Origin of the sequence: Promicromonospora sp. NPDC023805 (assembly GCF_040639635.1) — a bacterium.
Classification (GTDB): domain Bacteria; phylum Actinomycetota; class Actinomycetes; order Actinomycetales; family Cellulomonadaceae; genus Promicromonospora.
On sequence record NZ_JBFAAH010000028.1, the window covers coordinates 1 to 57671 of the forward strand.

The window sequence follows — 57671 nt, forward strand, 5'->3', positions numbered from 1 at the left end:
CCGCCGAGCACGAAGCCCTACACGCCGTGGCCGACCCGGTCCCGGCAAGCCTGGAAACCAGTTAACCCGCTCTCCATCAAACCCGGGGCTTGACATATACAACGCGAGCAACAAGACAGTGCAGGCGTGGGCATGTCCCTTGTACGTCGACGCACTGGACCACGCACCTCCAGTTGCTGGCGAGCCGGGGTCATTCCTGATCGAGGACGGCGAGCCGACGACGTGGAGTGCGTGGAACGTGGCTGGACCGTTGCGCCTGGGGTCGGGGATGACGAACGGTTCGACTTTGTGGCCTTTCCATGGCGCGATCGACGAGGTTCGCATCGCCGACGGTCACATCATCGACGAGAGCACGTTGGACAACATCTGCCTGGGATCGGACGTCTCGTGAACCGCGAGACGTGGGACTACAGGGTGTGGCGCGAGATGGCGTCGCCGGGAGCACCAGCAGCACGACCGACTGGGCAGGACGAGGGAGGACTTCGATGACCAACGCGAATGGGCACGGTAGAGGATTCGGCACGGCGGGCGTGAAGGCTCGGGCGCGCCTGGTACGCGGTAGCCGGATTACTGCGGCAACCCTCGTGCTCGGCCTTGTGATCCCCGGCGTACTTCCTTCTATGGCCATGGCGCTCGACATCACCGACCGCTTGTCCTGGACCATCGACGAAGCGCGCGAGCATGCCGATCAGCTCGGGTTCGACACTCCGGATGTAGACCTCGTGCCGTCCAAGGAGGAAGATCCGTCTGCGGGCGCGTCCGATGATGTTGCGTCGATTCCGCAAACGGAACCCGAGACGATCGACATCCCGGCCGCAGGCACCACAGTGCTTTCTTTGCTCGAAGCGTCCACCTCACGGTCGCGGAAGCAGACGGTACCCGGGCGGGCCGGTGAGTTGGGCGTCGTGCTCGGCGCGGTCTTGAATGAGGGCGCTGCTGCGGGTCAGATTCGAGTAGAGCATCTTGGCAAGGGCACGGCCGCCGCGCTCGGCGCGGCCGGTCCCGTGCTGGCACTTCGGCCCGACGTCGAGCCGAAGCTGGGCAGCTCCGGCGATACCGTAGTAGCGCCAGAGGGCGGTGCCGCACGTCTTCGAGTCGACGTGTCGCATCTGGCCGGCGCGGGCGGAGACCTGGTCCACCGCCTGGGTCTGCAAGTGTTCCCAGCCTGCGCGCTGACGACGCCGGATGTCGATCGGTGCGCGGTCGGCTCACCGGTCGAAGACTCCGCACTGGACGCGGAGACCATGACTCTGTCCGGGACGATCGAAGTTCCCGAGCCCACCGAGCGTTCACAGTCAGAGCCGTCGCTCAGCGACGCCGGAGTCGCTACGAATGGTGCTCGTGCGGCTCTCGCCTCGTCTGCTCCTGCCGAGGACCTGGTCGTGGGCGTGATGGCTGCGGAGGCGGGCAGCACAGGCGACTGGGGCGCGACGTCGCTGTCGTCGTCGTCGTCGTGGCAGGTGTCCACGCAGACCGGTGCTTTCTCATGGTCGTACCCGTTCCGGACTCCGCCTGCAGCGGGTGGCCTGACTCCGGACCTTTCACTGTCCTACTCGTCCGCCTCGTTGGACGGGCGGGTCGCATCCTCCAACAACCAGTCGTCGGAGATCGGCGACGGGTGGGACGCGAATCTGTCTGGGTTTATTGAGCGCAAGTACGTCTCGTGCTCGGAAGATCAAGATGGAACTGGCGAGGCTGCTCCCAACAACGCGAGCAGGGACACCGGCGACCTGTGTTGGAAGTCGGACAACGCGACGATGGTGTTCAACGGTTCTTCTACCGAACTGATCCGGGACGGAAACACGAACGTTTGGCGACCGGAGAACGACGACAACACCAGGGTCGAGCACTTTGACGGTACCGACGCGAGGACGCCGGGCTGGAACACCGATGACAATAAGGAGTGGTGGAAGGTCACCACGGCCGACGGTACGAAGTACTGGTTCGGACGGGCCAAGAGGGCGGCGAACGATTCGTACGACCTCCAGTCGGGTCTTGTGGTGCCTGTGTACGGGAACCATCCGGGAGAGCCGTGTTACGAGGCAACGTTCGCGGCGTCGCGGTGTCAGCAGGCGTGGCGGTGGATGCTGGATTACGTGGTCGACCCGTCGTACAACTCGATGACCTATGCCTACGAGCGGTACAACAACGTGTACGGGTACAACCTGGACCAGGGAGTTGCTGCGTACAACCGTGCGGTGCGCCTGGGCCGCATCGAGTACGGCACTCGACACGGCGACTTGTCCACGGCTCCTCCGGCGAGGGTTCTGATCTCAGATGCGGAGCGATGCATAGCCACGGCTACGTTCGATTGCGCTGAATCGAAGCTCAACCAGACCAACAGTGCCTACTGGCCGGACGTGCCGGTTGATCAGATCTGCACGTCGAGCACTTCGTGCCCGCAAGTGACCGCGCCGGCGTTCTTCGACCGTAAGCGATTCACAGGGTTCACCACCCAGGTGCGCCTTGGCGGCACATACCAGAGTGTTGATTCCTGGTCGCTGGGCCAGTCGTTTGTCAACCCAGGCGACGGGACAGCCAAGGCGCTGTGGCTGGACTCCATCACCCACACCGGTCAGGGTGGTGCTGCGGCGGATGTGGCGTTGCCGGACGTGACGTTCACTGGCGTACAGCTGGACAACCGAGTGAACACCGTCGGCGATATCGGTCCCGCGATGATCCGGCAGCGGATCGAGAAGATTCGTACGGAGTCGGGTGCCCTGACTACGATCGCGTACTCAGCCAGGCAATGCTCCACGTCGAACCTGCCGACATCACCGCAGTCGAACGATATGCGCTGCCAACCGGTGTACTGGACTCCCGAGGGCAAGACCGTGCAGGTTCAAGAGTATTTCCACCACTATCGGGTTAAGTCAGTGCTGGAGGACGCCCGAGTGCCAGGTACCGCACCGGTGGAAACCAACTACGTATATGACCTCGATCCGGCGGGCGATAGTGGCCCGGCGTGGCATTACGACGACAACGAGCTTGTGCCGCCGAAGAACCGCACGTGGGGGCAACTGCGCGGATATGAACGGGTCGACACCTATGTCGGTTCCACTGGCGATCCCGAGGCGCCCCGTATACGTACGGCGACGCGCTACTTCCGTGGCATGCACGGCGATCGTTCGAGCCCGAGCGGGGGCACCAAGTCCGTTCAGATCGACGGGATCAACGACCTCGACCAGTTCGCGGGGATGCCCCGCGAGGAGATCACCTACAACGGCACGGCGGTGGTGAGCTCGACGAAGTCCGTCCCATGGCGATCGGTAGTGACAGCAACGCACCCGGATGACGCGGGAAAGAAGGCATTCCACACCGGCGTGGAGGAGCAGGTCACTACGGTGACTGCGCCCGCGCTGCCCGGAGGGGAGCGCAGCACCCGCGTGACGACGCGGCACGACACTTACGGTATGCCTGACCTCGTGTCAGACGTTGGCGACGCATCAATCTCGGGCGATGAGCGGTGCACGAGCACCGAATATATGCGAAATCTTGCCGACAACATCCTGGGCACCGTCAAGCGCACCGGAACCGTCTCGGCAGCGTGTGGGACCACACCGTCATTGCCGTCAGATGTGATCTCCGACGAACGCTTCGGATACGACGGCGGCGCGATCGGCGTGGCACCCACGCGAGGCCTCCTCACGGTGCGGCAAGAGGTCAAGTCCTACTCCGGGACTACGCCCTCCTACTTGGCTGTCGAGAGATTCACTCATGACAGCTTCGGGCAGCAGCTGACCAGCCAAGACGCCCTGGGCAACGTGACGACGACGGCGTATGACACGACGACGAATCCCGGGTTGACCAGTAAGACCACCGTGACGAGCCCAGACCCTGACGGCGCAGGGCCGCTAACCGCGCATGTGACGGTGACGAACTTGGACCCGAAGTGGGGTGTGCCCGCTAAGGTGACCGACCCGAACGGGAAGGTAACCAGTGGCACCTATGACGGGCTCGGTCGACTCACTCAAGTGTGGGAACCTGGGCGCGTGCAGGGCACTGATGGACCGACGTCCAAGTTCACCTACCAGGTGCGCTCGACCGGCACGAACGCGGTGCTGACCGAGACCCTGAACTGGGATGCGTCGGCGTACGTGAGGTCGTCCGTGATCTATGACGGACTGCTGCGCCAACGCCAGGCTCAGACACCGTCTGCGGCTGCGACGGGTGAACCTGGACGCGTCATCTCGGAGTCCTTCTATGACGGTCGAGGTCTGGCAGTCGTGACCCGGTCCGGATGGGGCACGACTGGCGTGGCAAGCACCAGCCTCGTCACGTCCCTTCAAGCTGTCGACTCTCGGACCCAGACCGATTTCGACGGTGCAGGGCGGCCCACCTCCGAAATGTTCCAGGTTGGCGACGGCGAAAAGCCGGACGACGACGCGTCATACCTCCCGAAGTGGATGACCACGACGTCATATGAGGGCGACCGGACTCACGTGAACCCGCCGACTGGCGGGGTTCCGACCACCACGGTTTCGGACGCACGTGGCAAAACGAAGGAGCTGTGGCAGTACACGGGCAGTGCCCCGACGGGCACCCACCACGTGACCTCGTACTCGTACGATCACGCGGACCGGCTGAAGGGCGTCACAGACCCTGAGAAGAACACGTGGTCGTATCAATACGACATTCGCGGCCGTCAGACGAGTGCTGCAGACCCAGACAAGGGCACGAGCTCGACGACGTATGACGATGCCGGTCGGGTCCTGACGACGAAAGATGCTCGAAACGAGATTCTGGCCTACGTGTATGACAACTTGGGCCGCAAGACGTCCTTGCGGGATGACACTACCGATGGCCCTGAGCGGGCAGGCTGGACCTATGACCTGCTTGCCGATGGGACGGTTGTCAAGGGACAGCCAACGGGAAGCGTCCGCCTGCATGACCAGCAGGAGTACACGACGTCCATCACCGGGTATACCGACCGCTATCTTCCCGAAGGGCAGACCGTGTCCCTGCCGGACACTCTGGGAGAAGGCGTGGCGGGGGAGTACACGACTGGGTACGTGTACACCGCCGATGGTCGGCTCCGAGGAACGAGGATGCCGGCTGCGGGTCACCTTGGTTCGGAGACGGTAGCGATGATGTACTCCGCAACCAACGCTCAGGACGGGATGCAGGGTGGAATCGCGGGCAACTACGTCGTCGACGCCGACTACCTGCCGACAGGCGAGTTGTCGTACCTGCGCACTGGAAACACATTTGCGTACCAGCAGGAGAACACCTACGAGAAGGGCACGCGCCGCTTGGACGGCGTGACGCTGACCCAGGAGATCGACAGCGCTGAGGACAATCTGCACGAGCTGACGTTCAGCAAGTACTCGTACGACGCGGCCGGGAACGTGCTGTCTGTCAAGGATGTGCCGAGACAGAGCACGGGCGGTAGCAAGCCGGATCAGCAGTGCTTCGACTATGACTGGGCTCGACGGTTGACGGAGGCGTGGACTCCGGCTAGCGGAGACTGCGCCGCCGCCAAGTCGGTGGGTGGACTGGGCGGTGCGGATCCGTACTGGAAGTCGTACTCGTACGATCTCATCGGCAACCGTGACTCCACGGTGTTGCGCCGGAGCGCGGCGCAGGGCGGGGACGTTACCAGCACCTATACCCAGCGAGCGTCTGGGGTGGCATCTGTTCGGCCGCACGCGACGACTGGTGTGACCGCGACCGCTAGTTCGGGAGCTGCTTTGGGGACGGCGTCGTTCACGTACGACGGTGCTGGAAACATGACGGGGCGAAAGCATGTCGGCGAGCCGGCGCAGAAGCTGACGTGGGACCCGGAGGGCGAACTGGCGGCGGTCGCCGAGGACACGAACGGTGACGGGCAGGTCTCAGATGCCGAGGCGACCGACTCTGATGAGTACGTGTACTCGGCTGACGGTGAGAGGCTGGTGCGGGTCCAGGGCGGGGTAGTGACCGCGTACCTGCCAGGGCAGGAGATCACTCGGACCGCCACGGGTGAGGTCTCTGGCACGCGGTACTACACGTTCGCGGGGAAGACCGTCGCAGTGCGCAACGGGAACCTTGGTTCGCACGTGACCAGCATCTTCGCCGATCACCATGGGAGCGGTACGGTTCAGATCACGAACGTGACCAACACCGTTACGCGCCGGCAGTCGGATCCGTTTGGTGCTCCCCGGAACGCTGCGGCCGGCATAGCTCGTGAGAGCGCTCCAAGTAGCGGATGGGTGGGGGACCGGGGGTTCCTGGACAAGACAGCCGACGGCACGGGTCTAACGAGCGTGGGTGCCAGGTTCTATGACTCGTTGCTGGGTAGCTTCGTGTCGGTGGATCCAGTGATGGATCTGTCCGATCCACAGCAGTGGCATGCGTATGGGTATGCGAACAACAACCCGATGACGTGGTCCGACCCGACGGGTTTGCTGCTGGGGCCGCTGATTGATGGTGCCTATACAGCGCCGACAGCAGGCAAGCCGGGGTCGGGAGGCTGGCAGGTCGGGGCGAACAACACGGGGTACACGGGTAGTTGGAACAACGGTGGTGCTGGCTCGTGGGCTCGGCCGAATACTAAGTACGAATTCCCGGTGTCGATTCGACGAGATTCGGCCGACGTGGCCGCGGCCGAAGAGCGCGCCCGCGAACGTTCGGCGGCGCTCGCAGAGCAGAAACGTGCAAAAGAATACAAGGAGCAGCAAGAGCAAAATGAGCGCAAAAATGGGTGGCTGCAGAATGCGGGAAACTTCCTGGTTGACAATAAAGCTGCGATCAGCGCGGGCCTGGGAGTTGTTAGTGCTGTCACGGGTATCGCCGCTGTAATTGCGACGGCAACTGGTGTTGGTGCACCAGTTGGAGCGGTCCTAGCTGGCATTTCCTTTGCGACAGGTGCCGTCAGTACTGCAATTGACTGTACGGATGGGCTGGACGCGAGTTGTGGGGTCGGGATCGCAAGCACGGCACTCGGACTCGGCGGGCTCGGAGCTGCGGCCCGGGCAACCAAACTCGGTTGGTCAGCCACGCTTCCTTCACGCAACACCGCTGCTGCAGACAACTGGCAAGCTGCTGGCGCAACCACGGACTTGTTCGCGTCGTTCGTCGGGGTCGCGAACCTCGGTGCAACGGGCGTTTCTAGCGTAAGGAGAGAGAATTGGTGAGCCGCCTCGGAGAGTGGCATCCTGACATCGACGCTCGGAAGCGACTGCTGAGGGGAAGCTCGGCATGGCGCCTTGCTGACTGCATGAGCTGGGCCGTCCGCTTGGCGTACGTGCTGCTGGCGATATTCGTAGTTGGGATGATAACTACTGGAGAGGGCTATTTGAAGTCGCCTTTCCTCACCGCGGTTATGGGATTACTCCTCGTTGAAGCCGTGCTTTTCGTTCCAGCGATATTGATTGGTATCGCTCTGCGGAAGCGCAAAGAAGTTCGCGCCGGGTATACGACCGTAACAAATGAGTTTCCCCAGGTTGATCAGATCGATCCGAAGACGGGTCGGGTGGTGCGTTTGGCCGGCGAGCAGACTCTCAACCAAAGCGAGTACACGGAGCGAATGGGACTAATTCGAGCTGCAATTCGAAAATAGTAGACCTGATAGACGGAATTCATCGCCGTGTCGGCGTGTTCGGAATTCTTTGTCCTCGAATGCTGAATGTCGCGATTTGCGCGGCTTCAGCCGTTGCGGCGGATATGATCGACCCTGCCAACTCGACGGCTAAGGCGGCGAGCGAGTTCGCGTAGTGCGTTTCGCTTCTCGTCATCGCGATGTGATGGTGGCTTGGGAGTGAGTTCGTTTGTCCCTGTTAGTTCGTCCCGTGCGAAGTTCGGGTACGCGAGATCTGTTCATTGCCCGACGGGGACGTCAGGGCGAGGCGACCGAGGCGAGTGGTTCGAAGGGCAGCGACTCAGAGCCGAGAGGTCGGCGCACGAGCGACCGACTCGGTACTCCTACCCCCCCTCTTCGAGCGTCGCCTCGTCCAGGTCCTCCAGCATCGACGTCGCGTCCTCGACCACCTCGGGCAGCCGGTGCCGCACGCCGTGCAGCAGCCACCGCGCGAGGGCCAGCTCACCCACGAGCATCGCGCGCTCGGCCAGGCGGGGGTCGCTCAGCTCGGTGCGGCGCAGCTGGTACGCCTCCATGATCGAGTCGACGGCTTCGAGCGGAGCCGCCGCGATGAGCCACGCGAGGTCGTCGGCGGGGTCTGCCACGCGGGCCTCCGCCCAGCCCGAGATCGCGACGACCCGCTGCCGGTCCACGAGCAGCTGGTCAGGCGCCAGGTCGCCGTGCGCGACCACCGGCTTGAACTTCCAGAGGGAGACGTCCTCGAGCGCCGCCTCCCAGCGCCGCAGCAGGGTGGGTGGGATCCGGCCGGTCCGCGCGGCCTCGTCCACCTCGGTGAGGCGACGCTCGCGGTACTCGGACGCCGTGTAGCTGGGCAGGCCGCAGGTCTCCACGACCGACGTCGGCAGCTCGTGGATCGCGGCGATCGCCCGGCCCAGGTCTGCGGCCAGGCCGGGGCCTGGCTCCAGCGCCTCGACGTCGAGGGTGCTGCCGATGATCCGCCGGTGCACCACCGCCCGGCCGCCCTCCGGCAGCAGCGCGTAACCGGCGACCTGCGGCACGACGAACGGGAGCACGCCGGTGTCGATGTACAGGCGAAGCGCGTCCAGCAGCTCGATCTCGGCCTCGAGCGCCGCGCCGGCCACCGTGCTGCGGGGCGCGCGCACTACCCACTCCTGGTCGTCCTGGCCCGTGACGACGGCGACGTCGTAGTCGCCCGCGAGCTCGCCGACGCGCACCGACTGGGCGTCGAGACCAGGTACGGCGGCGGTCGAGAGGGCGGCGAGAGCGAGGGGCGTGCGGGACACGTGCTCCACCGTATTGCAGTGTCCGGGTGCCATGGCACAGGGCGGTGGTGTGTCCCCGCTCGAACCGGGACACACCACCGCCCTGTGAGACCTGGGTGCGCTACCTGCGTGCGGGCGTGCGCGGTCGGGCGTGCATGAGGGCATGGCTCGCGCCGAGGGCGATGAACAGGCCACCTGCCCACCAGACGCCCAAGGTGAGCATTCCCGGAGAGAGAGCGGAACTCAGCAGCGCCGCGACGCCGACCAGGGCCAGAAGGGCGCCGGCCCACGGCTTGCCGAGGGCCATCAGCACACCAAGAGCGGCGAACCCGCCGGCATAGAGCACGATCTCGAGCGTCATGTCCCAGCTGCCGACGAGGGCACCGCCGACCCCCAGGGCCATGGGCAGGACGGCGAGCACACCGCCGGCGATGCGCCAGCCGATTGCGGGCGGTCCGTTGCGGGCGATGACCGGTACGACGAGTGCGGCCCACGCGAGCCAGGCGGTGGGCGCGAAGGCCCAGCTGTCGGGGAAGGTGAAGCTCACTACCGACAGCATGATCGCCACCGCGGCGGTGAAGACCGTACGGGCACGTGGGGAGGCGAAGTTCGGGAGCGCTGCGATCAGTGCAGGTGCCAAGTTCAACAGCACGATCCCGAAGCCGTGCGCCTCGAACTGGGTGTTCGGCACCTGGACGGAGTCCAGGCGCCAGAAGGAGACGAACATCGCGGTGAAGACGGCAACACTGGTCGCGAGCCACAGCAAGATGCGCCTGATCCGGTCGGTCCGGCCAGGCTCGTGGCCCAGCTCGTCCCGCACCCGTTCGGTGAACTGCGCGGGATCTCCGAGGCTCTCCGCGGCCTGCTCAGGGGTACGGCCCGCGTCCGCGGCGTCCGCGAAGTGCGCCCGGACGTCGTCGAGCACCGCGTCGCGCTGCTCAGGGGTGAGCGCGCGCAGGCGCTTGCCCACGTCACGCAGGTAGGCGTCCTCGGTGTTCGCGTTCATCGCGGTCCTCTCGGTCATCGTGGTGTGCTCGGCGGTCGTCGTGTTCCCAGTCATCGCGATCCCTCCAGCAGTGCGTTGACCTGCGCGGCGAGCGACGTCCAGACCTGGGCGAACGCGGCGAGCTGCTTGGTGCCGTCAGCGGTGATGGCGTAGTAGCGGCGGGGGCGAGCGGTGCCGGACGAGTCCCATCGGGGCTCGACGAGTCCGTTCTCACGCATGCGGGCCAGCAGCGGGTAGAGGCTGCCCTCGCTTGCGATGAGCCCGCGTTCGGTGAGGTCGTCGGCCAGCTCGAGGCCGTACTTCTCACCGCGAGAGAGCAGCGCGAGCACGCAGTACTCGAGCACTCCCTTACGGAGGTTCGTTGCGATGCGCTCTTCGATCATGTTGGGAACTCTAACCTTGCGTAACAAGACTTGCAATACAAGTCTTGTGAGGCAAGGTCCGGGTGGGCGCGACGGCGGGTGCTTGAGCGGCCGGGATCCGGGTGCGAGGTCAGCCGACTACTGTCGACCTTGTGTCAGCTCTCGACCTCCCGTTCGCCCGCGCCGCCCACTACCGCGCCGCCCACCGCCGCGACGAACCCGGCCTTGTCGGCGACCTCCTCAAGGAGCGCGGCACCAGGGTGCTGGTCGTCCGCGGGAACCGGGTGGCGATGGCCGGTCAGCGTGTCGCGCTCTTCGCGCCCGACGACGTCGCGCACCTCGCCGTCGGCATGCACCTCTTCCTCGGGGAGGCGGACGACGTGGCCTACCTCGCCGTGGTGCTGGCCGACGCCGAGGCGGAGCCCGAGCTCGACGTCGAGTGGGCGGGGCTGCGGACCCTCGACGAGCCGGACCTGGAACAGGGGCTCGTCGTCGAGGCCATCGCGCTGTCCCAGTGGCACGCCGTGTACACCCACTGCCCGCGGTGCGGCACGCGGACCGAAGTCGTACAGGGTGGCTGGGTCCAGCACTGTCCGAAGGACGGCACGAACCACTTCCCCCGCACTGATCCCGCGGTGATCATGGCGATCACCGACGTCGACGACAGGCTGCTCCTGGCCCGCGGCCCGCAGTGGGGTCCAGGCCGGCGGTCGGTGCTGGCCGGCTTCGTGGAGCCGGGCGAGGGGCTCGAGCAGGCAGTGGTGCGCGAGACGATGGAGGAGGTGGGCGTCGTCGTCGACCCCGACTCCGTCGAGTACCGCGGCAGCCAGTCCTGGCCGCTACCGGCGTCGCTCATGCTCGGCTTCCGTGCCCGGGCGACCACCACGCGGCTGGTGCGGCAGGAGGACGAGATCGCCGAGGCGGACTGGTTCACCCGCGCGGAGGTCGCCGCCGCGGTGGCCGACGGCGACCTGGGCCTACCGGGGCGCGCCTCGATCGCCCGCTCCCTGATCGAGGACTGGTACGGCGGCCCGCTCGAGGAGTGACTCGGCCGCCGGGGGCGTCTCAGGCTGCGGTCATACGCCTGATGTCGTCCGCGATCCCCCGTAGCGGATCTGTCTGGCCGATGGAGGCGAACCAGTCCCAGAGCTCCAGGGCGTGGTAGATGCGATAGAGCTCTATGCGGTCCTCGGCGTCTGCCGGAAGAGGGCCGTAGCCCTCGTGGAAGGCTCGGCGCCTCGCCGGGTCGCTGAGGACGGCGTAGTAGTCGGTCTTGGCCAGGTCGACGAGAGGGTCGGCCGCGATGGCGTTCTCGACGTCGATGAAGCCGGTGAAGGCCCAGCCGCTGGGCCGCTTGGCCACAAGGACATTGCCGTCGTGGAAGTCGTTGTGACAGAGCGCGGCGCCGGAGCAGTTCTGAAAGAGGCCGGCCCGCTCGACGAGGCGGGACTCCACCGCCGCGTGCAGGGCGGGATCGCCACCGAGTGCGGCGAACTCGGCGAGCTTCTTGTCGAACTGCCGGTGCATGTAGGCGCTGTTCGTCGGCTCCGGGTCGTGGATCTGCGTGGTGAGATAGCCGAAGCTGCTCTGCGCGATGCCGTGGACGCGAGCCAGGCAGGCCCCCAGCTGCCGGTAGACGCTGCGAACGTCGGCGTCGGTGAGGTCGCCCTTGACGGAGGACAAGGGCACTCCGTCGACCTTGGTCATGATCGTCAGAGCCTGACCGAGCAGGCCACGCTCGTCCTGGCTGTGCAGGATGCGTGGCACCGGGCCGACGTCGTGCTGCTCCAGCAGCCGGTAGACGTGGATCTCCTTCTCTTGCTTCCAGCGCCACTGCTCGGCGTAGATCTTGACGATGACCGGCTCCGTTGGCGGCGCGCAGCGAATCTCGAAGACGGTATTTATCCCAGCACCCGTGCGCTGGATGACTTCGGCGACCGAAGCGCCCGGGAAGACCTGTCGTAGGAGTTCTTCCGCGCTCTCGGTGGTGAGCATGCTCTGCGTGGCCTCGGGCATGCTCGGAACCGTAGGGCTGCCCGCGGCCACAAACTACCGATTTTCCAGTCCGACGAAGTCGAGTGCGCCCGTCGGTGATGGGCGGAGTTCAGGCCGCGAGGGCCTGCTTCACCTGCGCGAGGCTCGGGTTGGTCGCCGCCGAACCGTCCGGGTAGACCACCGTGGGAACCGTCTGGTTCCCGCCGTTGACCTGCTCCACGTAGGCGGCGGCCTCGGGCTGCTCCTCGATGTCGATGACCGTGTAGCCGATGCCCTCCGAGTCCAGCTGCGTACGCAGCCGACGGCAGTACCCGCACCAGGTGGTCGAGTACATCAGTACCGTGCCGTCCGTCGGGAGGGGCGAGTAGTTCGACGTGGTCGTATCGGACATCAGTACTCCTTGTCAGTGGGTGCTGCGAGAATCGCAGACGATGCTCACCCAGACCAACTCCGCCGCCGGCTCGAATCATCCTGGACCGATGAGCCCCGACGCGATCCTGAACGCGCTCGACCCCGAGCAGCGCGAGGTGGCCCTCGCGCTCAACGGGCCGGTCATGGTGCTCGCGGGTGCGGGCACGGGCAAGACACGTGCCATCACCCACCGCATCGCCTACGGGGTGCGCATCGGTGTGTACGCGCCGACCAGCGTGCTCGCGGTGACGTTCACCGCCCGCGCCGCGGGGGAGATGCGCACGCGACTGCGCGAGCTCGGCGTCCAGGGTGTGCAGGCCCGCACGTTCCACGCCGCGGCGCTGCGACAGCTCGGGTACTTCTGGCCGCGTGTGGTGGGCGGCGCCCCGCCCCGGCTGGTGGAGCACAAGGCGCAGATCATCGCGGAGGCGGCGCGCCGGCTCGGTCTGAGCGTGGACCGCGTCGCCGTCCGCGACCTGAGCAGCGAGGTGGAGTGGGCAAAGGTCTCGCTCATCACTGCCGACGACTACGAGAAGGCGCTGCTGGCGACGGGCCGCGAGGCGCCGTCGGGCTACGACCCGCAGACGGTGTCGCGCCTCATCACGGCGTACGAGGACGTGAAGACGGAACGCGAGGTCATCGACTTCGAGGACGTCCTCCTCATGCTCGGGGACATGCTGAACAGCCACAAGATCGTGGCGGACGAGGTGCGCTCGCAGTACCGCCGCTTCGTCGTGGACGAGTACCAGGACGTCTCGCCGCTGCAGCAGTTCCTGCTGGACCAGTGGCTCGGCGGGCGCAAGGAACTGTGCGTGGTGGGCGACCCGTCGCAGACCATCTACTCCTTCACCGGCGCCTCGCCGCGCCACCTCCTGGAGTTCCGGCGGACCTACCCCGAGGCGCAGGAGATCCGGCTCGTGCGGGACTACCGCTCCACGCCGCAGGTGGTGAACCTCGCCAACGAGGTGCTCAAGCGCGCCGGCCGTGGGGGCGGCGCGCACCAGGCGCTGGAGCTCATCGCGCAGCGCAAGCCGGGCCCGCCGATCGCCTTCACGGCGTACGACGACGACGAGGCCGAGGCGAAGGGCGTCGCCGGCAGGGCGGCCCGCCTGATCCAGTCGGGCGTGAAGCCGAGCGAGATCGCCGTGCTGTACCGGACCAACTCGCAGTCCGAGGCGTTCGAGGCCGCGTTCGCCGACGCCGGCGTGGGCTACCTCGTGCGCGGCGGGCAGCGGTTCTTCCAGCGCAAGGAGGTGCGCGACGCGATAGTGCTGCTGCGTGGCGCCGCCCGCTCGGCGGATCCGGAGCTGCCCATGCCGGACCAGGTGCGCGACATCCTCGCCGCCGCCGGGTGGGCCGACCAGGCGCCCGCGACTCGCGGTGCCGCCCGGGAGCGCTGGGACGCCATGCAGGCGCTCGTCTCGCTCGCGGACGACCTGGCCGCCGCCGCTACCCCGGAGAGCCCGGCGACGGTCGCACTGCTCGTCGCCGAGCTCGACGAACGCGCAGCGGCACAGCACGCGCCGACGGTCGAGGGCGTCACGCTCGCCTCGCTGCACGCGGCAAAGGGTCTGGAGTGGGACGCCGTCTTCCTTGCCGGCATGAGCGAGGGGCTGATGCCGATCTCGCTCGCGGAGTCCGACGACGCCGTGCACGAGGAGCGCCGGCTGCTGTACGTCGGGATCACCCGCGCGCGCGAGCATCTTGAGGTGTCGTTCGGGCGCGCGCGGAACCCGGGCGGTCGTGCCACGCGCAAGCGCACCAGGTTCCTCGACGGGCTGTGGCCGGAGGACCCGCGCTCGCCGCGGGTGCGTACCACGTCGAAGGGCCAGGCCCGGGCGCTGCTGACCGGCGAGCACGACGTCGCGCTCTTCGACGCCCTGCGCGACTGGCGCCTCGAGGTCGCCCGCGAGACGGACAAGCCCGCCTACACGGTGCTCACGGACGCGACGCTGGCGGCCATCGCGGAGATCCGACCTTCGGCCATAGCCGAACTTGCTCGCGTGGACGGGATAGGTCCGGCAAAGATCGACAGGTACGGCGCCACGATCCTCGCGATAGTGGCGAGCGCACCGAGCACCTGAGCGGCCGTAGCGGTCTGTCAGGTGGTCCGGCGAGGGGAACTTTCGAGTGGTTCGGATGCTCCCGAAATGGCTGCAGAGTGGGCCGTTCCGGGACCGGCGAAAAACTTCTCAAGAAAGTTTGGAAAAAGAGTTGGCTCGCCCCGGTGCCCCGGCATAGTGTTCACATGTCCCTGACGGCAGTGGGCGAGACCTTAAGGTCTGGCCCGGATTCGAGTGAGGAGGTGGGTGTCTTGGAGATGAACATGATTCCGCAGACGGATCTGCACGCGTGCAAGTACGTGCTCGGCAACGAGACCGTTCAGGCAATCGGCGCAGCTCTGCCTTTCCGCGCGCGCACTCACCGCGGAGGCAACAAGCCGTCCGCTCTCGCACCCGACTCCGCATCTCCAGGAGACTCGCCGGTCTAACGACCGAGTCATCCAGGCCGCGGAGTCCATCTAGGACCCGCGGCCTTACTTCTTGCCCGGAGACCCGGCCCCGCCAGGGCCGGCCGGCCGAGATCTAGCCCGGGGTCCTGTTCCCCCAGACGTTCATCGACGACGTTCTTCTTTACAGGACACAGGAGACAACCGTGCGCCTCACTGCGCTCCTCGACACTCTTCCCCAGGGCGGCTCGGGCCCCTGGGACCCACCTCAACACCCCGTCACGAGCGGGATCGGTTCGGACTCGGCGGAGTTCAACCGGCTGATGGACACACTGCTGCCGTGCCGTACCAACGACCCGGAGCTGTGGTTCGCCGAGCACAGCACTCAGGTGGAGCAGGCCAAGGCCCTGTGCCGCACCTGCCCCCTGATCGAGGGCTGCCTCGCCGGCGCCCTCGAGCGGAACGAGCCCTGGGGCGTCTGGGGCGGCGAGGTCTTCGTCGACGGCGCCGTTGTCGCCCGCAAGCGTGGCCGGGGTCGGCCGCGCAAGTCGGAGAACGTCGCAGCGGCCTGACCCAACCGCAGCGTTGAGTGCGTGATATTCGCCCGGCCAACGGCCATTGGTCGGGCGAATATCCCGCACTCAACGTAAGAGCATCAGGACGTCAGGGCATCAGGCCGGCAAAGCCACGCATCCGCAGCGCGGGTGCGGCTCCGCCGGCCGGACGCGGGGGAGCCCCGCCGGGAGCGAGATCTCCAGGCATGCACCGACGGCCGCGGGCCGGTGTCCGTCCAGCTGGGCGAGCACCTGGCTGGCGGCCGTCGCCGCTGCCACCGCGGCGAGCGTCGCCTCCTGCGTCGGCTCCGCCACCTTGCGCAGCTGGGCGGCCAGCGCGGGCCACTCCCGGTCGGCGTCGGCGCGGGCCAGGTCCACGCACGTCACGCATGCCGACCGGCCGGGCCGGACGAACGGCCCGACCACCACGTCCGCCTCCCGTACCACCACCGGCAGGTGCGGTACCCCGAGGCCGAGCAGCCGCTGGTACCGCGCCGGGTGCGCGGCGTGCGGCTCGGTGACGACCACTACATCGAGGGTCGTCGGGTCCAGCCCGGTCCCGCCCGCCCTGCTGTCGTCGACCCGGACCGCCACCCGCGGTGAGCGTTCCGCCAGCATGGACCGGACGGCGTCGTCGCGCGCCTGCCCGACGTCGACCGCCCGCAGGCCGCCCAGCCCGACGTCGGTGATCTGTACCGGCAGCGGGTCGTGCAGCAGCAGCCCGCCGACGCCCGCCGTCGCCAGGTGCAGCGCGACCGCCGTGCCCAGCCGCCCGAGCCCGACGACGCCGACCACCCGCCGTGCGCGGTCGGCCAGCGTCGCGAGCCCCGCGCCGTCGGGCCGCAGCATGCCGAGCACCGTCGCGTCAGCGGCGCCGTCGGCCGGAGCTGTCACCGCGCCGACAGTTTCCGGCACGGGGACCAGCACACCGGCCCGGAACAGGGCGGTCATGATCTCGTCGCGCCGCTCGGCGGGAACACCGCACCGCGCAGCCGACTGCTCGACGGTCACGTGCCGCCGTTCGGCGATCTCCTCGAGCCACGTCTCCTCCGCGGGCGTGAGCCCGGTCAGCACGAACGACCAGCGTGGGTCCGAACCGCACTGCATCTGGCCGCCGCCGCGACTGAGCACCGGTGTGCCTGGCCGCAGCCGGAGCAGGGGAGGGGGCTTCATGGCGACAACCATGCACGACGGCGTCGCACGCCCCCGGCCCTCGTCCACAGTTCCAGAGGTATATCCAAAGCAGCGCACTGACCGGAAGTTCCCGTGTGCGCCCAGAGCCAAATGGACGGCGCGCAGCTTGCCCACCCGGTTACGGTGACACTATGAGCGACCAGCACCAGCCCGGCGATACTCCCCAGTCGTGGGAGGACATGCTGCGCTCCATGCTCGGCGACGGCGCAGACGAAGTGATGGCCGAGATGCGTGAACGCGGCATCGACCCGACCGCGCTCGGCGGACCACCCGACCCCGTGATGATGCAGTACGCGCTGGCCCAGGTGCAGAAGATGCTCTCGGCCGAGGGCACCGGGCCGGTCAACGCCGACGTCGCGCACGACGTCGCGCGACAGGTTGCCGTCAGCAAGGGCGACCCGTCCCTGACCGCCAAGCAGGCCAAGGACGCCACGGATGCGCTAGCGGTGGCCGAGCTCTGGCTCGACGCCGTCACCGACCTCCCGCCCGCTGGCGGGAAGCGGCACGCGTGGAACCGGTCCGAATGGGTCGAGGCCACGCTGCCCGTGTGGAACGAGCTGGCGGCGCCCGTTGCCTCGTCCGTCTCGGAAGCGCTGGCCACGGTGCTGCGGGACCAGCTCCCCGAGGGCATCGACGACGGCGAGGCGATCCCCGGGATGCCCGCCGGTGTCCTGCACGGGCTCGGCGGCTCCATCGACCCGACCCAGATGATGCGCCGGCTCGGCTCGGCGGTGTTCGGCATGCAGGTCGGCCAGGCCGCCGGCACGCTCTCCCAGGAGGTGTTCGGCGCCACCGACGTCGGCCTGCCGCTGCTGGACAGCTCCGACACCGTGCTGCTGCCCACCAACGTCGCCGCGTTCGCCGACGGCCTGGACGCCCCGCTGGAGGAGGTCCGGCAGTACCTCGCCGTCCGCGAGGCCGCGCACGCCCGCCTGTTCACCCACGTCCCGTGGCTCCGGTCGCACCTGCTGTCGATAGTGGAGCGCTACGCGCGCGGCATCACCATCGACCTCGACGCGCTCGAGGCGCAGGTGCGCGACATCGACCTCGCCGACTCCGACGCCCTGCGCAGCGCCCTGTCCGGCGGTGTGTTCGGGCTGCAGAACACGGACGAGCAGAAGGCCGTGCTGCTGAACCTGGAGACCACGCTCGCCCTGGTGGAGGGCTGGGTCGACGAGGTCAGCGCCATCGCCGCCCTGCCGCACCTGCCGCACGCCATCCCGCTGCGCGAGATGATCCGACGCCGTCGCGCCGCAGGCGGTCCCGCTGAGCAGACGTTCTCGACGCTGGTCGGGCTGGAGCTGCGGCCGCGCCGGTCGCGCGACGCGGCAACCCTGTTCTCGATAGTTTCCCGCGCCCAGGGCACCGAGGGGCGCGACGCCGTGTGGGACCACCCCGATCTGCTGCCGGGCACACAGGACCTCGACGACCCGTCGAGCTACCTCGTGCGCCGCGAGGCCGCGGAGAACGAGCACGCCGACGTCGATGCCGCGCTCAAGGAGATCTTCGGCGAGGACACAGCCGGCGAGGACACCGCCGGCGAGGACGGCAGCGCCGACGAGCCGAAGGGCGACGGGCAGCGTTGACGGGCCGGGCGCCGAAGCCGGCGCCGGCCGATCACGATATGCCGTGGCCCTGGTGATCGAAAGCGGGCTAGGGTCGCCACTGATGGACGTCAGACAGAACTGAGGTACCCGTCGAGCCAGGTGCTCGCCGGGGTCTCAGTCATGCCTGTTTCCCATCGAAAGTGAATCCGCCATGCCGCATGCACCTGGGCGTATCGACGCCAGCCTCACCCTTTCCCTGTCTCTCGCCGCACTGTCCGGCGGCTTGTTCCTGCCGCTGTCGCTGGTGTACTTCACCGTCCTGACCGACATCCCGCTCCCTGTCCTGGGCGCGATCATGAGCGGGAGCGTCCTGATCGGACTGCCGCTCCCCGTCGTGGCGGGGATGCTGGTGGATCGCTGGACAGCACATCCCGTCGTCGTCGCCGGTTTGAGTCTCCAGGCCGTCGCATACGCCGGGTTCGTCGTCGCCCGCGATCCGATCGAGGTGCTGCTCGCGTCGTCGGTGATGGCTGTGGGCGTCCGTCTCTTCTGGTCGTCGGTGTTCACCTTCCTCGCGGACCACGCGGACACCGGATCCACCCTGTCGATGGAGCAGTGGTTCGGACGCCTCAACGCGGCCCGGACCGTCGGCATCGTGGTGGGCGGGCTCATCACGGGAGCCGTGATCTCGGTCCAGGTCGAGAGCGCCTACCTGGCACTCGCCTGGGCCGCATCGGTGTGCACGGCCCTCGCGGCGATCCTCGTTCTCGGCGTCGTGCGGCCTCTGCCCCGAGCCGACCGCCCCTCGCGTGCGGAGACACGGACCTACTTCTCGATCCTCCGGGACCGTGAGTTCTTGCGGTTCCTCGTGCTGAACAGCGTGCTGGCGCTGTCGACCCTGTTCTTCGGCCTGTCGTTGCCGACCGTCGTCCGTTCGGGGCTGGACGGTCCCGGCTGGTTGACCGCAGCGCTCCTGGTGACCAACGCGCTGCTGGTAGCGGTGTTCTCGGCGCGCGGGGCGGGCCTGGCGTCCAGCATCCCGAAGGTGCGGCTCCTGCGGCGTGCGGCACTCCTGTGGTCCGGTGCCTTCGCCGCCATGGCGGTCGCCGTGACCCTGCCCCTGGCCGTAGCGGCTCCGGTGCTCCTGATCGGCGTCGCGCTGCTGAGCGTCGCTGAGATCTTGCACGCCCCGTCGTCTGCCGCGCTGGTCGACGAGCTCGCTCGAGGTGCGCGCGGCAGGTACCTTGCCGTCTTCCAGTACTCGTTCGTCGTCGCGGAACTCGTCGCGCCGATCATGTTCACCGCGTTGTTCGGCGTCGCGGCAGCGCTACCGTTCGCCGCAGTCGCTGCGGCGTGCGGGCTCGTCGCCATCGCGCTGCGAAGCGGGCGCCGGCCGCGGCCTGCCGGCTGAGAGCGTGGCACGAGACGATCACCGTGGGATCGGCGGCTGCCCGCAGTCAGTCGTCCCCGTCGTCGGACGTGGTGTCCCCCGGGTCGTCCTGCGCGAACGACGCGCCCTCGAGGAATCCGCGCGCCCGGTCCGTCCGGGGGTAGACCTCGAGGATCTTCCAGAACTCCGGGCCGTGGCCTGCGTGCAGCAGGTGCGCCAGCTCGTGCAGCAGCACGTAGTCGAGCACCCAGGACGGCATGCCCTGGAGGCGGGTCGAGATGCGGATGGACCCGTCGAGCAGAGTGCACGACCCCCAGCGCCGGCCCTGGTTCGTCGACCACCGCACGCTCGAGGGCTTGGCATGGCCGTCGAGATACTTGGCCGAGAGCTCGCCGGCGCGGTCCATCAGTTCTTGGTCGGACGGACGGCGGCGCCGTTCCTTGTCCTCCAGCCGGGCCACCATCTTGGCCACCCACTCACGTTCCTGAGCCCGAGAGAAGCGCGCGGGAATGGCGACGATGGTCCGTCCACCGTCGCGGTATGCGCTCACCGTCGCGGTGCGACGGCGGCTCCGGCGCACCTCCACGGACGTCAGGGCGTCGTGGGCCACGGAATGACCGTAGCGTGTTATCGGCGCGACGTGGGGTATAACACACCGTTCAAGTGGAAAATCTTTGCACGACGGCGTAGTGATTGGCGTAGAGGAACGGCGCAGCGACCGGCATCGTGCGATCGCGCGCACGGGCCGCCGTCGGGCGGCTTTCACGGAAACCTCAGCCACGTGAGGAATGATGGTCCGGTGACCGATATGCGCGACCGCCAGCACGCACCGCAGCCCGACCCGTCGCCGTTCGACGACGCGCCTGTAGTGGTCGCCCCGATCTCGCGCCGCACGGTGACGCTCGGCGTCTCGCTGCTGGCCACCGCGGTCCTCGCCGCGCTGGCCCTGGTGGTGCCGACGCCGTACGCGATGCGCTCGCCGGGGCCCACCGAGGACACGCTGCAGCGGAACCTGATCCAGATCGAGGGCGCCCGGACGTACGAGTCGACGGGCGAGCTCCGCCTCACGACGGTGTCCGTGCTGGGCGGACCGGGTTATCCGATGCTGGCCGGCCAGGTGATCCAGGGCTGGCTGGACCCGAAGCGCTCGGTGCTGCCGGTGGAGGCGATCTTCCCGGAGGCGACCACCGAGGAACAGCAGAAGGAGCTCAGCCAGGCGGAGATGGTGTCGTCGCAGGAGTCCGCGACGGCGGCTGCGCTGACCGAGCTCGGCTACGACGTGCCCGCCGTCCTCGACGTGGCCGGGACGGAGCCGGGCTCCGGGGCCGAGGGCAAGCTCTCCGAGGGCGACGTGATCGTCGAGTTCCAGGGTGAGCCCGTGGGCACCTACGCCGACCTCATCGACGGGCTCGCCGAGACGAACCCGGGGGACGACGTGACGCTCGGGATCCAGCGGGGCAAGCGCACGACGGACGTCGCCATCACCACGTCGGGCAACGGGCAGCGGGCGGTCCTCGGCGTCTTCATCGACCCGCACTACGACTTCCCCGTGGACGTCTCCATCGAGATCGAGAACATCGGCGGGCCCAGCGCGGGCACCATGTTCGCTCTCGGCATCATCGACAAGCTGACCGCCGAGGACGAGGCGAACGGAGAGGTGATCGCCGGCACCGGGACGATGAGCCCCGAGGGCACGGTGGGCCCGATCGGGGGCATCGAGCAGAAGCTGTACGGGGCGGTCCGGGACGACGCCAAGTGGTTCCTCGCACCGGCGGACAACTGCCCCCAGGTGGTCGGCAACGTCCCCGCCGGGCTGAACGTCGTGAAGGTGGCGACACTGGCCGAGGCACGCGACGCCGTCGAGCAGATCGGACGGGGCGAGGGCAGCGACCTCCCGACGTGTTCCTGACCTCCCGGTGGAGAAGTTGACCGTGTGTTGCACATCTGGAGGATGTGGGAACCTTGTGCTGGGAACCTTGAGCAGAGCCCGGCCGTTCCACCTGGGTACGGCCCAACCATTTGATGACGTGAGGTAACGCAGTCGTGTCCTTCGCCGCAGCACCTCGCCGCCCTTCTGGCGGCGCCCCCCGAGCCCGACGACGCAGTCCGTTGGGGGTGGCGATAGTCGCGGTCGCCGCCGTGATCGCAGCCCTGCTTCTCCTAGCCCAGTTCTGGACCGAGGTGATGTGGTTCGGTCAGCTCGGGTTCTCCCGGGTGATCTGGACCGAGTGGGGCATGCGCGCCGCCCTGTTCGCCGGAGGGTTCCTGCTGATGGCCGGAGCCGTGTTCTGGTCGTTCACCGCGGCCTACCGGTCCCGCCCCATCTACGCACCCAGCACACCCGAGCAGGCGACGCTCGACCAGTACCGTGAGGCGGTCGAGCCGCTGCGCCGGGTCGTCATGATCGCCGCGCCGGTCCTCGTCGGCTTCTTCGCCGGTGTCGCTGCCTCCGCGCAGTGGCGGACGGTGCTGCTGGCGTTCAACAGCGAGCCCTTCGGCGAGACGGACCCCGAGTTCGGCATGGACCTCGGGTTCTTCGTCTTCCTGCTGCCCGCGCTGCGGTTCACGGTCGGGTTCCTCATCTCGGTGGTCGTGATCGCCGGTATCGCCGGGCTGATCACGCACTACCTCTATGGCGGGCTCCGGGTCGGCCCCGCCGCGGCGGGCGGTCCGCGGACCACCACCGCCGCGCGCGTCCACCTGGCCGTCATCGGTGCGGTGGGCCTGCTGCTGATCGCCGGCAACTACTGGCTGGACCGGTACTCGATCCTGACGAACGCGGGCGACCGGTTCGACGGCGCCTCGTACGCCGACGTGCACGCGGTGATCCCCGCCAAGGGCATCCTCACCGTGGTCGCGATCTTCGTCGCCGCGCTGTTCATCGTCACCGCCTTCCGTGGCGACTGGCGCCTGCCTGCGATCGGCGTCGGCCTCATGGTCGTGTCCGCCATCGCCATCGGCGGCATCTACCCCGCCGTCGTGCAGCGGTTCCAGGTGAACCCGAACGCGCAGGAGCTGGAGGCCGAGTACATCCAGCGCAACATCGACGCGACGCTGACGGCGTTCGACATCGACGACATCGAGAAGGAACAGTACGACGCGACGACGGAGGCGGAGGAGGGTGCGCTGCGTGCGGACGCCGACACCGCGGCCTCGATCCGCCTGCTGGACCCGCAGATCGTGTCGCCGTCGTTCCGTCAGCTGCAGCAGAACAAGCAGTACTACAACTTCGACGACTCGTTGTCCGTCGACCGCTACGAGATCGACGGCGAGTCCCGCGACACCGTGATCGCGGTGCGCGAGCTCAACCTCGACGGCCTCGGCCAGGACCAGCGCAACTGGGTCAACGACCACACCGTGTACACGCACGGCTACGGCGTCGTCGCCGCGTACGGCAACCAGCCCGGCCCGGACGGCCGTCCGGCCTTCTTCGAGGGTGGCATCCCTTCGCAGGGTGCGATCACCGACATGGAGGGCGAGTACGAGCCGCGCATCTACTTCAGCCCCAGCACCCAGACGTACTCCGTCGTGGGCGCGCCCGAGGGCACGAAGCCCTGGGAGCTCGACTACCAGGCGGACGACGCCGACGACGGCGGTCAGGTCAACACGACGTTCACCGGCGACGCCGGGCCCGAGGTCGGCTCCTTCGGGAGCAAGCTGCTGTACGCGCTGAAGTTCGGCGAGGAGCAGCTCCTGTTCTCCGACCGCGTGACGGGCGAGTCGCAGATCCTCTACGACCGTGACCCGCAGCAGCGCGTCAGCAAGGTCGCCCCGTGGCTGACCCTCGACAACCGGGTGTACCCGGCGGTCGTGGACGGCCGCGTGAAGTGGATCATCGACGCGTACACGACCAGCGACGCCGTCCCCTACTCCACGTCGACGCCGCTCGACGAGGCCGTCGCGGACACGCTCACCACTGCCTCCGGCGCTCCGGTCGAGCTGCCCGAGGAGGTCAACTACATCCGTAACTCGGTGAAGGCCACGGTCGACGCCTACGACGGTTCGGTCGACCTGTACGCCTGGGACGCCGAGGACCCGATCCTCAAGGCCTGGACCAACGTCTTCCCGGGCTCGATCAAGCCGCTCTCGGACATCTCCGCGGACCTGATGAGCCACGTGCGCTACCCCGAGGACCTGTTCAAGGTGCAGCGCACACTGCTCAGCCAGTACCACGTGACGGACTCCGCCGAGTTCTTCTCGGGCCAGGACTTCTGGAACAACCCGGCCGACCCGGTGTCGGGCGACGCGGCTACCGCGCCGCTCCAGCCGCCGTACTACCTGACGCTGAAGATGCCCGGGCAGGAGAAGTCGTCGTTCTCGCTGACGTCCACCTTCATCCCGGGCGGTAACACGGACCGTGAGGTGCTCACCGGCTTCCTCGCCGTGGATGCCGATGCGGGGACCGAGAAGGGCAAGAAGGCAGAGGACTACGGCAAGCTCCGCCTGCTCGAGCTGCCACGAGATACGACGGTGCCCGGCCCGGGTCAGGTGCAGAACAACTTCGACTCGAACCCGACGATCTCCGAGCAGCTGAACATCCTGCAGATCGGTGCGTCCACGGTGCGGCGGGGTAACCAGCTGACCCTGCCGGTCGGTGGCGGTCTGCTGTACGTGCAGCCCGTGTACATCCAGTCGACCGGCGGCACGCAGTTCCCGCTGCTGCGCAAGGTGCTCGTCGCCTTCGGTGACGACATCGGGTTCGCCGACACGCTCGACGAGGCGCTGGACCAGGTGTTCGGCGGTGACTCGGGTGCCCAGGCGGGCGACGCGGGTACTGCAGAGGACGAGGCGCCGATCACCCCGCCGACGGGTGAGGGCGAGCCGGGTACGGATCCGACGCCCGAGCCGTCCGGCGAGCCGAGCGCCGAACCCACCGGCGGCGCCGGCACGGGTGGTGCCGGGTCGACGGATCTGGACGCCGCACTCCAGGAGGCAGCCGACGCCATGGCGGACGCCAACGCCGCCCAGCGTGACGGTGACTGGACCGCATACGGCGAGGCGCAGGAGCGCCTGCAGCAGGCGCTGGAGGACGCGATAGCGGCCGAGGAAGCGCAGAGCTCGGCGGGCTGACCAGCCGCGCTCTGAGCGCACCATGACAGAGGCTCCCTGGTGTTCGCACCGGGGAGCCTCTGTCATGCTCAGCCGAGCCGGCGGGCCACCACCACCGAGTTGACGACGTCGTCGGTGGGATGGACCACCTCCAGCACCTCGAAGCCGGGCATGGCGCGCAGGTCCACCGGCGGGTAGAGGAGGGTGCGCAGGCCGCGCGCGCTCCGTGCGAGCAGCACGGTGCCTGGCCGCATCGAGCCGGCCATCCGCGCAAGGATTGCCGCCTTGGCGGACGACGTCGCCCCCACCAGCGCTGCGAGCACCACTGCGTCATGCGCCGCGAGGTCGACGTCGGCGGCGTCGGCCTGCTCGAACCGGACCCGAGGGGTACCGATCCGCGTGGTGACCCGTCGGGCGAGGGCGACCGCGACAGGGTCCCGGTCCAGGCCCACGACGGGGCAGCCGAGCGCGTCGGCGTACCCCACTGTGCTCAGGGGGAGCGGCCCGCAGCCGAGCACGGCGACGGACTTCGGTGTGCCGCCCGAGTGGATGAGCAGGCGCACCTCGAGGGCGGTGAGCCGGTGATAGTTGCCGAGGTACGGGAACTCGCTCAGTGCGGACGCCGAATCGGGCGCCGTCGCGATGCGTTCCGCCCAGGTGTGCTCAAGGGCTGTCTCGCCACGTGCGGCGATATCGCGGATGGCGTTCTTGCGATCCTCGACCTCCGGGTGCGCGAGGACGTCGAGGGCCTGACGGTCGGGCGCCGTGAGGACCGTCTGCACCAGCTCGCCGAAGAGCGCGTTGGTCCGGGGGTCCGGTCGCAGGTGGGGGAGTGCTGCAAGCTCGTCGGTGAGACGGACGATCCGGTCCGCGGTCAGGGTGGTGGCGCTCAGCTCCGTCGGCATGAGGATGATCGTTCCACGGCCGGATCGGTTCGATCGCTTGTGACCTGCGTCTCTACCGCCCGACCCGGTTTGCACTCAGCCCCAGGGCGTGCGTAAAGTAGGGGTTACCGCCGCGGGGTGGAGCAGTTCGGTAGCTCGCTGGGCTCATAACCCAGAGGTCGCAGGTTCAAATCCTGCCCCCGCTACAAAAGCGAAGTCGCAAGACATCGCGAACAGCCGGACCTACGAAATCGTAGGTCCGGCTGTTTTTATTTGCGGGTCGGTCCGGGCAGTCGGCCTGAGGGTGGCCGCGGCCGGGGACCCGCTAGTCCCGTGGCGCGACCCGGATGCGGTTTCCGTCGGGGTCAGCTGCCAAGAAGGTGCGGCCGAACCCCGTGTCCTGAGGCTCTTGCAGGACCGTGATGCCCTTGGACCGCCACGAGGCGAAGATCGCGTCGACCTCGTCGGACCCACCGACGGCCAGGCAGATCTCACCGGTCCGCGGGACGTCGGGCGAGAGGCCCTCGAACTGGCCGGACCACAGGGCGAGGTCAGCGCCCGGACCCAGGTCGAAGGCGATGTATCCCGGGGTCTCGAGGTACGGGCTCAGGCTGAGCAGATCGCCGTAGAAACGGGCTGCGGCCGGGGCGTCGTTCACGTAGACGATGGACACGACGGATGCGGTCATGGTGGTTCCTTCTGATCGGTGATGTTGAACGTGTCCACCAGCCTGGCCGGAATATGCGCCGGATCATGTCGCAATTTCTGGCAACGTGGAACCCGTGACACCGGACCGCTTCTTCTCCCTGATGCTGCTCCTCGAATCGCGCGATGCGGTGACGACGCACGACCTCGCGTCGGCGCTCGGCGTGTCCCTGCGGACCGTCACACGGGACCTGAACTGGCTCCGCGACGCCGGGCTGCCGGTCACCGCCCAGCGGGGTCGCTACGGCGGGGTCACCATGCTGCCCGGGACCGCGCTCGACCTGACGCGGCTCACGCCGGGCGAGCGGGATCACCTGTCGATCACGGGGCTGGACGAGAAGCAACGCGAGGAGCTGGACACGTCGGCCGAAAGCCGACGGGCACTGTCCAAGGTCGCCGTGACACGAGCAGCTCGGCCTGACGGGCTCCTGCCACTCACCGAGGTCGTGCACGTGGACAGCCGTCCCTGGCTCCGGGCGCGAGCCGATGGCGCGGCTCCGGCCGCGCTGGTCGGTCCGGTACGGCGAGGCCGCCGGCTACGGATCGACTATCAGAGCTCGAGCGGGGTGCGCGCGTGCGATCTGATCGTGGACCCTTACGGGCTGCTGGCCAAGGCCGGCGTCTGGTACCTGGTCGCGGACTGTGCAGGGGTGCCCCGGATGTACCGACTCGAGCGCATCACGGCGTGGAACGAGGTCGACCACCCACGGCGCATTCGCGAGAACCAGACCCTGGCCGCCGTCGCCACCGCGCTCGTCGAGCAGTGGGAGCACGACCATGCCATCGAAGTAAGCGCGACCATCGACCACGCGCAGCTGGATCGAGCGCGACGCATCCTCGGTCAGCGACTCATCGACCAGGACCGCCCCGCGAGATCCGCCGCCGGCCACGCTGTCACGATCCGATTCCGGCATCTGGAGGACGTGCGATCCCTCCTGCCGTTCGGGAGCAGCATCACCGTGCACGGACCGGCCGAGGTCACGGCCCGCCTCCACGACCTCGCCGCCGAGCTCTTCCACCACCACGGGCCGTCGGCGCCCTCGTGAACCGCCGCCCCATCGTCGGGATGCGCCTCAGTGCGCCAGGCCTGACGCGCACGCTGTCGCCAAAAACTGCCAAACGCTGACGACCTCTTGACCGGCCACGATGTCGGCTTCTATGGTCGGACCGGTCGCACGTGCCAAATCCTTTTGGCCTTGCCGTGGCAAAGGAGCCAACAACGATGGCTGACGCGAGTTCTTTCCCGTCGATCGAGATGTCCCGCAGAGCATTCCTCTTCGTCGGCACAGCCGTGACGGCTGCGGGGTACGTCACTCTCCCCTCGACGCACGCGTACGCCGCGTCGGAGTCACCGGCGACAGCAACCGACGAGCCGCCGCCCAACCGCTCCCACCGGACGCTGCTCGGGGTTCTCTGAGCCCACTTCTCCAGCCAGTTCAGACAACGAGACGGGACAGCCATGCCTTCGACGATCTATGACGTGACAACGTGGACCATTCCGGGAAGCCCCGCGACGACCGCGGGAACTGACATCGGCGCGATCATCAACAGCATCATCGCCGACATCAAGGCCGGTCAGCCGGCGCAGGGATCCAAGCCTGGCGCCGTGATCTACATCCCACCGGGCGACTACTCGCTGAAGACGCGCATCCTGATCGACATCAGCTATCTGCAGATCAAGGGCTCAGGGCACGGGTTCACCTCATCCAGCATCCGGTACAACTCCGGGAACACGTCCTCCTGGCACGAGATCTGGCCCGGCGGGAGCCGCATCCGGGTCGAGAACACCGACGGGAACGCCGAGGCGATCCTCATCCAGAGGGACGGTCTTCCCCGGCTGAGCTCGATCGAGCTGGTGGACTTCTGCCTGGACGGCGTGTCGTTCACTCCCGACCAGAACAGCTACCGCAACGGGAAGATCGGGATCCGGTCGACCACACCGACCGACTCCCTCCGGATCACCGGCATGGGGATGGTCTACCTCGAACGAGCCATCGTGGTTGTCGAGGCTGACGCGCTCCACATCACGAACAACTTCCTCTGCGAGTGCGGCAGCTGCGTCGAGCTGGTCGGCTCCGGCCAGGCGAGCATGGTCAACGACAACCTGATCGGCGCCGGTCCGGCGGGCTTCTCGATCTTCGCGGAGGACCACTTCGGGCTGATCATCTCGGGCAACAACATCTTCCCTCGCGGAAAGAGCTCGGTGCACCTCAAGAACGCCACCAACAACATGGTCTCCGCGAACCGCCTGCACGCCTTCTACTCCGGCATGATCACGATGGAGGGGGGCTGCCACAACAACCTCGTCTCGGCGAACCACTTCCTGCGCAACAGGGAGTCGTTCCCGGCGTTCCAGAACACTCCGCACCCCCAGGACGACCTGTTCGGTCTGGTCCATGTCCGGGGCAGCGGGAACACGGTCGTCTCGAACCACTTCTCGTTCGATGTCCCCAGCAGCACCATCACCCCTGCGGGCGCCAAGCCGACCATGGTGCTGGTGAGGTCCGGCGACAACAACTACGTCGCCACGAATCATCACGCCGCGAACGTGGCGGTGAACGCCGTCGTCCTCGACGGAAGCACCACCAACACCAAGGTCCTCGACTGCGGATCCTCGACCGAGTTCCAGGCTGCGAACGGCGCGACCTTCGGATTTCGCGCGACGCCGTAGCCCCGCGCGACCGCACCTCCATCCGCACCCGACAACGAAGTCAAGGACGGAGTCAAGATGTTTGTTCGACGCGCCCGCAGACTGCCCACGATCGCAGCGCTGGCTCTCGCGCTCAGCCTCACCTTCGCAGGGATCGTGCTCTTCTCCCCGACGCCGGCGGCAACAGCCGGGGAGGCGGCCGACTATCCGGAGTCGCCTTACGCGATCACCGACTACAGCGAACCCTTCCGCGGGCAGTTCCACTTCAGTCCGCAGAACGGCTTCATGAATGACATCAACGCGCCGCTCTACTACAGAGGCGTCTACCACCTCTTCTTCCAGCACAACCCCCACGGCCTCGCATGGGACACGGTCCACTGGGGTCACGCGACGAGCACTGACCTCCTGCACTGGGAGCAGCAGCCGATCGCACTCGAACCCGGAGTCCATCCGGGCAATCTCTGGTCCGGCGCGGGCTGGGTCGACGTGGACAACGTCACCGGGCTCAAGACGGGGAGCGACGATCCGATCCTCCTGTTCACGAACACGGAGGGCGTCAGCATCGCGTACTCGACCGATGGCGCGAAGACCTTCAAGATGTACGACAACGGCGCCAAGGTCATCAGCAACCCGGTCGAGAGCCGTGACCCGAAAGTCCAGTGGGACCCAGCGCACAACCGCTGGGTGATGGTCACGTTCCAGGCCGGTGCCGGCGCCGTGTTCTACACGTCGACCAACCTGCTCGACTGGACCCACCGGGGAATCTACTCGGCGAGCTGGTTCTCCGAGTGCCCGGATCTCTACAAGCTCCCCGTCGACGGCAGCTCGTCCAACGAGAAGTGGGTTCTCCAGGATGCCAGCGGCGAGTACGTGATCGGTTCCCTCGACGCGTCAGGCATGTTCGTCTCGGACTGGACGAGCCCGCAGCGGATGGAGTGGGGCATCTCAGGGGCCGCCTTCGCTCCCTCCACCTGGTACGCGCCGCTGACCTTCAACCAGTTCCCCGGCGGGAGGGTCGTGCAGATGGGGTGGCAGCCGAGCAACGCCGGCGTCACCTGGACCGGCAACGCGTCATTCCCCGTTGATCTCGCCCTCAAGACGTATCCCGAGGGCATCCGGATCACGCGCACCCCGATACCCGAGATCTCGACGATCCGCGCCACGACGCGGACGTGGGGGCCGCGCACCATCACAGCCGACGCCGCAAGCGATCCGTTCATCGGCGAGCTCGCGGACACCTACGAGATCAATGCTGTCTTCGACATCGCGAACACGACTGCCTCCGAGTTCGGGTTCCGGCTGCATGTGCGCCCCGACGGTTCGAGTGATCGGACCGTCTCCTACTCGGTCGGCGGACAGACGCTCTACGGGCAGTCGATGCCTCCGATCTCAGGCCGGGTGACGATCCGGCTTCTCGTCGACCGAGGGCAGCTCGAGGTCTTCGGGAACGACGGCAAGACCGTCGTGAGCGACAACGTCTCGTTCGATTCGTCGGCAGGTAGCCAAGGAATCCAGCTCTACGCATCGGGGGGCTCGGCGTCGCTGGCCTCGCTCAGCTTCTCCCGCATCGCATCCACCTGGAAGCCTGCTCCCGCGGGGAGAGCGCCCAACAACGCCATCGCATCGACGGCGCGACAGGACAAGTGCGTAGACCGCGACGTCGCCTCGGGACGGGTGCAGCTATGGGGCTGTCTCGGGAACACGCAGCAATCCTGGGAGCTGGACAGCCGGGGCCGGCTCTCCACCGGGGGAGTCTGCGCCGAGGTTCCGCCAGGGCAGACCGCCAACTTCACTCTCGTCAGCGTGGCGCCGTGCACCGGAGCCGCGAACCAGCAGTGGCGGCAGGGCAACTTCGGCTCGCTCATCAACCTCGCGTCCGGGCGTTGCCTGGACATCCCGGAGGCCGACTTCAGCAACGGCCGTCAGCTGCAGATCTATGACTGCGTGGGCACGCGGAACCAGAGCTGGGTCGGCCCACCAGGGCCGACGTCGGAGCCGGCGCGGGCCGCTATGAGCCGATCACCGGCGTCGCCCGCACTGCATTGAGGCGCCTGTCGGCGACGACCTGTGCCTCGGTCCCGGAGTCGAGGACCGTGTTCCGGGCCGATTCGGGATCGACCAGGACCGTCGTGACGATGAGACCGTCCGAGGCATCGGTAGCGAGCAAGGCATCCACCTGGGCCGCGAAGCAGGAGTCGCTCGTCGCGGCGTGCACGTCCAGGGCGACGATGTGATTGCTGGAGACGTAGTTGCCGGATCCCGCTACCACTCGGATGATGACCGGCGTCGAGCCGGGCGGCCGGATGCCCTGCGCATCGATGATCTCCGAGAAGTGGTTGCCGATGACGGAGTTGTTGCTGCCGCTCACGCGAAGCAGCCCGTAGGTGTCTTCCCGTCCGTTGTCGATCCCCAGAAAAGGCGTCCAGGGCTCGTGGTCCCGCAAGAAGTGATTGGCGGACACGAGGTTCTCCGAGCTCGTCGACTCAAGGACGACCATCCCTGGGTAGAACGAGTGCAGACGGTTGTTGCTGACGCTCGAGCGCGTGACTCCGCTGAGATGGACGCTGCTCGCTCCACGGGGAAATATGTTGTTCGCGGTGATCAGCAGCCCGCCATGGTTCTCGGCGTAGATCGAGTGTCCCTTGAAACCGGCTCCGATCAGGTTGTCGGTGATCTTGGACGCTTGCCCCCACCCGCGCAGCTCGATGCAGCTGCCGCACTCGGCGATGAAGTTGTCGTGGATCGAGAGCGCGTCCGCGTTGTGCAGCACGAGTGCGTGCTCGAGATACACGAATCCCATGCCGTTGATGCGGAACGAGTCGTTGGCACTCGCGACATGGATGCCCGTCTTGCCGTTGACGTAGGTGTTCTCGGGCTGCAGGTCCGAGCCGTCCGGGTCGAAGTGCAGTCCGTCGATGCAGAAGTTCGCGAACTCGAGCGAGCTGATGCGCGGGCTTCCGTCGCGCTCGACGTAGAAGGCGGCACCCTTGGACCCGTCCTCTCCTGCACCAGGGGCAAGGTCGACGAGAACGCGGCTGCCTCCGGGCCACAGCTCGTGCAGGTCCGGCACCTCGTCCTCGGGCACGTTGAACCGGATGCTCGAGGACGTGAAGCCGTGCCCGGCGCCTTCGATCCGGAGGAAGCTGATGTCGATCACGACCTGCGTGCGAAGGCGGTAGTCACCCGGCGGGATGTAGATGACGGCGCCGGGCTTTCCGCCGTCGGCCGTGACCGCCTGCCGTTGCTTGACGTCCGCGATGATGCTGTTGATGACCTGGCCGATGTCCTCGACCGGATCGCCGACGGGCCACGTCGTGACGTCGTAGTAGTTAGCGCCTGGCAAGAGCACTGCCCTCCAAGATCGTGAGACGCCCGTCGACCCACGCGACGGGCTGCGGGTCGGTGATCTCTCCCACCCAGCCGCCCTTTCCGTCGTTGTTGCGGAACGCGAGGAACTGCCAGTGCCCGGCACGGTCCTCCACCAGCCGCCCGACGTACAGGTGCTCGTCGGTGACCCGGTACGACTCCTCGGTCCTGAACGGCCCGGCGAGCGAGTCCGTCGGGAACGCCCATACGCCACCGGTCGGATCGTCCCCGCGCCGTGCGCGCGAGAGCTCCGATCCGAGGCAGGAGAAGAGGCCGACCGGACGGCCGTCGACGTTCACCGTCTGCACGACCTCGATGTGGCCGAAGCCTGCGCCGGGCTGCGAGAGCGGCGGCTGAACGGTCCACGCCTTCAGGTCGGGCGACGTGGCGTGACCGACGACCCCGCGGTCGTCGGCGTCACCGTGGTTCGCACGCGCGGTGATCAACATGTGCCAGATCTCACCGTCGCGGAAGACCCATGGATCACGCCAGGCCTGGTCCGGCCACTGCCGCGTCTCGGCTGTCTCGTACCACTGGGGATCCGGGGCGAGAACCTGCCGTCCGGGTTCACGGTGCCAGGTGAAGAGATCGGCCGAGACGACGGAGCTGATGCGCTGGTTCAAGCCTCCTTCAGCTCGGCTGACCGCCGTGTAGAACATGCGCCACATCCCGTCGTCCTGGCGCACCACGGACCCGGTCCAGGTCGCGAGGTCGTCGAAGTTCGGCGAGTCGTCAGGAAGGACGGCGTCTGCGTGCTCGGTCCAGCTCGACAGGTCCGTCGACGTCGCGTGCCCGATGGTCGCCCGCCAGTGTCGCCGGTCGGGATCGATGAGAGCGCGTGAGGCCTTGAGGAAGAAGAGGTGATAGCGGTCGCCGTCGTCGGCTGTCCAGAAGTCCCAGACCCAGGAAGAGGCAAGTCGAAGCATCGTGCACCTTTCAGTCGGCGTGTGGCGCGGCGACTGAACCTCGAATGACGAGTGGGCAGTCGAGAAGCGTGGGTTCGTCAGCGAGCAGCTTGCGGTCGGCCTCGCCGTGCAGGAGACGCACAAGGGTGTCGACCGCCCAGGCGCCCATCTCGTAGTGCGGCAGGGCGACCGTGGTCAGTCCGGGGAAGAGGTTCGCCGCGATCAGTTCCTGGTTGTCGAATCCGACGATCGAGAGATCATCCGGAATCCCGAGGCCGAGCTCCGTCGCCGCCCGGTAGGCGCCCATCGCCATCCGGTCGTTGTAACAGAACAGGGCTGTCGGGCGATCGCTCCTGCTCAGGATCTCTCGGGCCAGCTCGTAGCCCGGAAGCGTCTCCGACGGTGCCGACAGGACGAGCGCCGCGTCGTAGGGAATCTCGTGCTTCGCCAGGACGCTTCGGTATCCCTCGAGCCGGCCATGGGTGGCCGGCACGTCGTCGTCGTTGTTGAGGAAGCCGATCCGGGTATGCCCGGCTTTGACGAGATGCGTGACCGCGGCGATCGCGCCGCCCACCTCGTCCGGGACGGCCGCGGGAACGATCCCCGCCTTGTCGGTCGAGTCGATGAGGACGGTGGGGAGCCCTTGCAGATTCGGTGGCAGGGAGACCATCCGGTGGTACATCGTGGCGTACAGGACGGCGTCGACCTGCCGGTCGATGAGCGCCTGGACGTCGTCCTTGTGCGAGTTGGGACCGGACTCCCGATCCGTGTTGATGATGACCAGGGTCAGGTCGTGCTCCCGTGCCGCATTCTGCGCGCCGAGAATGATCCGGCCGGCGTGCGGGGTGGTCGCGATCTCCTCGCTGAGCAGGCCGATGAGCCCGGAGCGGTTCGTGCGTAGCGCCTGCGCTGCGCGGTTCGGTCCGTATCCGAGAGTCTTGGCGGCTTCGCGCACGCGTGCTCGCGTTTCCTCGGCGACCCGTGTATGAGGAGTGTCGTTGAGGACGTGCGAGACCGTCGTCACCGATACACCGGCCAGCTTGGCGACATCTCTGATTCCTGTGCTCTTCACGGCCATGATTCTTCCTCCGTGTTTCTCATGAGTCGCGCACTAGCCCTTGACCGCGCCGAGGGTGAGCCCCGCGACGATGTGCCGCTGGAGGAACAGTGTCAGCAGGATGACGGGGATCGAGTAGACGGCCGCAAGAGCCGTCATCCCGCCCCAGTCCAGTCCGAACTGGCTCTGGAAGTTGGCGATCACGACGGGAGTCGTCTGGGCACGCACCGAGGTCAGCAGGAGAGCGAACAGGAACTCGTTCCACGAGGCAAGGAAGGCGAAGATCGCGGTCACCGCGAGCCCACCGGACACGAGAGGCAGAACGACACGCACCATCGCCTGCGGACGGCTGCAGCCGTCGATCTGCGCGGCTTCGCCGAGCTCGTCCGGTACCGCCTCGAAGAAGCTCGCCATCAGCCAGATCGACAACGGGAGCGAGATGGTGGTGTGCGCCAGCGCGAGTCCGAACGAGGTGTCCGTCACCCCGAGGCCGCGCATGATCTCGACGAGCGGCGCACCGACCGCGATCGTTGGCACCATGCGCGTGACAAGTGCGGCGACGACGAACACCCGGCCGCTCGGTGTGCGGAACCGCGTGATCGCATAGGCGGCGGGTACGGCGAGAACGAGCGACAGCGCCGTGGAGACGACCGCCGTCACCACGCTGTTGATCAGCGCGGCCGGCACACCCTCACGAGCGAGCGCGGATACGTAGTTCTCCAGGGTCAATACCTCGGGGAACACGCTCGGCGGCACCGCGATCGCGTCGAGCGGCGCCTTGAAGGACGTGAGAAGAAGATAGATGAACGGAAAGCCGTAGAGGATGATCGCGGCCGCAAGAAGAAGCCAGAGGACGACGCGGCTGCGACCGCGGGTTTCGAGTGGATTCATCGTGCACTGCTTCCTGGACGCCAGATGAGAGTGATTGCGGCGATGGCGACTGCCAGCATCACGACGAGGTAGACGGTGCCCATCGCACTGGCGAGGCCCGGATCACCGAACCTGGTCATGGTCCGGTAGATCAGAAGGCTCAACGTCGTCGTGCTGCCCTGCGGTCCTCCGTCGGTCTGGATGAGGATGATGTCGAAGGCTCGAGCCGCATCGATGCCGCGCACGATGAGGGCGACCGCGATGACCGGTCGCAGCAGCGGAATGATGATGCTGAACAGGATGCGCGGATACCTGGCGCCGTCGATCCGGGCAGCCTCGATCACGTCTCCTGGGATGTTCTGGAGACCCGCGAAGAGCACGAGGGTGATGAACGAGGTAGTGAGCCAGATATCCGGGATCGCGACGGAGAACAGCGCGATGCCGGGGTCGCTCAGCCACTGGACCTGATCGGGGCTGGCGAGGATGCCCGCCTCGAAGAGCAGCTGATTGACGATCCCGAAGTTGTCGATGAGAAGGAAGCGCCACAGGAGTCCTGCCACGACGGGGGCGATCATGAGCGGATACATGAAGACCGTGCGGAACACGGCCGATCGCTGGCCGAGCGCGGTGAACAGCAGAGCGATGGCGAGTCCGAGGACGAACTCCATGCCGACGACGACGAGTGTGTACGCCACCGTTCGAACCGACGCCGACCGGAATGCGTCCGAGGCGAAGGCGTCCGCGTAGTTCGCGAGCCCGACGAACGTCCTCGGTGCGCCGGCGAACGGAGAGATCTCGAAGAAGCTGTCGTAGATGAATCGCGCGAGCGGCCACAGCACGAACGTCGCGAGGAACAGCACTGCCGGTGTCATGAGCAGCAGGGCGAACCGGCGGTCGCCGCGATCCTTGCGACCTGTTCGCGGGCGGCCCGAGGCCAGAACGGTGTGCGCCGTTCCGGCCACGGCGTGGCGGGAAGAGGTGTCCACGGGTGATGTCTCCTGAGCTCTGGATCGTCTACTCGACGATCGCTTCGATCTGACCCTTGGCCTCTTCGAGGAGCTTGCTCGTGTCCGCGCCGGGCTCGACCGCCTTCTGCAGCATCGGCACGAGCGCCGAGTCGACTATCTCCTGCCAGTCCTCGGTCGCCGGACGAGGCAGCGACCGGGCCGACTCGAGCGTGGTGACCAGCGCTGGATAGTTCTCGTACCCGGCCGCTCCGGCCTTGCTCTCGAAGGCGCTCTTGCGTGCGACGAGGCCCAGCGACGTGTCAGCCGAGAGGTCGTTGTGCTCGTACGCGAACCGGATGAAGTCCTTCGCCGCCTCCGGGTTCTTGCCGGTGGCCGGCGCCGAGAGGTACCAGGCGCCCGGGACACCGGCTACGCCGCCCGGTCCGCCGATCATGGGCGCCACGCCGATGTCGTCCTTGATGGGCGAGTCCTCGGGGGTCTGCCGGTAGGCATGGCCCCAGAACCGCATCATCGCGAGCTGCCCCTGGTAGAAGAGGTTCTGTGATCCCGCCCAGTCCAGCTGGGCAGCCCCGGAGGGGGCGTACGGAAGCAGGCTGACGTAGTAGTCGAGGGCGGCCTTGTGCGCTTCGTCGTCGATGGTGACCTCGTTGGTCTCGGCATCGAGGATCATGTGCTCCTCGCCGGCCTGAGACACGGTTGCCAGCCACTCGGTCTCCACCGCGGCCTTGACGTCGGTGCCGTAGAGATCGGTCTTGCCGTCACCGTCGGTGTCGCGCGTGAAGAACTCAGCGGCATCCTTGTACTGCTCCCACGTGGTGGGGGGAGCGAGCGGATACCCGTACTCCGCCTCGAAGTCGGCCTTGTTCTTCTGGTCCTCGAAGAGATCGGTGCGGTAGAAGAGGATCTCGGAGTTGGTCCATACCGGCATCCCGACGAAGTGGCCGTCCACCTGGGCCTCGGACACGAGACCGCCGAACAGGTCCGACTGCACGTCGTCGGTCACGATGTCGTCGATCGGTGCGAGCCCTGGCGCGAAGGCGGTCAGCCAGATGGCGTCGAGCGCGGCGACGTCGAACGACGGTTCTCCCGCCTTCAGCTCCGACGACACCCGATCGTAGAGGCCGGCGTACGGGAGCTCGACGAGCTTGACCTCCGTGCCCGTCTCCTCCTGGTAGAGGTCGGCCACGGGCTGAAGCTCGGCCTTGCCACCTCCTTCGACCACGACGGTCAGCGTTGTGCTGCCCGTGGTCTGCTCAGCAGTGCTCCCGCCGCCGACGCCGCAGCCGCTCAGCACGAGGGCTGAGGCGGCCACTGCTGCGGCGGCAGCGGGAACGCGCCGGACGCGGCCCTCTGCGTGCATTCGAAACTTCGTCACTCCGGACTCCACTCGTCATTGAGGTTGAGGTGCAGGTTCTCAGTGGCCAAAACGTATTGGCAAATCGTCTTGGCATGAGATTAGCGGTGCGGTCCCCAACGCGCAACGTTCGTCCGGAAGAGCGGTCCTACACGGCAGGTCCCACCTCCTCCAGCACGACGACCGGAATCACCCGGGGACTCCGTGCCGCATAGGCGCGGTAGACCGGGGCCAGCTGGACCATCAGCTCCCACAGCCGTGCCCGCTCGGCGCCCTCGGCCGTCCGTGCCCGGACGGCGAATCTCCTGGCGAGCACCTGGATCTCCGCCTCCGGGTGTTCCACCAGGTTGAGGTACCACTGCGGGTGCGTGGCGGTGACGACCGAGCCGGAGGCCACGAGAACGTGGCGGTCGCCGTCCTGGCCGTAGAACAGGGCGGTGCGGTGGAGCCTGCCCGTCTTCCTGCCTCGGTGCGTGAGCAACAGGTTCGTCACCCCGGCTTCGAGATGGCCGCTGGCGCCGTCCGTGTCGAGATAGCGGCGCACGTGCTCCGCGACCGACGGGTCCGGGCTCTCGGTAGTGTCGTTCATGCGCTCGCCCGGGCTCGCCAGATACGGCTGCGCAGGTCGTGGCCACGGATGACCTGGATGCGCCAGGGAGCGAGGCGGAGCACACGAAGCTTCGGGCCGGACGGCCCGGTCCAGAACCGGCCGAGGTCGTACCCGGCTCCCTGCGGGCTGCCGGCTCGGTAGAGCTCCCAGACGTGCCGGCGCTCGTCGACGTCCTCCGTCCAGCTTCCTACCGCGTCGATGGCCACCTGGTTCTGGCGTGGCGACCAGTACGAGAAGGTCGTGTGCGGGTTGTTCGCCAGGTGCGCTTCCTTCACCGGCGTCCGGTAGGTGGCGAGCCAGCCGGACGGATCTCCGTCAGGCCTCTCCCAGACCGGGATGAGTACGCGTGCTCGTGGTCGGCCCTTCTGGTCGACGGTCGTCATGGTCGCGTAGACGACGTCGCCGACCGTGGCGTCGAACTCGGCCTGGATGTCCGCGAAATCGGTGGTCGCGCCCTTGGGGTCGGCTGGTGCGGTGAGTGACATGGCTGCTCCGTCTGCGTCCGAGGTTTGGTTACCTATCGACCTGTCGGTTCCCTCTTGTAACTGACCCCACTCTGAGGGAGCATCAGCAGGTATGGAAGAGAGCACTTTTGACGCACCCAGTTACTGCGCGGGTACCGAGGGGGAGTTCGACGTCGCGAACTGGGACTCCCGCCATGACTGCGACGTCCGGCAGATACTCGACCGGGTCGCCGACAAGTGGTCGCTGCTGGTCATCGCCCTGCTCGAGCGCCGGAGCCTGCGGTTCACCGAGCTCAAGCGCGAGATCGACGGCATCAGCCAGCGCATGCTCACCCAGACACTGCGGCACCTCGAGCGCGACGGGCTCGTGCGGCGCACCGTGTACCCCGTCGTGCCGCCGCGGGTGGACTACGACCTGACGCCGCTCGGAGCGAGCCTGCACTCCACCATCAAGGCGCTCGTCACCTGGACGGAAGAGCACCAGCGGGAGATCGCCGGTGCGCGCAACCAGTACGACCGACGAGCGGACGACGCCGCCCTGGTGGCTGCCGCGCGGGCGTGATCGCGGTCCGTGACATCAAGGGAGAAGTCATGACGACTGCGGATGTCGAGAACTCGTCGGCGGCTCCGTCCCAGGGATGACGGCGGCCGCAGGGGCCGCGCCGAACCGGAGGAAAAGGCCATGCGAAAGCTCATAGTCCAGCAGTGGGTCACCGTCGACAACATCGCGGCGGAGGAGGACGGCGGGCTCAGCTTCGTGACCGTGGCGCCCTTCACCGAGGACGAGCAGAGCGCGTACAAGACGAACGTCATGGAGTTCATCGACTCGGTCGACACGATGATTCTCGGCGCGAACACCTATGCCATGTCCAAGGACTACTGGCCGCACGCGAAGGACCAGGGCGTGTACGGCGAGAAGCTCAACGGCCTCACCAAGTTCGTCGCGTCCTCGAAGCTGGACGACGCTCCCTGGGGCGACTTTCCCGCCGCGACGGTGACGAGCGACGCGGTGGCGACCGTCCGGGAGCTGAAGGGGCAGAGCGGTAAGGACATCTGGCTGTGGGGAAGCCTGCAGCTCATGCGCTCGCTGCTGGACGCCGGTGTGGTGGACGAGGTCCAGATGCGGGTCTGCCCGACGTCGCGTGGCAAGGGAACACGTGTCTTCGAGGACCGGCAGGACATGGAGCTGCTGGAGGCCACCGGGTTCGTCAACGGCCTGGTGCTCCTGCGCTACGCGATCAAGAAGTGAGCGGACCCGCGAACGGGAAACGGCACGGTCCTGCCACCAAGGTCGGTGGCAGGACCGTGCCGGTCCAGGTCAGTCCAGTTCTCGCGCCAGGATCACATGTTCACGCGGATCCCGAAGTCACCGCCATAGACGTTCGTCACGTGCACGCTGGTCGAGGTCCGCGGCGACGACGCCTCGACCATCTGACCATTACCCAGGTATATCGCGACGTGATAGGTGCTCGACCAGCCGCCCCACATGATCAGGTCGCCGCGCCGCAGGTTGCTCATCGAGACCTTCGTGCCCTTGTTCAGGTGCGCACCGGTGTACGTGCCGATGTCGACGCCAGCGCCCTGCCAGAACGCGTACTGCGTCAGGCCCGAGCAGTCGAATCCGAACCGGCTCCGGTCGTCGTAACCGCCAGGGCTGCAGCAGACGCCGTAGGTCGGGCCGTACTTGTTGCCGCCGCCCCACGAGTAGGTGTAGCCCTGGCCGGTCTGCGCCAGAGCGGCCTGGATGACGCGTTCGACCTTCTGCGCGTAGTCACCACTGGTGTCCCCACCGGGTTCGCCCGGGTCGACCGGGCCGCTGGAGACTGGGCAGGCGGCCGTCGTGACGAACTTGTGGGAGGCGTTGTTCTGGTAGAGCGTGCTGTTCAGCCGGCCCTTGAAACCTGCGGCCACCTTCTGCGAGGAGCCGCCGTAGTAGCTGTCGTAGTAGATGCAGACCGTCTTGCTGGAGCGGTTCCAGACGGAGGCCGCGTTGTTCTTGACGCACTCGCCCTGGCCGGTGCCCGCACCCTTGTAGTCGAAGCACGACGGCTGCGTCGCGCCGTAGTCACCGGTCGAGTCGGTGAAGTCCGAGATGGACCCCGTGTTGTCGCCGTTGTGGAAGTAGCAGAGCTCACCGGTCTCGCAGGTGCCGCTGCGCGATCCGCCGCCCGGGGTGGTCGCGCCGACGAACTTGTGGGAGGCGTTGTTGTTGTAGAGGGTGCTGTTGAGCTGCCCCTTGAACCCGGCGGCGACGTTCTGGTAGGAGCCCCCGTAGTTGCTGTTGAAGTAGACGCGGACGGTCTTGCCGGAGCGGTTCCAGACGGAGGCCGCGTTGTTCTTGACGCACTCGCCCTGGCCGGTGCCCGCACCCTTGTAGTCGTAGCAGACGGGCTGCGCGTCACCGTAGCTGCCCGCGGACTCGGTGAAGTCGGAGATCGACCCAGCGTTCCGGCTGTTGTGGTAGTAGCAGAACTCGCCGGTCTCACACGTGCCGCTGCGGGCGCCGGTGTCGGTCCCGGCGGTCCCGGCGAACTTGTGCGAGGCGTTGTTGTTGTACAGGTCCGCGCTGAGCTGTCCCTTGTACCCCGCCCCGATGTTCTGGTACGCGCCGCCGAACGCGGTGTTGAAGTACACGCGGACCGTCTGGCTGGACCGGTTCCACACCGAGGCGGCGTTGTTCTTCACGCACTCGCCCCGGCCGGCGCCGGTGCTCTTGAAGTCGTAGCACGACGGCTGGGTTGCGCCCAGGTCGCTCATCGATCCGGTGAAGTCCGAGACGGACCCCGCGTTGTCGCTGTTGTAGTAGTAGCAGAACTCACCGCTGTCGCAGCGCCCGTCCCGGGCCGCGGCGGACGCGGGTGCTGCCACACCCACGACGGCAGCCAGCATCGAGGCCAGCAAAGCGATCACCGCGAGAAGCGCAGGCGCTCTCCTCATGAATGTTTCCCCCCTCGACGGGTCGCACGGCGACCCGGTGGTTCAGCCTGCCGGTGCGGCATTCCGCATCGGCCAGGGAGACATTCGCACGTCCTGGAACATCCCGGAATGGGAAGAGGTACCCATCGGAGCGGTTCCGCTCGCCGACGGCCGCACGTCGTCCGGAGTTCACCGTCCGGTCAGCGGCCGGCGCTTGCATGAGCAGGATCAGCGGGCACTCAGCAGGTACCGATCCACCGGTACCGATCCACAGGTGCAGAGACAGCAGTACAAGGAGACGACAATGCGCGGAAGAACCATCGTCGGCGCGGCCCTCGCGGCCGTGACCCTGCTCGCGGGGCTGGCCACGCCGGCGTCGGCCACCTCGCCCGGATGCGCCGTCGACCTGGGTGAGCCGCACGACGCCGCGCACGCCCACAACGACTACGAGCACGAGCGCCCGCTGTACGACGCGCTGTCCCACGGTTTCACCAGCGTCGAGGCGGACGTCTGGCTGGTCGACGGCGAGCTGCTCGTCGCGCACGACCTCGTCGACGTGGACCCCGACCGGACGCTGGAGAGCCTCTACCTCGACCCGCTGCAGGACCTGACGCGCGGCCGCGGCCGGAGCGTCTACCCCGGCTGGGACGGCAGCCTGCAGCTCCTGATCGACATCAAGTCCGAGGGCGAGACCACGTACGCCGCCGTCCACGAGGCGCTCGCCGAGCACGCGCGGCTCATGACGCGCACCGTGCACGGCAAGGTGCGGACCGGTCCGGTGACCGCCGTCATCAGCGGCAACCGGCCGCTGGAGACCATGCGTGCACAGCCCGTGCGGTACGCGTTCTACGACGGGCGGTCCGGGGACCTGGGCTCCGGCCTGCCCGCGAGCCTGATGCCGCTGGTCAGCGACAACTGGACCAAGCTGTTCACCTGGCAGGGCGTGGGCCCGATGCCCGCCGCCGAGCGGGAGCGCCTGCACACGTTCGTGGACCAGGCGCACGCAGCGGGCTACCAGGTCCGGTTCTGGGCCACCCCGGACCAGCCGGGCGCGGCACGCGACGCGGTGTGGACCGAGCTGGCGGCCGCCGGCGTCGACCACATCAACACGGACGACCTGCCCGCTCTGGACGCCTTCCTCACGACCCACTAGCTGCCGCTTGAGTGCTGGCTATCTGCGCTGTCCAGGGTCAGAAGGGCGCAGATACCCAGCACTCAACGGGGGTGGGGCGTCGTAGGGTCGGGGGCTATGAGCAACCAGTCGTTTCGGGTCGGCGAGCTGGAGGCCTTCGAAGGTTTCCGGCCGCGTCTCGAGGCCATCGCCTACCGCCTCCTGGGCTCCGCCGCGGAGGCCGAGGACGCCGTCCAGGAGACCTTCCTGCGCTGGGAGGCCGCGGACCGTGAGCAGCTCAGGGTGCCGGAGGCCTGGCTGACCCGGGTGCTGACGAACCTCTGCCTCACCCAGCTGGGCTCGGCGCGCGCCCGGCGGGAGGTCTACGTCGGCCAGTGGCTGCCGGAGCCGGTGCTGGGCGGCGACCCGATGCTGGGTCCGGCGGACACCGCTGAGCAGCGCGACTCCGTGTCGACGGCGGTGCTGGTGCTGATGGAGCGTCTCAGCCCGAACGAGCGCGCCGTCTACGTGCTGCGGGAGGCGTTCGCCTACTCGCACGCGGAGATCGCCGAGATGCTCGACATCACCGAGGTCGGCAGCCAGCAGATCCTCCACCGCGCCAAGCAGCACCTGGCCACCGAGCGGTCGCGCGCCGACGTCGACCAGGCCGCCGCCCGGCAGGTGGTGGAGGAGTTCCTCGCCGCCGCCATGAGCGGCCGGACGGAGCCGCTGATCCGGCTGCTGACCTCCGACGCGATGGGCGTGGGCGACGGCGGCGGCAAGGTCCCCGCGCGTACCAAGCCGTTCTTCGGCGCCGAGGCCGTCGCGAAGTTCCTGCGCGGGCTCTTCAAGCCCGCCGAGGCCAAGCGGGCGGCGCTGGGCGGGAGCCCCGACATCTACGCGTGGACGGCGAACGGCAGGCCCGCGCTGGTCGCAGTGGTCGAGGGCACGCTGGTCGGTGTCATGACCCTCGAGTCGACCGACGACGGCATCACCGCGGTGCTCAGCCAGGTCAACCCGGACAAGCTCGGCCGAGCCGCGCGGCAGTGGGCGGCGTCCGACCACGGCGAGCCGATCATCAAGGGCTGGTGAGCGGCGTCACATCCGTGGTGTGTCAGGGATCGCACAGCTGTCCCGTTCAGGAGGCACAGACCTTCCACGACAGGAGCTGAGTGGCCCATGAAGCACCGCATAGTCATTCTCGGAGCCGGGTACGCCGGGGCCTCCGCCGCCGGGCGGGTGGCGCGGCGTCTGCACGCCGACGACGTGGACATCACCCTGGTCAACGCCGAGCCCGACTTCGTCGAACGGGTCCGCCTGCACCAGGTGGCGGCCGGGCAGGAGCTGCGACCGCGGCCGCTGCGCGACCTGCTCGCCGGCACGGGAGTCGCTCTGCACGTCGCGCGGGTCACCGCCGTCGACGTCGACCGCAAGGTGGTCGCCCTGACTGATGCCGATGGCGGCGCGGCCGAGCTCGGCTACGACACGCTCGTCTACGCCCTGGGCAGCTCGCTGGCCCAGCACGGTGTGCCCGGCGTCGCCGAGCACGCCTACGACGTCGCGAGCCGGCCGGGCGCGCTCAGGCTCCGCGACCGGCTCGCCGAGCTGGCCCCCGGCGGCCGGGTTGTGGTCGTCGGCGGCGGCCTGACCGGCATCGAGGCGGCGAGCGAGATCGCCGAGGCACGTAGCGACCTGGACGTGGCGCTCGCGGTCCGGGGCGACCTGGGTGACTGGCTCTCGCCGGCCGGGCAGCGGCACCTGCGCACTGTCTTCGACAGGCTCGGCGTCACCGTGCACGAGCGCGCCGACGTCGAGCAGGTGGGCGCCACCGAGGTGCTGACCGGCGACGGCGCGACGATCCCGGCGGACGTCACCGTGTGGTCGGCGGGGTTCGCGGTGCACCCGATCGCGGCCGCGACGGCCCTGCGGGTCTCGGCGAGCGGCCAGATCGTCGTCGACGGCACCATGCGGTCGGTCTCCCACCCGGACGTCTACGCGGTGGGCGACGCGGCGTTGGCCGACGGCCCGCTGGGTACGCCGCTGCGGATGTCGTGCGCCTCGGGCATCCCGATGGCCTGGCAGGCGGCCGACTCCATCGCCGCGCGCCTGACCGGCGGGAAGCTCCCGAACATGCCTCTGGGCTACGTGCACCAGTGCATCAGCCTGGGCCGGCAGGACGCCGTCATCCAGCTGGTCACCGCCGACGACCAGGCCAAGCCGGCCGCACCCGGCGGGCGCCTCGCCGCCGGATACAAGGAGCTGATCTGCAAGGGCGCGGCGTACATGGTGGCCCACCCTCTGCCATACCCGGCCCGACGCCGCCGCCTGGCCGCGCCGGCCCGCACGACCAGCCCGAGCCGCGTCTAGTCTTGCGCCATGAGCGACAGGCCAGTCATCCTCCTGGTCGTCGGCGAGCACGCAGACGTCGTCGAGCAGGAGTTCCGCGCCCGGTACGACCGCGACTACCGGTTAGAGGTCGCGGTGGGCTTCGACGCGGGCCTGGACCGTGCGCGGGACCTGGTGCGCGACGGCGCGCAGATCGCGATGGTCGCGGCGGAGCACGTCCTGGACGAGGGCACGTCGATCGAGTTCCTGCACCACGTGCCCGCCATCGTCGCGACTGCGCGGCGTGTGGCGCTCGTGTGGTTCGACGACTTCGCCGACGCCATCGACGACCTGCGCGCGGCGGCGCTGCGGCGTGACATGGACACGTTCGTCGTGATCCCGCGCGGCCCGCGCGACGAGGAGTTCCACACCGCGCTGATCGAGCTGCTGTCGGAATGGGGGTGGTCGGTCGGGCGGCCGCTGGTGACCGTCAACGACCTGGTCGCGGAGCCCGGCGACCGCGAAGCGGCGGCGGTCCGGGACCTCCTCGAGCGCCTGGGCTTCCCGTACCGTTCGCTCGCGCCGGGTGACGACGAGGCGCAGGAGATCGTCGAGGCCGCAGGGGTCGGCGCGCAGCTCCCGCTGGTGCGGACCTTCACCGGCCGGGTGCTCTCGGCGGCGACACCCGCGGCGGTCACCGAGGCCATCTACGGCGGGTTCGACTCGATCCCCGACGGTGTGATCGCGGACGTGGCAATCGTCGGTGGTGGCCCGGCTGGTCTCGCCGCGGCCGTCTACGCGGCGTCCGAGGGGCTGGCCACGGTGATGCTCGAGCGCGACGCCATCGGTGGCCAGGCCGGGTCGAGCTCGATGATCCGCAACTACCTCGGCTTCCCGCGCGGGATCTCGGGCATGCGGCTCGCCCAGCGGTCCCGCATCCAGGCGGGCCGGTTCGGCGCGCAGTTCTTCACCGGGCGCCCGGCGATCCGGGTCGAGCCGGGACCGGCGAACGAGCCCGAGCACCAGCACGTGCACGTCGCCGGCGCCCAGATGTGCGCCCGGACCGTCGTCATCGCGACCGGGGTGAAGTACCGCCGCCTGGGTGTGCCCGCCGTCGACGACCTCGTGGGCGCCGGCGTGTACTACGGCGCGGCGACGTCGATGGCGCGCGAGCTGCAGGACCGTGACGTCTACGTGGTCGGTGGCGGCAACTCGGCGGGGCAGGCCGCCATCCACCTCGCCAAGTTCGCGGGCGCGGTGACGATAGTGGTCCGGCGCGAGAGCCTGGCCGAGACGATGTCGGCCTACCTGATCCGCGAGATCGAGGCGACGCCGAACATCCAGGTGTGGACCCGGACCGTGGTCACCGACGGCGGCGGCGACGGCCGGCTGCAGTGGCTGCGGCTCGCGAACCTGGACACCGGCGAGCCGTTCAAGACGCTGGCCGACGGCCTGTTCTGCCTGCTCGGCGCCGAGCCCGACTGCTCGTGGCTGCCCGAGGGCGTGGCGCTCGATGAGCGGGGGTTCGTGCTCACGGGCCGGGACGTGCCGCGGGAGTTCTGGGTCGACGGCCAGCCACCGGCCAGCCTGGAGACGACGGTGCCGGGCATCTTCGCCGTCGGCGACGTGCGCGCCGGCTCGATGAAGCGGGTCGCCTCGGCGAGCGGCGAGGGCGCCTCCGTCCTCCCGCTGGTCCACGCCCACCTGGCGCAGATCCGAGCCCGGGAGTTCGCGACCTAACCGTCCGGCTCCGTTGAGTGCTGGATATTCGCCCTTCCAGACGTGTTGGAGGGACGAATATCCAGCACTCAACGATCGGTCTGGTGGAGGCGGCGGAGTTCCTCGCCTAGGGCCGCCATTCCTCGGGCTAGGCCGCGCAGGTCGTCCAGCGGGATGCGCAGGAGGATCTCGTCGGCGAACTCCGGGCGCGCGGCGACCAGGCGGCGCATCGCGGACCGGCCGTGCTCGGTGGCGTGGATCCGGCGGACGCGCGCGTCGTGCGGGTCGCTCGTGCGCTCCACCATGTCCTGCGCGACGAGGCGGTCGAGCAGCCCGGACATCGAGGCCATCGAGACGCCGAACGCCTCGGCGAGCCCGCTGCTCGTCATGCCGTCGTCGGTGGTGACGAGCATCGTGAGGACCTTGAGCTGCTGGATCGTGAGCTCCACGGTGAGCAACGGGGTCAGCAGCGTAGGGAGCGCGCCGGTCTCGAACGCGACGCTGAGGCTCCGGATCTGCTCGGTCAGGCGCGCGCGCTCGGCGTCCCCGGTCGTTGTCACGTCCCCACCGTAGTTCGTGCGCCGTCGTGCGGCGCGATTTACTTAGGATCGGCCTAACCTATTTACTTAGGACCGGGTTAAGTTTATCGTCCCACCCATGACAACTTCACCCCAGGAGTCGCCGGTCCTCGAGGAGCTGGACGTCGCCGCGCTCCGCGCGAGGTACGCGGCCGAGCGCGACCGCCGCATCCGGCCCGACGGCGCCACCCAGTACCGTCGCGCGGCGGGCTCCTTCGGCTACTACGCCAAGGACCCCTACACGCCGCGCGTCGAGCGCGAGCCGCTGACCGACTCCGTGGAGGTGCTCGTCGTCGGTGGCGGCTTCGGGGGACTGGTCACCGGAGCCCGCCTGCGCGAGGCCGGCGTCGAGAGCCTGCGGATGATGGACGAGGCAGGCGACTTCGGCGGCACCTGGTACTGGAACCGCTACCCGGGCATCCACTGCGACATCCAGTCCTACGTGTACCTGCCGCTCCTGGAGGAGGTCGGTGCGGTGCCGGAGTGGCGCTACGCGCCCGGTGAGGAGATCCGGCAGCACGCCGTGGCGATCGCGCAGAAGTTCGGGCTGTACCGCGACGCCGTCTTCCACACCCGCGTGACCGCCCTCGACTGGGACGAGACGACGGCGGAGTGGGTCGTCCAGACCGACCGCGGCGACCGCATCCGGGCGCGCTTCGTGATCACCTCGTCCGGCACCCTCACGGAGCCCAAGCTGCCGGGTATCCCCGGCATCGAGACGTTCCGCGGCCACACGTTCCACACCAGCCGGTGGGACTACGGCTACACCGGCGGCGACCAGTTCGGCGGCCTCACGGGGCTCGCCGACAAGAAGGTCGCCGTCGTCGGCACGGGTGCGACAGGGGTCCAGGTGATCCCGTTCGTGGCGCGCGACGCCGAGCACCTCTTCGTCTTCCAGCGGACGCCGTCGTCGGTGGACGTCCGGGACAACCGGCCCACCGACCCGGAGTGGGCGGCATCGCTCCGGCCCGGCTGGCAGCGCGAGCGGATGGACAACTTCCTGTCGGTGGTCTCCGGCGAGCCCGTCGACGAGGACCTGACGCAGGACGGCTGGACGTCCACCGCCCAGCTGCAGCGCAAGGTCATCACCGGCGCCCTCGACACGAGCGTGTCCGCCGAGGAGCGCGAGCGGATCGACGAGCTCGTCGACCTCGCGAAGATGAACCAGATCCGCGCCCGGGTCGACGACGTGGTCACCGACCCGGCGACCGCCGAGCTGCTCAAGCCCTGGTATCGCTACATGTGCAAGCGGCCGACCTTCAGCGACGTCTACCTCCCGACGTTCAACCGCCCGAACGTCACCCTGGTGGACACCGCGGACTTCGGCGGGATCACGCGGATGACCGAGACCGGGGTGGTGGTCGGCGACGTCGAGTACGACGTCGACTGCGTCATCTTCGCCACCGGGTTCGAGGTCGGTGTCTCCGGCGTCATGTCCGGCACCATGCCGGTGCGGGGCAAGGGTGGGCAGATGCTCCTGGAGGCCTGGGGCCGCGGGCCGCGCACGCTGCACGGGTTCTACAGCCACGGGTTCCCGAACCTCTTCCACCTCGGGTCCCTGCAGAACGCCAACTCGGTGAACTTCACGCACATCCTGCAGGAGCAGGCGGAGCACATCGCTGCCGTCGTAGCGGAGGGCCGCGCGGCCGGTGCGCGCTACATCGAGCCCACCGAGGACGCGCAGGCCGGCTGGGGGCAGACCATCCGGGACACCGCCCACGACAACAGCACGTTCCAGGCGGAGTGCACCCCCGGCTACTACAACCGGGAGGGCGCGGGCGTCGGCGGCAGCTTCTCCTACGGCCCCGGACCCGTCGCCTTCCACCGCCTGCTGCGCGAGTGGCGTGCGAACGGCATCGGCGACGTCCTGGTGGCTGGCCGGTGACCGCGCACCGGACGCCGGCCGCGCGCGCCCGCGCGCTACCGGCCCGCGCGCTGCCCGCCCTCGCGGCGGTCGGCCTGCTGCTCGGCTGCGCCGCCCCCGGAACCGCCGACGCAGCCGCGGGCGGGCGCCCCCGCGACCCGGCGCCGGAGCGGACGGCGACCAGGCTGGTCCAGGTGACCTCCGTGCACCAGGCGACGGGGATGACCCTGCTCGAGGGCCCGACCTTCGGCCCGGACGGCAGCCTGTTCGTCGTCGACGTGACCGCCCCGGCGGGCGAGCCGAAGGTACTGCGGGTGGACGTCGACACCCGCGACGTCGTCCCGGTGTACACGAACGAGACCAGCGCGTACACGTCCGCCCAGTTCAGCCCGCACGACGGCAGGCTATACCTCACCGACTTCGTGAGCGGCGGCATCGACAGCATCACCGCCGACGGCGGCGATCCGCGGACGTTCTTCGCCGGCGACGTCGAGGGGGAGCCGATGCGGCCGGACGACGTCGCGTTCGACGAGTCCGGCAACCTCTTCGTCACCGACACGACCGGCTACGCGGATCCGTACTGGGAGCCGCAGGGCCGCGTCGTGCGGATCGACCGGGAGACGGCCGAGGCGACGGTCCTCGCGCGGGACCTGCCAGCCCCCAACGGCATCTCGTTCACCCCGGACTTCGACGCCCTGTGGGTGAGTCACAACACCGGGAACCGCGTCGACTACCTACGCCTCGACGAGGCCGGGACCGAGGTGACGACCGCCCACCCCGCCATCCACTTCGACGGCGGGCACACCCAGATCGACTCCACCGCCGTCGACGCCGCGGGGAACGTCTACCAGGGCGTCCACGGCCAGGCCAAGGTCTTCGTCTACAGCCCGACCGGCGAGCTGCTCACGACGGTCTCTCTGCCGCCCAGGGCCAAGGGGCTGACCTCGGTGACCAACTTCGCGATCAGGCCGGGCACCACCGACGCCTATCTGACGGTCAGCGGGACGGCGGGCGGGTTCGTCTACGAGTTCGAGGCGCTCGCGGGCGGTATCCGCCAGTCGAACGGCGGCTGAGGAGCACGCCCCCACTCCGGGGGACCGCCGTGCAACTTTTCGCCCTCGCGCAATTCTCCAGGTTCCTGCTTACCGTTTCGACTGTGAAGCACACCCCAGGGGGACTGGGCGTACTCGCGACAGCGGTGCTCGTCGCGCTCGGCGCCGCCATTCCAGCGATCTCGGCGTCGGCGGAGACCAGCCCCGGATGGGCGGACTGGGACCCGCTGACCGGTTCGGCGGGCGACTGGTCGACGACGGTGCGGCTCCCGGCCCGCGGCTTCCCCGCCGCGACGGTGACCTCCGACTCGCGGGGCGGCGTCGGCGTCGTCTCCGGCGCGTCCTCGTGGCTCGGTCCGGCGACACCGCCGGGCGAGGCCTTCGGACCGAGCCGTGGCCGGCAGTACCTCAACCTCCGCCCGCGGGCCGACCGGCCCGCGACGCCGTCGACCACCACCTACACCTTCGAGCACCCCACCCCGGCGGGCGGCTGGGCGCTGGTGCTGGGCGACATCGACGCGGACCGTGCGGTCGTGACCGCACGCGGCGCGGACGGCCGGCTGCTCGCCGGCGCGGAGCTGGGCTGGCAGGGCGGCTTCAACTACTGCCAGGCGGCGGGGTCGCCGTCCTGCGCTGGGGCGCCGGAGGACGTGCCGACCTGGGACCCGGCCACCGGCGAGCTGCTCGGCAACGCTGCCGCCGCCGACACGTCCGGTGCCGCGGGCTGGTTCCGGCCCACCGCGCCGATCAAGAGCCTGACCGTCGAGTTCTACCAGCGCAGCGGCTTCCCGGTGTACCAGACGTGGTTCGCATCCCTGGCCCGCGACCTCGCCGGGACTGTGAACCTGGTGGACGCGGACGGAGCGCCGCAGGGTGTCCTGCCCGGCGCGACTCTCACGCTCCTTGGCCCGGACGGCGCCGAGCTCGACACCGCGACGTCGGACGAGAGCGGGCAGTACATCTTCCCCGGCTACGTCGCGGCGCCCGGCTACCGTGTGGAGCTCACAACGCTCCCGGAGGCGGACGACGCCTACCCGCACGGGCTGATCCCCTCCGGCGAACGGGTGGTCGACGAGATCGACCTCAGCTCCGCCGACGCCACCGGCGTCGACCTCGCGGCACGCGAGATCCGGCCCGTCGCCGTGAGCGGCACTGTGCTCACCGACGACGGTGCCCCCGTCCCCGGCGCGACCGTCACGCTCACGCCGGTCGGCGGCGGCACCCCGCTCACCGCGGTGACGAGCTCGTCCGGCGAGTACCTGATCGACGACGTCGGGTGGGACGACGGCGACGACCAGGCGCAGGACTACACGTTCGCGCTGAGCGGCCTGCCCGAGGGTTACGTGACGGCCGCCTCGCCGGACGACATCACCGTGGCGGTCGGTCAGGAGGAGCCCAGCGCCGGCAACAACTTCGTCGTCCGGGCTCCCGCATCGCTCTCGGGCGCGGTGACCGTCGGCGAGGAACCGCTCGCGGGGGTCGTCGTGACGCTGACCGGCCCGGACGGAAGGGTCGGCACCACGACGGCGGCCGACGGCACCTACGTCTTCGACGGCGTGCTCCCCGGTGACCACACGGTGCGCGTGACGCCACCCGACGGGTACCGCGCCGACGGTCGGGACACCCGCGACGTCACCGTCGCGGCCGAGGACCTGGCCGGCCTGGACTTCGGGCTGTCCCGTCCCGGCTCCGTCGGCGGCGCGGTGACCGACGACGCCGACGCCCCCGTGGCCGACGCCACGGTGACGGTGACCGGTCCCGGCGGTTCGATCACCCTGGCCTCCGACGCCGCCGGCGGGTATTTCACCGGTGACCTGGCGCCCGGCGACTACGTGATCACGCTGACCGTGCCCGGCGGGTACACCGCTGACGTCACCGAGCGTCCGGTGGAGGTGACCGGTGCGGGCGAGAACTGGCTCGAGGAGCACTTCGCCGTCGTGCGGGTGCCCGTGCCGACCCCCACCCCGAGCGTGACGCCGAGCGTGAGCCCGACGCTGGACCCGACCCCGGAGCCGTCGGCCGGTCCGGCCCCGGGATCGGACGGCGCGGGAGGGCCGGGCTCGGGCAACCTCGCCGCGACGGGCGCGACGGTCGGGTCCGTCGGACTGGCCGCGGCCATCCTGGTGGCCCTGGGCGTCGCGCTGGTGCGTACCTCCCGCACGACCTGAGGCACCCGCGAACCACCCGTTGGTCGAGGTGGTTCAGCTCACCGGTGCCACCGTTAGCCTGTGCTCCGAGCACGGAGACAGGAGACACCTCGATGGAGCGGATAGACGCGCACCACCACCTGTGGGTCCGCACGCGGACCCCGCAGCCCTGGATCGACCCGGTGACCATGCGGGCGATCGACGCGGACTTCACCACCGACGACCTGGCGCGCGCCCTGGCGGGGCAGCACGTGACCGGGACCGTCGTGGTGCAGTCGGTGCCCACCGAGGCCGAGACGGTCGACCTGCTCGCGATCGCGGCGCGCACCCCGGTGATCCGCGGCGTCGTCGGCTGGGTGGAGCTCGCGGACCCCGGCGTCGCCGACGCCCTGGCCAGGCTCCGCTCCGGACCCGGCGGCCGGCACCTCGTGGGCGTTCGGTCGATGGTCCAGGCGGAGCACGACCCCGGCTACCTCGACCGCGCGGACCTGCGCCGGGGCATGCGGGCCGTGGCCGAGCAGGGACTGACGATCGACCTCGTGACCAGGCACGAGCAGCTGCCCGCCGTGGCCCGGCTCGTGCGCGACCTGCCAGAGGTCTCGTTCGTCCTGGACCACCTGGGCAAGCCACCGCTCGCGAACCCAGGACCCGCCGACGGCGGTGACCTCGCCGGGTGGGCGGACGCCGTCCGCGAGATCGGCACGCACCCCAACGTCACCGCGAAGCTGTCCGGCCTCGTCACCGAGGCGTCCTGGACCCACTGGTCCAGCCAGGATCTGCGGCCCGCCGTCGACCATGCGCTGGACGCCTTCGGACCCGAGCGGCTCATGTTCGGGTCGGACTGGCCGGTCAGCCTCCTGGCCGCGCGCTACGCCGAGTGGGTGGACACGCTGACCGGTCTGCTGGCTGGACTGGCGTCCACCGAACAGGCGGCGGTCTGGCACCGTACTGCCCGGCGCGTCTACGACCTGCCGACGGAACGCGCAGACGAAGTGCCCGGTGGGTCGGATCCCATCGCGGTGCCCAACACAGAGGAGCAAGGATGAAGCTCGCCCGGATCGGAACCCCCGGCCAGGAACGCCCGGTGGCGCACGACGGCACCGGCTGGTACGACCTGAGCCCGCTGACCGCGGACGTCGACGGTGCGTTCCTCGAGGCCGACGGCGTCGCGCGCACCCGGGCGGCGCTCGCGGCGGGGACGCTCTCCGCTGTAGAGACGGACGGCGTGCGGTTCGGCTCGCCGGTGGCCCGGCCCTCAGCGATCGTGTGCGTCGGCATGAACTACGCGGCGCACGCCGCGGAGTCCGGTTCCGCGCCGCCGCAGGCGCCGGTCATCTTCCTCAAGACGCCGAACACCATCGCGGGGCCGTACGACACCGTGACGATCCCCCGGGGCAGCACCAAGACGGACTGGGAGGTCGAGCTCGCCGTGGTGATCGGCCGCCGTGCCTCCTACCTCGACTCGCCCGAGCAGGCCCGGGACGTGATCGCGGGGTATGCAGTGGCCAACGACCTGTCCGAGCGGACGTGGCAGCTCGAGGAGTCGGGCGGCCAGTGGTCGAAGGGCAAGTGCGCGCCGGGGTTCACCCCGTTCGGCCCGTGGCTCGTCACGCCGGACGAGGCCGACGGCGCCGATCCAGCGGGCCTGCGCCTGCGGTCGTGGGTCAACGGCGAGCCGCGCCAGGACTCCACGACGGCGGACCTGATCTTCGGCGTCGACGTGCTCGTGCACACGCTGAGCCAGTACCTGGTGCTGGAGCCCGGCGACGTGCTGCTCACGGGTACGCCGGAAGGTGTGGCGCTGTCGGGCCGGTTCCCGTACCTGCAGCCGGGCGACGTGGTGGAGACGGAGATCGACGGCCTGGGGCGGCAGCGCCAGGAGTACGTGGCCTGGGCGGGCGTGTGATCGTGGTCACGGCGATCGGCGCCGACGGCTGATCTCGGCGACCCGTTTCACGGGATGCGCAGGCCTCGGGCGGAAAGTGGCACCGAGCACCCCCTGACATGCGGAAAGATGCGCGCATGAGGTTCGAGTACTTCGCAGTCGCGGACGACGAGACAGCAGCACTGACCATCGACGGTGCCGAGATCGAGGGCAGCGTGGGATCCCACGTCGTCGACCCCGCATCAGTGCTGGGCCAGCTCGAGCGGCTGCTCGGTGGCCCCGTCGGGGACGACGGTCTGCGCAGCGCCCAGCTCGTGGCCGAGAGCGCCGACGGGGCCCGGCTGGTGATCCGCCTGTCCAACCACCTGGTGTCCCTGTTCGGCATGGTGCGCCCGGCGACGCTGGACGACGTCGTGAAGCACTGGTCGCTGTCTCGCCGGTTCCGCCGTGCCGACCCGGAGGACCTGAACGCCTTCGCCGCCGGGCTGAACGAGCTCTGCAAGGGCAGCGGCAAGCGTGTCTACTGCCGTGCGACCGCCGACGAGGCGGAGCTCGCCCCGGCCCGGACCCCGGTCGGAGCCGGCGTCGGTGCGGGCGTCGGTGGAGACTCGGAGGAGCCGCGCCCGCTGCCCCGGCGGCGCTGACAGGCAGTCGCTATCCCATTTCCAATTGACCGATAGTGTCGTTCCTGCGACGCTATCGGTATGGAGATCGTGACCGTCGCCGATGCCGCGGAACGCTTGCGCCTATCCGTTCGGCAGGTCCAGCGGCTCGTGCGGGCGGGGGATCTCATGGCTATCGGCCCGGACCGGCTCGACTGGGAGTCGGTTCTGAGACACGAGGCGACGCGTAGGGCGCATCATCGGCGCGCCTGGGAGGAGGCGACAGCCTGGGCATCGGTCGCGCTCCTGGAACGCGTCGAGGTGCCTTGGCTCGGTCAGGCGCAGCGGTCGCGATTGAAGGGTGAGCTTCGAAGAGCCACCGCTGAAGAGCTCGTCGCGCGGACCCGCAATCGGGCAACGGTTCATCGCCTCACGGGGCACCGGGCCGTGGTGGGCAGGCTCGTGCGTGAGGTTATCGGTTCTGGCGGGGCCAAGGGCGTCGGCGACCTCACTGCTGCACCCAGGGAGCAGGTGGACGGCTACGTCTCGGTGACTCGGTACCACCAGCTCGTGGCGCGTTACCGGCTTCATGAGGCCGCCGAGGAAGGGAACGTGACTCTTCGGGCGACGGGCTTCGATCTGGACACCGTTGCCCGGATCGCTGAGCAAGGCGAAGTCCTGGCCGGTCTTGATCTGGGTGCGTCCCTGAACGCCCGGGAGCGTGAGGCCGGGATGCAAGCGGTCGAGCTCGCACTGGCGCCGCTCCGGTGATCGGTGACCGGAGTGTCATCGACGTCGGGACGCCGGCCGGGGGATGGGTGTATCCAACGCGCTCATCATCAAGTCGGCCGCGCACAAGGCTGACAGCCGCGATCCCGAGCGGCACCTGCTTGACGCCGCGGTGCTTCTCGCATGCATTGACGATCCGTACGTCGAACTGGAGCGTCCTGCGTCCGGGAGTGACCGAAGCCGCCTGAATCATCTGTACAAGCACCTTGGGAATCCGCTCCATCCGGCTTGGCTGCCGCTTGATGTTCGGGCCCGGACCGACGGTCAGGCGGCCCTCGAGATCCTTGTCGGTGGTTAAGGCTTCCGAGGCACTGGCTGCGGCGTTGGCTGTCGATGCGGCCCTCGTGTGGCATAGGGGGTTTCCACAACTGACAGGTCAGTAAGTTTCTCCCTATGGTGAGGTGCCGCCGCACCGACGCGGCGGCGGAAACTCGCCGGAGGCCGTCATGTCATCTGTTCGGAAAGCGGTGGGCGCCCTCGCCGCCGTCGTGCTCGCGGGCCTGCTCGGGGTCGTGGCCTCGCCGGGGGCCGTCGCCGCGACGACCGGCACTCTGGTCAGCGCGGCCAACAGCAGGTGCCTCGACGTGACCGGAGGTTCCACGGCGAACGGCGTCCGGCCGCAGATGTGGGACTGCACCTCCGGCAACGCCAACCAGCGGTGGACCCTCGCCGACAACGGCTCGGTCCAGGCGCTCGGCAAGTGCCTGGACGTCGCGAACGGTTCGACGGCGGACGGCGCCGCCGTGCACCTCTGGGACTGCTACGACTCCGTGGCGAGCCAGAAGTGGACCCTCTCCGCAGGGGGCGACCTGGTCAACCGCGCCGCCAACAAGTGCCTCGACATCGCGAGCGGCAACCTCGCCAACGGTGCCGTGCTGCAGCTCTGGTCCTGTACCGGCGCCGCCCACCAGAAGTGGTCCCACTCCGGAGGCTCCGTGCCCCAGCCCAACCCGGACCCGGTGCTGCCGAACCCGGCCAACCCGGACCTCGGCCCGAACGTCGCGGTCTTCGACACCTCGATGTCCGACGCCGCGGTCCAGGCCAAGCTCAACAGCGTCTTCGACGCCCAGGAGACCAACCAGTTCGGCCCCCAGCGGCACGCCATGCTGTTCTACCCGGGCTCGTACGACGTCGACGCGAACGTCGGCTTCTTCACGCAGGTAGCGGGCCTCGGCCTCGTGCCGGACGACGTGAACATCAACGGCCACGTGCACGTCGAGGCCGACTGGTGGCCGGACGGCTCGCAGAACGCCACGCAGAACTTCTGGCGCTCCGCCGAGGGCCTCTCCGTGACGCCCGCCGACGGCAACGACCGCTGGTCCGTCTCCCAGGCCGCGCCCTACCGGCGCATGCACCTGCGCGGCAACCTCGCCCTGTCCGACGGCGGCTGGTCGTCGGGCGGCTTCATCGCCGACTCGAAGGTCGACGGGCAGATCAACTCCGGCACGCAGCAGCAGTTCCTCACCCGGAACTCCGCGATGTCGAGCTGGGCCGGCTCCAACTGGAACCAGGTCTTCGTCGGCAGCACGGGGGCGCCGTCGAACAGCTTCCCGAACCCGCCCTACACGACGATCGCCGCGACGCCCAAGGTGGCCGAGAAGCCGTACCTCTACGTCGACGACAACGGCTCCTACCGGGTGTTCGTCCCCGCCGTCCGTACCGGGACGACCGGCACCACCTGGGCGAACGGCAACCCCGCCGGACAGTCCCTGCCGATCGGCGACTTCCACGTGGTGCGCCCCGGCGACACCGCCGCGAGCATGAACGCGGCGCTCGCGGCGGGCAAGAACCTGCTGGTCACCCCTGGCACCTACCAGCTCAACCAGACGCTCCAGGTCAACCGGGCGAACACGGTGGTGCTCGGCCTCGGCCTCGCCACCTTCGTCCCGCAGGGCGGTATCAACGCCATGAACGTGGCAGACGTCGACGGCGTGCGTCTGGCCGGCATCATGTTCGACGCCGGGACCACCAGCTCGAACGTGCTGCTCCAGGTGGGCCCGAGCGGCTCCTCCGCCGACCACGCGGCGAACCCGACGGTGCTCTCCGACGTGTTCATCCGGGTGGGCGGCTCCATCGCGGGCAAGGCCGCGG

Annotated in this window: 47 protein-coding genes and 1 tRNA gene (1 of these 48 running past the window's edge); 29 read left to right on the forward strand and 19 right to left on the reverse strand. The window is 68.6% G+C overall.

The annotated features are described in order from the left end of the window. Window positions 1-139: 139 nt before the first annotated feature. The 3 genes from AB0F70_RS22625 (at window position 140) to AB0F70_RS22635 (ending at window position 7540) form a co-directional block, all read left to right on the forward strand. Entirely contained in the window at window positions 140-391 is a 252-nt protein-coding gene (locus AB0F70_RS22625) for a hypothetical protein (protein WP_357453674.1), read from the forward strand. A 94-nt stretch (window positions 392-485) separates the two neighbouring features. After that, window positions 486-7115 (forward strand): RHS repeat-associated core domain-containing protein, encoded by a 6630-nt coding sequence (locus AB0F70_RS22630; RefSeq protein WP_357453677.1) that lies wholly within the window; start codon window positions 486-488, stop codon window positions 7113-7115. A gap of 83 nt (window positions 7116-7198) precedes the next feature. Then, a complete protein-coding gene (locus AB0F70_RS22635) occupies window positions 7199-7540 on the forward strand; it encodes a hypothetical protein (RefSeq protein ID WP_357453680.1) in 342 nt (113 codons plus the stop codon). Between the two features lie 362 nt (window positions 7541-7902). Here AB0F70_RS22635 and AB0F70_RS22640 read toward each other — a convergent pair whose 3' ends face one another. From AB0F70_RS22640 to AB0F70_RS22650, 3 genes are all read right to left on the reverse strand, one after another. Then, complete coding sequence (locus AB0F70_RS22640; protein WP_357453683.1) at window positions 7903-8823, reverse strand: macrolide 2'-phosphotransferase; 921 nt, start codon at window positions 8821-8823, stop codon at window positions 7903-7905. A gap of 100 nt (window positions 8824-8923) precedes the next feature. Further along, window positions 8924-9862: a hypothetical protein gene (locus AB0F70_RS22645; protein ID WP_357453686.1), complete on the reverse strand. Its 939-nt coding sequence runs from the start codon at window positions 9860-9862 to the stop codon at window positions 8924-8926. After that, window positions 9859-10191: a PadR family transcriptional regulator gene (locus tag AB0F70_RS22650; RefSeq protein ID WP_357453689.1), complete on the reverse strand. Its 333-nt coding sequence runs from the start codon at window positions 10189-10191 to the stop codon at window positions 9859-9861. Before AB0F70_RS22650 ends, AB0F70_RS22645 begins: the two co-directional genes overlap by 4 nt. A gap of 131 nt (window positions 10192-10322) precedes the next feature. On the opposite strand from AB0F70_RS22650, the gene nudC reads away from it, so the two are divergent. Next, window positions 10323-11216 carry an NAD(+) diphosphatase gene (nudC, locus tag AB0F70_RS22655; RefSeq protein ID WP_357453692.1) on the forward strand — a complete coding sequence of 298 codons (894 nt, stop codon included), beginning with the start codon at window positions 10323-10325 and terminating at the stop codon, window positions 11214-11216. Window positions 11217-11235: 19 nt separating this feature from the next. On the opposite strand, the gene AB0F70_RS22660 is transcribed toward nudC, so the two are convergent. After that, on the reverse strand, window positions 11236-12186 hold the full coding sequence (locus tag AB0F70_RS22660; protein ID WP_357453695.1) for an aminoglycoside phosphotransferase family protein: 951 nt from the start codon (window positions 12184-12186) through the stop codon (window positions 11236-11238). Window positions 12187-12274: 88 nt separating this feature from the next. Next, entirely contained in the window at window positions 12275-12556 is a 282-nt protein-coding gene (locus tag AB0F70_RS22665) for a mycoredoxin (RefSeq protein WP_357453698.1), read from the reverse strand. An 88-nt stretch (window positions 12557-12644) separates the two neighbouring features. Between AB0F70_RS22665 and AB0F70_RS22670 the strand changes: the two genes are divergently transcribed. Next, on the forward strand, window positions 12645-14660 hold the full coding sequence (locus AB0F70_RS22670; RefSeq protein ID WP_357453701.1) for an ATP-dependent DNA helicase UvrD2: 2016 nt from the start codon (window positions 12645-12647) through the stop codon (window positions 14658-14660). A gap of 571 nt (window positions 14661-15231) precedes the next feature. Beyond that, on the forward strand, window positions 15232-15597 hold the full coding sequence (locus AB0F70_RS22675) for a WhiB family transcriptional regulator (RefSeq protein WP_116673785.1): 366 nt from the start codon (window positions 15232-15234) through the stop codon (window positions 15595-15597). A 99-nt stretch (window positions 15598-15696) separates the two neighbouring features. On the opposite strand, the gene AB0F70_RS22680 is transcribed toward AB0F70_RS22675, so the two are convergent. Further along, window positions 15697-16752, reverse strand: a complete 1056-nt coding sequence (locus AB0F70_RS22680) for a ThiF family adenylyltransferase (protein ID WP_357453705.1) — start codon at window positions 16750-16752, stop codon at window positions 15697-15699. Window positions 16753-16904: 152 nt separating this feature from the next. Here AB0F70_RS22680 and AB0F70_RS22685 point away from each other — a divergent pair, with 152 nt between their 5' ends. Together AB0F70_RS22685 and AB0F70_RS22690 are read left to right on the forward strand one after the other, a co-directional pair. Continuing rightward, window positions 16905-18359, forward strand: a complete 1455-nt coding sequence (locus tag AB0F70_RS22685) for a zinc-dependent metalloprotease (RefSeq protein ID WP_357453708.1) — start codon at window positions 16905-16907, stop codon at window positions 18357-18359. A 172-nt stretch (window positions 18360-18531) separates the two neighbouring features. Further along, window positions 18532-19731 carry an MFS transporter gene (locus AB0F70_RS22690; RefSeq protein WP_357453711.1) on the forward strand — a complete coding sequence of 400 codons (1200 nt, stop codon included), beginning with the start codon at window positions 18532-18534 and terminating at the stop codon, window positions 19729-19731. Between the two features lie 46 nt (window positions 19732-19777). Here the strand turns inward: AB0F70_RS22690 and AB0F70_RS22695 are convergent, their stop codons facing one another. Next, complete coding sequence (locus tag AB0F70_RS22695) at window positions 19778-20320, reverse strand: SprT-like domain-containing protein (RefSeq protein ID WP_357453714.1); 543 nt, start codon at window positions 20318-20320, stop codon at window positions 19778-19780. Between the two features lie 198 nt (window positions 20321-20518). Here AB0F70_RS22695 and AB0F70_RS22700 point away from each other — a divergent pair, with 198 nt between their 5' ends. Together AB0F70_RS22700 and AB0F70_RS22705 are read left to right on the forward strand one after the other, a co-directional pair. Then, the gene (locus AB0F70_RS22700; protein WP_357453899.1) at window positions 20519-21619 is read left to right on the forward strand and encodes a PDZ domain-containing protein; all 1101 of its coding nucleotides are present in this window, start codon (window positions 20519-20521) and stop codon (window positions 21617-21619) included. A gap of 134 nt (window positions 21620-21753) precedes the next feature. After that, window positions 21754-24780 (forward strand): UPF0182 family protein, encoded by a 3027-nt coding sequence (locus tag AB0F70_RS22705; RefSeq protein ID WP_357453717.1) that lies wholly within the window; start codon window positions 21754-21756, stop codon window positions 24778-24780. Window positions 24781-24848: 68 nt separating this feature from the next. Here AB0F70_RS22705 and AB0F70_RS22710 read toward each other — a convergent pair whose 3' ends face one another. Then, complete coding sequence (locus AB0F70_RS22710) at window positions 24849-25664, reverse strand: nicotianamine synthase family protein (protein ID WP_357453720.1); 816 nt, start codon at window positions 25662-25664, stop codon at window positions 24849-24851. A 111-nt stretch (window positions 25665-25775) separates the two neighbouring features. On the opposite strand from AB0F70_RS22710, the gene AB0F70_RS22715 reads away from it, so the two are divergent. Continuing rightward, window positions 25776-25849: transfer RNA gene (locus AB0F70_RS22715), tRNA-Met, on the forward strand. A gap of 119 nt (window positions 25850-25968) precedes the next feature. Here the strand turns inward: AB0F70_RS22715 and AB0F70_RS22720 are convergent. Next, window positions 25969-26331, reverse strand: a complete 363-nt coding sequence (locus AB0F70_RS22720) for a VOC family protein (protein ID WP_357453723.1) — start codon at window positions 26329-26331, stop codon at window positions 25969-25971. Window positions 26332-26425: 94 nt separating this feature from the next. On the opposite strand from AB0F70_RS22720, the gene AB0F70_RS22725 reads away from it, so the two are divergent. From AB0F70_RS22725 to AB0F70_RS22740, 4 genes are all read left to right on the forward strand, one after another. Further along, on the forward strand, window positions 26426-27394 hold the full coding sequence (locus tag AB0F70_RS22725; protein WP_357453726.1) for a WYL domain-containing protein: 969 nt from the start codon (window positions 26426-26428) through the stop codon (window positions 27392-27394). 176 nt (window positions 27395-27570) lie between these two features. Further along, window positions 27571-27765: a hypothetical protein gene (locus AB0F70_RS22730; RefSeq protein WP_357453729.1), complete on the forward strand. Its 195-nt coding sequence runs from the start codon at window positions 27571-27573 to the stop codon at window positions 27763-27765. A 63-nt stretch (window positions 27766-27828) separates the two neighbouring features. Beyond that, the gene (locus AB0F70_RS22735) at window positions 27829-29019 is read left to right on the forward strand and encodes a NosD domain-containing protein (protein WP_357453732.1); all 1191 of its coding nucleotides are present in this window, start codon (window positions 27829-27831) and stop codon (window positions 29017-29019) included. A 57-nt stretch (window positions 29020-29076) separates the two neighbouring features. Beyond that, complete coding sequence (locus tag AB0F70_RS22740) at window positions 29077-31044, forward strand: ricin-type beta-trefoil lectin domain protein (RefSeq protein ID WP_357453735.1); 1968 nt, start codon at window positions 29077-29079, stop codon at window positions 31042-31044. Here AB0F70_RS22740 and AB0F70_RS22745 read toward each other — a convergent pair. The 8 genes from AB0F70_RS22745 to AB0F70_RS22780 all read right to left on the reverse strand — a co-directional run bounded on the left by AB0F70_RS22745 (window position 31007) and on the right by AB0F70_RS22780 (window position 38613). Beyond that, window positions 31007-32341: a NosD domain-containing protein gene (locus AB0F70_RS22745; protein WP_357453902.1), complete on the reverse strand. Its 1335-nt coding sequence runs from the start codon at window positions 32339-32341 to the stop codon at window positions 31007-31009. The two genes, AB0F70_RS22740 and AB0F70_RS22745, sit on opposite strands and share 38 nt — an antisense overlap. After that, the gene (locus AB0F70_RS22750; protein WP_357453738.1) at window positions 32328-33290 is read right to left on the reverse strand and encodes a glycosyl hydrolase family 32; all 963 of its coding nucleotides are present in this window, start codon (window positions 33288-33290) and stop codon (window positions 32328-32330) included. Before AB0F70_RS22750 ends, AB0F70_RS22745 begins: the two co-directional genes overlap by 14 nt. A gap of 10 nt (window positions 33291-33300) precedes the next feature. Continuing rightward, entirely contained in the window at window positions 33301-34347 is a 1047-nt protein-coding gene (locus AB0F70_RS22755; protein WP_357453741.1) for a LacI family DNA-binding transcriptional regulator, read from the reverse strand. Window positions 34348-34380: 33 nt separating this feature from the next. Further along, window positions 34381-35217 carry a carbohydrate ABC transporter permease gene (locus AB0F70_RS22760; protein ID WP_357453744.1) on the reverse strand — a complete coding sequence of 279 codons (837 nt, stop codon included), beginning with the start codon at window positions 35215-35217 and terminating at the stop codon, window positions 34381-34383. After that, window positions 35214-36068, reverse strand: coding sequence for a sugar ABC transporter permease (locus AB0F70_RS22765; RefSeq protein ID WP_357453905.1), 855 nt, complete (start codon window positions 36066-36068; stop codon window positions 35214-35216). Before AB0F70_RS22765 ends, AB0F70_RS22760 begins: the two co-directional genes overlap by 4 nt. A 142-nt stretch (window positions 36069-36210) precedes the next feature. After that, the gene (locus tag AB0F70_RS22770; protein WP_357453748.1) at window positions 36211-37539 is read right to left on the reverse strand and encodes an extracellular solute-binding protein; all 1329 of its coding nucleotides are present in this window, start codon (window positions 37537-37539) and stop codon (window positions 36211-36213) included. Window positions 37540-37666: 127 nt separating this feature from the next. Next, complete coding sequence (locus AB0F70_RS22775; RefSeq protein WP_357453751.1) at window positions 37667-38107, reverse strand: nitroreductase family deazaflavin-dependent oxidoreductase; 441 nt, start codon at window positions 38105-38107, stop codon at window positions 37667-37669. Continuing rightward, entirely contained in the window at window positions 38104-38613 is a 510-nt protein-coding gene (locus AB0F70_RS22780) for a pyridoxamine 5'-phosphate oxidase family protein (protein ID WP_357453754.1), read from the reverse strand. The genes AB0F70_RS22775 and AB0F70_RS22780 overlap by 4 nt, the downstream gene beginning before the upstream one ends. Before the next feature lie 91 nt (window positions 38614-38704). On the opposite strand from AB0F70_RS22780, the gene AB0F70_RS22785 reads away from it, so the two are divergent. Together AB0F70_RS22785 and AB0F70_RS22790 are read left to right on the forward strand one after the other, a co-directional pair. Continuing rightward, the gene (locus tag AB0F70_RS22785) at window positions 38705-39154 is read left to right on the forward strand and encodes a helix-turn-helix domain-containing protein (protein ID WP_357453757.1); all 450 of its coding nucleotides are present in this window, start codon (window positions 38705-38707) and stop codon (window positions 39152-39154) included. A 120-nt stretch (window positions 39155-39274) separates the two neighbouring features. After that, entirely contained in the window at window positions 39275-39841 is a 567-nt protein-coding gene (locus AB0F70_RS22790; RefSeq protein WP_357453759.1) for a dihydrofolate reductase family protein, read from the forward strand. 92 nt (window positions 39842-39933) lie between these two features. On the opposite strand, the gene AB0F70_RS22795 is transcribed toward AB0F70_RS22790, so the two are convergent. After that, window positions 39934-41529, reverse strand: a complete 1596-nt coding sequence (locus AB0F70_RS22795) for a peptidase inhibitor family I36 protein (RefSeq protein WP_357453761.1) — start codon at window positions 41527-41529, stop codon at window positions 39934-39936. A 283-nt stretch (window positions 41530-41812) separates the two neighbouring features. On the opposite strand from AB0F70_RS22795, the gene AB0F70_RS22800 reads away from it, so the two are divergent. From AB0F70_RS22800 to AB0F70_RS22815, 4 genes are all read left to right on the forward strand, one after another. Then, window positions 41813-42661, forward strand: coding sequence for a phosphatidylinositol-specific phospholipase C/glycerophosphodiester phosphodiesterase family protein (locus AB0F70_RS22800; RefSeq protein WP_357453764.1), 849 nt, complete (start codon window positions 41813-41815; stop codon window positions 42659-42661). 96 nt (window positions 42662-42757) lie between these two features. Beyond that, a complete protein-coding gene (gene sigJ / locus AB0F70_RS22805; protein ID WP_357453767.1) occupies window positions 42758-43711 on the forward strand; it encodes an RNA polymerase sigma factor SigJ in 954 nt (317 codons plus the stop codon). 87 nt (window positions 43712-43798) lie between these two features. After that, window positions 43799-44986, forward strand: coding sequence for an FAD-dependent oxidoreductase (locus AB0F70_RS22810; RefSeq protein ID WP_357453770.1), 1188 nt, complete (start codon window positions 43799-43801; stop codon window positions 44984-44986). Window positions 44987-44995: 9 nt separating this feature from the next. After that, entirely contained in the window at window positions 44996-46684 is a 1689-nt protein-coding gene (locus AB0F70_RS22815) for an FAD-dependent oxidoreductase (protein ID WP_357453773.1), read from the forward strand. Between the two features lie 68 nt (window positions 46685-46752). Here AB0F70_RS22815 and AB0F70_RS22820 read toward each other — a convergent pair whose 3' ends face one another. Then, window positions 46753-47223: a MarR family transcriptional regulator gene (locus AB0F70_RS22820; protein WP_357453776.1), complete on the reverse strand. Its 471-nt coding sequence runs from the start codon at window positions 47221-47223 to the stop codon at window positions 46753-46755. Window positions 47224-47320: 97 nt separating this feature from the next. Here AB0F70_RS22820 and AB0F70_RS22825 point away from each other — a divergent pair, with 97 nt between their 5' ends. From AB0F70_RS22825 to AB0F70_RS22860, 8 genes are all read left to right on the forward strand, one after another. Next, window positions 47321-49126 carry an NAD(P)/FAD-dependent oxidoreductase gene (locus tag AB0F70_RS22825; RefSeq protein ID WP_357453779.1) on the forward strand — a complete coding sequence of 602 codons (1806 nt, stop codon included), beginning with the start codon at window positions 47321-47323 and terminating at the stop codon, window positions 49124-49126. Next, a complete protein-coding gene (locus AB0F70_RS22830) occupies window positions 49123-50178 on the forward strand; it encodes an SMP-30/gluconolactonase/LRE family protein (protein WP_357453782.1) in 1056 nt (351 codons plus the stop codon). Before AB0F70_RS22825 ends, AB0F70_RS22830 begins: the two co-directional genes overlap by 4 nt. An 83-nt stretch (window positions 50179-50261) precedes the next feature. Then, on the forward strand, window positions 50262-52325 hold the full coding sequence (locus AB0F70_RS22835) for a carboxypeptidase regulatory-like domain-containing protein (RefSeq protein ID WP_357453785.1): 2064 nt from the start codon (window positions 50262-50264) through the stop codon (window positions 52323-52325). A gap of 92 nt (window positions 52326-52417) precedes the next feature. Then, window positions 52418-53350 carry an amidohydrolase family protein gene (locus AB0F70_RS22840; protein WP_357453788.1) on the forward strand — a complete coding sequence of 311 codons (933 nt, stop codon included), beginning with the start codon at window positions 52418-52420 and terminating at the stop codon, window positions 53348-53350. Next, window positions 53347-54210, forward strand: a complete 864-nt coding sequence (locus tag AB0F70_RS22845; RefSeq protein WP_357453791.1) for a fumarylacetoacetate hydrolase family protein — start codon at window positions 53347-53349, stop codon at window positions 54208-54210. Before AB0F70_RS22840 ends, AB0F70_RS22845 begins: the two co-directional genes overlap by 4 nt. Before the next feature lie 116 nt (window positions 54211-54326). Beyond that, entirely contained in the window at window positions 54327-54833 is a 507-nt protein-coding gene (locus tag AB0F70_RS22850) for a hypothetical protein (protein WP_357453794.1), read from the forward strand. 60 nt (window positions 54834-54893) lie between these two features. After that, window positions 54894-55562 carry a hypothetical protein gene (locus AB0F70_RS22855; protein WP_357453797.1) on the forward strand — a complete coding sequence of 223 codons (669 nt, stop codon included), beginning with the start codon at window positions 54894-54896 and terminating at the stop codon, window positions 55560-55562. A gap of 464 nt (window positions 55563-56026) precedes the next feature. After that, window positions 56027-57671: the 5' portion of an RICIN domain-containing protein gene (locus AB0F70_RS22860; RefSeq protein ID WP_357453800.1), read on the forward strand. 536 nt of this gene lie beyond the right edge of the window; only the first 1645 of its 2181 coding nucleotides appear in the window; the start codon lies at window positions 56027-56029; its stop codon lies off the right edge, out of view.

Coding starts and splice junctions, on each gene's coding strand:
- AB0F70_RS22630 (WP_357453677.1), top strand. CDS start 486: ATGACCAACGCGAATGGGCACGGTAGAGGATTCGGCACGGCGGGCGTG.
- AB0F70_RS22635 (WP_357453680.1), top strand. CDS start 7,199: ATGAGCTGGGCCGTCCGCTTGGCGTACGTGCTGCTGGCGATATTCGTA.
- AB0F70_RS22645 (WP_357453686.1), bottom strand. CDS start 9,862: ATGACTGGGAACACGACGACCGCCGAGCACACCACGATGACCGAGAGG.
- AB0F70_RS22650 (WP_357453689.1), bottom strand. CDS start 10,191: ATGATCGAAGAGCGCATCGCAACGAACCTCCGTAAGGGAGTGCTCGAG.
- AB0F70_RS22660 (WP_357453695.1), bottom strand. CDS start 12,186: ATGCCCGAGGCCACGCAGAGCATGCTCACCACCGAGAGCGCGGAAGAA.
- AB0F70_RS22665 (WP_357453698.1), bottom strand. CDS start 12,556: ATGTCCGATACGACCACGTCGAACTACTCGCCCCTCCCGACGGACGGC.
- AB0F70_RS22670 (WP_357453701.1), top strand. CDS start 12,645: ATGAGCCCCGACGCGATCCTGAACGCGCTCGACCCCGAGCAGCGCGAG.
- AB0F70_RS22680 (WP_357453705.1), bottom strand. CDS start 16,752: ATGAAGCCCCCTCCCCTGCTCCGGCTGCGGCCAGGCACACCGGTGCTC.
- AB0F70_RS22685 (WP_357453708.1), top strand. CDS start 16,905: ATGAGCGACCAGCACCAGCCCGGCGATACTCCCCAGTCGTGGGAGGAC.
- AB0F70_RS22690 (WP_357453711.1), top strand. CDS start 18,532: ATGCCGCATGCACCTGGGCGTATCGACGCCAGCCTCACCCTTTCCCTG.
- AB0F70_RS22700 (WP_357453899.1), top strand. CDS start 20,519: ATGCGCGACCGCCAGCACGCACCGCAGCCCGACCCGTCGCCGTTCGAC.
- AB0F70_RS22710 (WP_357453720.1), bottom strand. CDS start 25,664: ATGCCGACGGAGCTGAGCGCCACCACCCTGACCGCGGACCGGATCGTC.
- AB0F70_RS22720 (WP_357453723.1), bottom strand. CDS start 26,331: ATGACCGCATCCGTCGTGTCCATCGTCTACGTGAACGACGCCCCGGCC.
- AB0F70_RS22730 (WP_357453729.1), top strand. CDS start 27,571: ATGGCTGACGCGAGTTCTTTCCCGTCGATCGAGATGTCCCGCAGAGCA.
- AB0F70_RS22740 (WP_357453735.1), top strand. CDS start 29,077: ATGTTTGTTCGACGCGCCCGCAGACTGCCCACGATCGCAGCGCTGGCT.
- AB0F70_RS22750 (WP_357453738.1), bottom strand. CDS start 33,290: ATGCTTCGACTTGCCTCTTCCTGGGTCTGGGACTTCTGGACAGCCGAC.
- AB0F70_RS22755 (WP_357453741.1), bottom strand. CDS start 34,347: ATGGCCGTGAAGAGCACAGGAATCAGAGATGTCGCCAAGCTGGCCGGT.
- AB0F70_RS22760 (WP_357453744.1), bottom strand. CDS start 35,217: ATGAATCCACTCGAAACCCGCGGTCGCAGCCGCGTCGTCCTCTGGCTT.
- AB0F70_RS22765 (WP_357453905.1), bottom strand. CDS start 36,068: ATGACACCGGCAGTGCTGTTCCTCGCGACGTTCGTGCTGTGGCCGCTC.
- AB0F70_RS22775 (WP_357453751.1), bottom strand. CDS start 38,107: ATGAACGACACTACCGAGAGCCCGGACCCGTCGGTCGCGGAGCACGTG.
- AB0F70_RS22780 (WP_357453754.1), bottom strand. CDS start 38,613: ATGTCACTCACCGCACCAGCCGACCCCAAGGGCGCGACCACCGATTTC.
- AB0F70_RS22785 (WP_357453757.1), top strand. CDS start 38,705: ATGGAAGAGAGCACTTTTGACGCACCCAGTTACTGCGCGGGTACCGAG.
- AB0F70_RS22790 (WP_357453759.1), top strand. CDS start 39,275: ATGCGAAAGCTCATAGTCCAGCAGTGGGTCACCGTCGACAACATCGCG.
- AB0F70_RS22795 (WP_357453761.1), bottom strand. CDS start 41,529: ATGAGGAGAGCGCCTGCGCTTCTCGCGGTGATCGCTTTGCTGGCCTCG.
- AB0F70_RS22800 (WP_357453764.1), top strand. CDS start 41,813: ATGCGCGGAAGAACCATCGTCGGCGCGGCCCTCGCGGCCGTGACCCTG.
- sigJ (WP_357453767.1), top strand. CDS start 42,758: ATGAGCAACCAGTCGTTTCGGGTCGGCGAGCTGGAGGCCTTCGAAGGT.
- AB0F70_RS22810 (WP_357453770.1), top strand. CDS start 43,799: ATGAAGCACCGCATAGTCATTCTCGGAGCCGGGTACGCCGGGGCCTCC.
- AB0F70_RS22815 (WP_357453773.1), top strand. CDS start 44,996: ATGAGCGACAGGCCAGTCATCCTCCTGGTCGTCGGCGAGCACGCAGAC.
- AB0F70_RS22825 (WP_357453779.1), top strand. CDS start 47,321: ATGACAACTTCACCCCAGGAGTCGCCGGTCCTCGAGGAGCTGGACGTC.
- AB0F70_RS22840 (WP_357453788.1), top strand. CDS start 52,418: ATGGAGCGGATAGACGCGCACCACCACCTGTGGGTCCGCACGCGGACC.
- AB0F70_RS22845 (WP_357453791.1), top strand. CDS start 53,347: ATGAAGCTCGCCCGGATCGGAACCCCCGGCCAGGAACGCCCGGTGGCG.
- AB0F70_RS22850 (WP_357453794.1), top strand. CDS start 54,327: ATGAGGTTCGAGTACTTCGCAGTCGCGGACGACGAGACAGCAGCACTG.
- AB0F70_RS22855 (WP_357453797.1), top strand. CDS start 54,894: ATGGAGATCGTGACCGTCGCCGATGCCGCGGAACGCTTGCGCCTATCC.